56 protein-coding genes (2 of these 56 only partly in view) are annotated in these 57671 nt (G+C 43.9%); 19 read left to right on the top strand and 37 right to left on the bottom strand.

Annotated features, from left to right (window positions below):
* On the top strand, window positions 1-84 hold the 3' portion of the coding sequence (gene cmpA / locus MKX41_RS30350) for a cortex morphogenetic protein CmpA (RefSeq protein ID WP_094874036.1). 54 nt of this gene lie to the left of the window's left edge; 84 of the gene's 138 nt are visible here — the last part of the coding sequence; its start codon lies beyond the left edge, outside the window; it ends in the stop codon at window positions 82-84.
* 75 nt (window positions 85-159) lie between these two features.
* Here cmpA and MKX41_RS30345 read toward each other — a convergent pair whose 3' ends face one another.
* Window positions 160-330, bottom strand: a complete 171-nt coding sequence (locus MKX41_RS30345) for a hypothetical protein (RefSeq protein ID WP_156113060.1) — start codon at window positions 328-330, stop codon at window positions 160-162.
* A 122-nt stretch (window positions 331-452) separates the two neighbouring features.
* Window positions 453-3815, bottom strand: coding sequence for a tetratricopeptide repeat protein (locus tag MKX41_RS30340; RefSeq protein WP_340974461.1), 3363 nt, complete (start codon window positions 3813-3815; stop codon window positions 453-455).
* A 174-nt stretch (window positions 3816-3989) separates the two neighbouring features.
* Between MKX41_RS30340 and MKX41_RS30335 the strand changes: the two genes are divergently transcribed.
* Window positions 3990-4883 (top strand): AraC family transcriptional regulator, encoded by an 894-nt coding sequence (locus MKX41_RS30335; protein ID WP_340974460.1) that lies wholly within the window; start codon window positions 3990-3992, stop codon window positions 4881-4883.
* Between the two features lie 79 nt (window positions 4884-4962).
* Here MKX41_RS30335 and MKX41_RS30330 read toward each other — a convergent pair whose 3' ends face one another.
* Complete coding sequence (locus tag MKX41_RS30330; protein ID WP_188114522.1) at window positions 4963-5457, bottom strand: DinB family protein; 495 nt, start codon at window positions 5455-5457, stop codon at window positions 4963-4965.
* Between the two features lie 168 nt (window positions 5458-5625).
* On the opposite strand from MKX41_RS30330, the gene MKX41_RS30325 reads away from it, so the two are divergent.
* The 5 genes from MKX41_RS30325 to MKX41_RS30305 all read left to right on the top strand — a co-directional run bounded on the left by MKX41_RS30325 (window position 5626) and on the right by MKX41_RS30305 (window position 10920).
* On the top strand, window positions 5626-6189 hold the full coding sequence (locus tag MKX41_RS30325) for a CGNR zinc finger domain-containing protein (protein ID WP_076298372.1): 564 nt from the start codon (window positions 5626-5628) through the stop codon (window positions 6187-6189).
* A 137-nt stretch (window positions 6190-6326) separates the two neighbouring features.
* Complete coding sequence (locus tag MKX41_RS30320) at window positions 6327-7412, top strand: stalk domain-containing protein (RefSeq protein ID WP_340974459.1); 1086 nt, start codon at window positions 6327-6329, stop codon at window positions 7410-7412.
* Window positions 7413-7600: 188 nt separating this feature from the next.
* On the top strand, window positions 7601-9475 hold the full coding sequence (locus MKX41_RS30315; protein ID WP_340974458.1) for an acyltransferase family protein: 1875 nt from the start codon (window positions 7601-7603) through the stop codon (window positions 9473-9475).
* A 58-nt stretch (window positions 9476-9533) separates the two neighbouring features.
* Window positions 9534-10040 carry an RNA polymerase sigma factor gene (locus MKX41_RS30310; protein WP_339245587.1) on the top strand — a complete coding sequence of 169 codons (507 nt, stop codon included), beginning with the start codon at window positions 9534-9536 and terminating at the stop codon, window positions 10038-10040.
* 1 nt (window position 10041) lies between these two features.
* Complete coding sequence (locus MKX41_RS30305) at window positions 10042-10920, top strand: DUF3298 and DUF4163 domain-containing protein (protein ID WP_340974457.1); 879 nt, start codon at window positions 10042-10044, stop codon at window positions 10918-10920.
* Window positions 10921-10989: 69 nt separating this feature from the next.
* Here MKX41_RS30305 and MKX41_RS30300 read toward each other — a convergent pair whose 3' ends face one another.
* Window positions 10990-11511, bottom strand: coding sequence for a GNAT family N-acetyltransferase (locus MKX41_RS30300; RefSeq protein WP_076298377.1), 522 nt, complete (start codon window positions 11509-11511; stop codon window positions 10990-10992).
* 6 nt (window positions 11512-11517) lie between these two features.
* Window positions 11518-13497: a translation factor GTPase family protein gene (locus MKX41_RS30295; RefSeq protein WP_340974456.1), complete on the bottom strand. Its 1980-nt coding sequence runs from the start codon at window positions 13495-13497 to the stop codon at window positions 11518-11520.
* A gap of 176 nt (window positions 13498-13673) precedes the next feature.
* Here MKX41_RS30295 and MKX41_RS30290 point away from each other — a divergent pair, with 176 nt between their 5' ends.
* Together MKX41_RS30290 and MKX41_RS30285 are read left to right on the top strand one after the other, a co-directional pair.
* Window positions 13674-14465 carry an SDR family oxidoreductase gene (locus tag MKX41_RS30290; RefSeq protein ID WP_340974455.1) on the top strand — a complete coding sequence of 264 codons (792 nt, stop codon included), beginning with the start codon at window positions 13674-13676 and terminating at the stop codon, window positions 14463-14465.
* Window positions 14466-14551: 86 nt separating this feature from the next.
* Window positions 14552-15514 carry an S-layer homology domain-containing protein gene (locus MKX41_RS30285; protein ID WP_339245581.1) on the top strand — a complete coding sequence of 321 codons (963 nt, stop codon included), beginning with the start codon at window positions 14552-14554 and terminating at the stop codon, window positions 15512-15514.
* A 140-nt stretch (window positions 15515-15654) separates the two neighbouring features.
* On the opposite strand, the gene MKX41_RS30280 is transcribed toward MKX41_RS30285, so the two are convergent.
* Entirely contained in the window at window positions 15655-16401 is a 747-nt protein-coding gene (locus MKX41_RS30280) for a hypothetical protein (RefSeq protein ID WP_339269237.1), read from the bottom strand.
* Between the two features lie 169 nt (window positions 16402-16570).
* Between MKX41_RS30280 and MKX41_RS30275 the strand changes: the two genes are divergently transcribed.
* Window positions 16571-17626: a UvrB/UvrC motif-containing protein gene (locus MKX41_RS30275; RefSeq protein WP_256721601.1), complete on the top strand. Its 1056-nt coding sequence runs from the start codon at window positions 16571-16573 to the stop codon at window positions 17624-17626.
* 177 nt (window positions 17627-17803) lie between these two features.
* Here the strand turns inward: MKX41_RS30275 and pbfA are convergent, their stop codons facing one another.
* From pbfA to MKX41_RS30245, 6 genes are read right to left on the bottom strand one after another with little or no spacing between them, the layout of a single operon-like run.
* The gene (gene pbfA / locus MKX41_RS30270) at window positions 17804-19159 is read right to left on the bottom strand and encodes a (R)-1-hydroxy-2-aminoethylphosphonate ammonia-lyase (protein WP_340974454.1); all 1356 of its coding nucleotides are present in this window, start codon (window positions 19157-19159) and stop codon (window positions 17804-17806) included.
* Entirely contained in the window at window positions 19149-19964 is an 816-nt protein-coding gene (gene phnX / locus MKX41_RS30265) for a phosphonoacetaldehyde hydrolase (protein ID WP_340974453.1), read from the bottom strand. The genes pbfA and phnX overlap by 11 nt, the downstream gene beginning before the upstream one ends.
* Window positions 19961-21055, bottom strand: coding sequence for a 2-aminoethylphosphonate--pyruvate transaminase (gene phnW, locus MKX41_RS30260; protein WP_076298382.1), 1095 nt, complete (start codon window positions 21053-21055; stop codon window positions 19961-19963). Before phnW ends, phnX begins: the two co-directional genes overlap by 4 nt.
* A gap of 22 nt (window positions 21056-21077) precedes the next feature.
* Window positions 21078-22079 carry an extracellular solute-binding protein gene (locus MKX41_RS30255; RefSeq protein WP_076284032.1) on the bottom strand — a complete coding sequence of 334 codons (1002 nt, stop codon included), beginning with the start codon at window positions 22077-22079 and terminating at the stop codon, window positions 21078-21080.
* 47 nt (window positions 22080-22126) lie between these two features.
* Complete coding sequence (locus tag MKX41_RS30250; RefSeq protein ID WP_076284031.1) at window positions 22127-23746, bottom strand: ABC transporter permease subunit; 1620 nt, start codon at window positions 23744-23746, stop codon at window positions 22127-22129.
* Entirely contained in the window at window positions 23739-24491 is a 753-nt protein-coding gene (locus MKX41_RS30245; protein ID WP_042124736.1) for an ABC transporter ATP-binding protein, read from the bottom strand. Before MKX41_RS30245 ends, MKX41_RS30250 begins: the two co-directional genes overlap by 8 nt.
* A gap of 209 nt (window positions 24492-24700) precedes the next feature.
* On the opposite strand from MKX41_RS30245, the gene MKX41_RS30240 reads away from it, so the two are divergent.
* Complete coding sequence (locus MKX41_RS30240) at window positions 24701-25462, top strand: DeoR/GlpR family DNA-binding transcription regulator (protein WP_076284150.1); 762 nt, start codon at window positions 24701-24703, stop codon at window positions 25460-25462.
* Window positions 25463-25642: 180 nt separating this feature from the next.
* The gene (locus MKX41_RS30235) at window positions 25643-27100 is read left to right on the top strand and encodes a methyl-accepting chemotaxis protein (protein WP_081393051.1); all 1458 of its coding nucleotides are present in this window, start codon (window positions 25643-25645) and stop codon (window positions 27098-27100) included.
* Window positions 27101-27192: 92 nt separating this feature from the next.
* Here MKX41_RS30235 and MKX41_RS30230 read toward each other — a convergent pair whose 3' ends face one another.
* The 11 genes from MKX41_RS30230 to MKX41_RS30180 form a co-directional block, all read right to left on the bottom strand.
* Window positions 27193-29421: a Tex family protein gene (locus MKX41_RS30230; protein ID WP_340974451.1), complete on the bottom strand. Its 2229-nt coding sequence runs from the start codon at window positions 29419-29421 to the stop codon at window positions 27193-27195.
* Between the two features lie 118 nt (window positions 29422-29539).
* Window positions 29540-30739 (bottom strand): MFS transporter, encoded by a 1200-nt coding sequence (locus tag MKX41_RS30225; RefSeq protein WP_076284029.1) that lies wholly within the window; start codon window positions 30737-30739, stop codon window positions 29540-29542.
* A gap of 171 nt (window positions 30740-30910) precedes the next feature.
* On the bottom strand, window positions 30911-31519 hold the full coding sequence (locus MKX41_RS30220) for a TetR/AcrR family transcriptional regulator (protein ID WP_052404177.1): 609 nt from the start codon (window positions 31517-31519) through the stop codon (window positions 30911-30913).
* Between the two features lie 156 nt (window positions 31520-31675).
* On the bottom strand, window positions 31676-32026 hold the full coding sequence (locus MKX41_RS30215; RefSeq protein ID WP_042124727.1) for a type II toxin-antitoxin system PemK/MazF family toxin: 351 nt from the start codon (window positions 32024-32026) through the stop codon (window positions 31676-31678).
* Between the two features lie 3 nt (window positions 32027-32029).
* Window positions 32030-32311 carry a CopG family ribbon-helix-helix protein gene (locus MKX41_RS30210; protein ID WP_025698676.1) on the bottom strand — a complete coding sequence of 94 codons (282 nt, stop codon included), beginning with the start codon at window positions 32309-32311 and terminating at the stop codon, window positions 32030-32032.
* Window positions 32312-32525: 214 nt separating this feature from the next.
* Entirely contained in the window at window positions 32526-33707 is a 1182-nt protein-coding gene (alr, locus tag MKX41_RS30205; protein WP_339269216.1) for an alanine racemase, read from the bottom strand.
* Between the two features lie 216 nt (window positions 33708-33923).
* Entirely contained in the window at window positions 33924-35009 is a 1086-nt protein-coding gene (locus tag MKX41_RS30200) for a LolA family protein (protein WP_094872533.1), read from the bottom strand.
* A gap of 234 nt (window positions 35010-35243) precedes the next feature.
* Entirely contained in the window at window positions 35244-35417 is a 174-nt protein-coding gene (locus MKX41_RS30195; protein WP_076284026.1) for an aspartyl-phosphate phosphatase Spo0E family protein, read from the bottom strand.
* A 122-nt stretch (window positions 35418-35539) separates the two neighbouring features.
* A complete protein-coding gene (locus MKX41_RS30190; RefSeq protein ID WP_340974447.1) occupies window positions 35540-36940 on the bottom strand; it encodes a helix-turn-helix transcriptional regulator in 1401 nt (466 codons plus the stop codon).
* A gap of 256 nt (window positions 36941-37196) precedes the next feature.
* On the bottom strand, window positions 37197-37955 hold the full coding sequence (locus MKX41_RS30185) for a DUF3600 domain-containing protein (protein WP_340974445.1): 759 nt from the start codon (window positions 37953-37955) through the stop codon (window positions 37197-37199).
* Window positions 37942-38529 carry a sigma-70 family RNA polymerase sigma factor gene (locus MKX41_RS30180; RefSeq protein ID WP_340974444.1) on the bottom strand — a complete coding sequence of 196 codons (588 nt, stop codon included), beginning with the start codon at window positions 38527-38529 and terminating at the stop codon, window positions 37942-37944. Before MKX41_RS30180 ends, MKX41_RS30185 begins: the two co-directional genes overlap by 14 nt.
* 329 nt (window positions 38530-38858) lie before the next feature.
* On the opposite strand from MKX41_RS30180, the gene MKX41_RS30175 reads away from it, so the two are divergent.
* From MKX41_RS30175 to MKX41_RS30160, 4 genes are all read left to right on the top strand, one after another.
* Complete coding sequence (locus tag MKX41_RS30175) at window positions 38859-39278, top strand: MarR family winged helix-turn-helix transcriptional regulator (protein ID WP_076284020.1); 420 nt, start codon at window positions 38859-38861, stop codon at window positions 39276-39278.
* Window positions 39279-39414: 136 nt separating this feature from the next.
* Window positions 39415-40062, top strand: a complete 648-nt coding sequence (locus MKX41_RS30170; RefSeq protein ID WP_076284019.1) for a hypothetical protein — start codon at window positions 39415-39417, stop codon at window positions 40060-40062.
* A gap of 103 nt (window positions 40063-40165) precedes the next feature.
* Complete coding sequence (locus MKX41_RS30165) at window positions 40166-41299, top strand: copper amine oxidase N-terminal domain-containing protein (RefSeq protein WP_340974442.1); 1134 nt, start codon at window positions 40166-40168, stop codon at window positions 41297-41299.
* Window positions 41296-42078 (top strand): TatD family hydrolase, encoded by a 783-nt coding sequence (locus tag MKX41_RS30160; RefSeq protein WP_340974440.1) that lies wholly within the window; start codon window positions 41296-41298, stop codon window positions 42076-42078. The genes MKX41_RS30165 and MKX41_RS30160 overlap by 4 nt, the downstream gene beginning before the upstream one ends.
* A 77-nt stretch (window positions 42079-42155) precedes the next feature.
* Here MKX41_RS30160 and MKX41_RS30155 read toward each other — a convergent pair whose 3' ends face one another.
* The 4 genes from MKX41_RS30155 to MKX41_RS30140 form a co-directional block, all read right to left on the bottom strand.
* On the bottom strand, window positions 42156-42722 hold the full coding sequence (locus MKX41_RS30155) for a histidine phosphatase family protein (protein ID WP_340974438.1): 567 nt from the start codon (window positions 42720-42722) through the stop codon (window positions 42156-42158).
* 402 nt (window positions 42723-43124) lie between these two features.
* Window positions 43125-44423: an MFS transporter gene (locus MKX41_RS30150; protein ID WP_340974436.1), complete on the bottom strand. Its 1299-nt coding sequence runs from the start codon at window positions 44421-44423 to the stop codon at window positions 43125-43127.
* Window positions 44424-44504: 81 nt separating this feature from the next.
* Window positions 44505-45656, bottom strand: coding sequence for a winged helix-turn-helix domain-containing protein (locus MKX41_RS30145; protein WP_340974434.1), 1152 nt, complete (start codon window positions 45654-45656; stop codon window positions 44505-44507).
* Window positions 45657-45801: 145 nt separating this feature from the next.
* Entirely contained in the window at window positions 45802-46479 is a 678-nt protein-coding gene (locus MKX41_RS30140) for a YjgB family protein (RefSeq protein WP_340974431.1), read from the bottom strand.
* A gap of 313 nt (window positions 46480-46792) precedes the next feature.
* Here MKX41_RS30140 and MKX41_RS30135 point away from each other — a divergent pair, with 313 nt between their 5' ends.
* Genes MKX41_RS30135 through MKX41_RS30125 form a run of 3 tightly spaced genes read left to right on the top strand, consistent with a single transcriptional unit; the run spans window position 46793 to window position 49945 of the window.
* Window positions 46793-47290, top strand: coding sequence for an RNA polymerase sigma factor (locus MKX41_RS30135; protein WP_340974430.1), 498 nt, complete (start codon window positions 46793-46795; stop codon window positions 47288-47290).
* Window positions 47287-47643: a hypothetical protein gene (locus tag MKX41_RS30130; RefSeq protein ID WP_340974428.1), complete on the top strand. Its 357-nt coding sequence runs from the start codon at window positions 47287-47289 to the stop codon at window positions 47641-47643. Before MKX41_RS30135 ends, MKX41_RS30130 begins: the two co-directional genes overlap by 4 nt.
* Window positions 47633-49945, top strand: a complete 2313-nt coding sequence (locus MKX41_RS30125) for a hypothetical protein (protein WP_340974427.1) — start codon at window positions 47633-47635, stop codon at window positions 49943-49945. The genes MKX41_RS30130 and MKX41_RS30125 overlap by 11 nt, the downstream gene beginning before the upstream one ends.
* 86 nt (window positions 49946-50031) lie before the next feature.
* Here the strand turns inward: MKX41_RS30125 and MKX41_RS30120 are convergent, their stop codons facing one another.
* From MKX41_RS30120 to MKX41_RS30075, 10 genes are all read right to left on the bottom strand, one after another.
* The gene (locus MKX41_RS30120; protein WP_042185448.1) at window positions 50032-50841 is read right to left on the bottom strand and encodes an SDR family NAD(P)-dependent oxidoreductase; all 810 of its coding nucleotides are present in this window, start codon (window positions 50839-50841) and stop codon (window positions 50032-50034) included.
* A gap of 46 nt (window positions 50842-50887) precedes the next feature.
* Complete coding sequence (locus tag MKX41_RS30115; RefSeq protein ID WP_042185446.1) at window positions 50888-51322, bottom strand: MarR family winged helix-turn-helix transcriptional regulator; 435 nt, start codon at window positions 51320-51322, stop codon at window positions 50888-50890.
* Window positions 51323-51451: 129 nt separating this feature from the next.
* Window positions 51452-51991 carry an RDD family protein gene (locus MKX41_RS30110; RefSeq protein WP_076301072.1) on the bottom strand — a complete coding sequence of 180 codons (540 nt, stop codon included), beginning with the start codon at window positions 51989-51991 and terminating at the stop codon, window positions 51452-51454.
* 27 nt (window positions 51992-52018) lie between these two features.
* Window positions 52019-52537, bottom strand: coding sequence for a hypothetical protein (locus MKX41_RS30105; protein WP_340974420.1), 519 nt, complete (start codon window positions 52535-52537; stop codon window positions 52019-52021).
* Window positions 52534-52839: a hypothetical protein gene (locus tag MKX41_RS30100; RefSeq protein WP_340974418.1), complete on the bottom strand. Its 306-nt coding sequence runs from the start codon at window positions 52837-52839 to the stop codon at window positions 52534-52536. The genes MKX41_RS30105 and MKX41_RS30100 overlap by 4 nt, the downstream gene beginning before the upstream one ends.
* Before the next feature lie 153 nt (window positions 52840-52992).
* Window positions 52993-54843: a ribosomal protection-like ABC-F family protein gene (gene abc-f, locus MKX41_RS30095; RefSeq protein WP_340974417.1), complete on the bottom strand. Its 1851-nt coding sequence runs from the start codon at window positions 54841-54843 to the stop codon at window positions 52993-52995.
* A gap of 380 nt (window positions 54844-55223) precedes the next feature.
* On the bottom strand, window positions 55224-56138 hold the full coding sequence (locus MKX41_RS30090; protein WP_256716435.1) for a L,D-transpeptidase family protein: 915 nt from the start codon (window positions 56136-56138) through the stop codon (window positions 55224-55226).
* Between the two features lie 204 nt (window positions 56139-56342).
* Window positions 56343-56528, bottom strand: coding sequence for a VOC family protein (locus tag MKX41_RS30085; RefSeq protein ID WP_340974416.1), 186 nt, complete (start codon window positions 56526-56528; stop codon window positions 56343-56345).
* A gap of 139 nt (window positions 56529-56667) precedes the next feature.
* A complete protein-coding gene (locus tag MKX41_RS30080; protein ID WP_340974413.1) occupies window positions 56668-57366 on the bottom strand; it encodes a copper homeostasis protein CutC in 699 nt (232 codons plus the stop codon).
* 153 nt (window positions 57367-57519) lie between these two features.
* A protein-coding gene (locus tag MKX41_RS30075) for a sugar phosphate isomerase/epimerase family protein (protein WP_340974412.1) crosses the window boundary here: on the bottom strand, window positions 57520-57671 show its final stretch. It continues 817 nt past the right edge of the window; the window shows 152 of its 969 coding nt (coding positions 818-969); its start codon lies beyond the right edge, outside the window; it ends in the stop codon at window positions 57520-57522.

Below are 57671 nucleotides of genomic sequence, written 5' to 3'. Positions count from 1 at the left end.
CGTCAGATCAAGCTGCTGAACGAGTGCTGGTTCTTTTATCGTAATTCTGCGGAATCACCGGATTCCATCCAGAGAAATTTATAGGATTCGTTAAATTCAAAAATCCATCCCGCTACTTACAGGGGATGGATTTTTGTATAGGATTCGTTGGAATCCGAATTAGAACATAGGGAATACATATCTGACCAAGAAGAAAAGTGCTCCGAAAAAAATAATAATATAAGCAGCATATTTAATAAAGGTAGATGCGACAACACTGGAATCCGATTTCCGTTGCACCTCTGTATGCTCCACTTCAACGCTTCTATCTTTATAGCCCGGTTCCATCATCAATCTCTCCTTTCGAATATAGGCTGGTAGATAGTCTCCATTAACCCGGGGCTTTCAGAGTTGAAACAAAATTCCAAATCGAACCAGTTATTTTCCGGCATCATGAAACTGCTTTATTTCTTTTATGATTCCAAGCACATCGCCTTGTGAATTCGAGCTCCCTGATGGTTCGGCTCCAAGTGCAACGCTTCTTCAAATCGTTCTTTCGCTTCTGCCATTTTCCCTAAGCCTAATAAACCTAAACCCATCATGAACAAGCAATGAATTTGATTGCGTCTATTCAGATCATCCTCAAATACGAGGAAATCAGGTAAGGATACGGCAAAATAATCAATCTTCACCTCATCAAAGAGATGTCTTTCTGCGAAATCGATCAGCTTATTAAAACGCCGGTTCGCTTCCTTCGGATGATTCAGCTGTACCCATGCTAAGCCCTGATAGAAGATCATTTCTGGCGGCTGATCGTTGTAGTACATCGCGCTGGCTGGTTCTTTCAAGCCTTGAGACGCAATCGCCCAGTGTCGTGCAGCTTCTTGCATATTGCCTAATCCGTTATAAGCCACACCAAGCTCGTAATACACATTATTCTCTTGCGCACCATCGAGCTTACCCTCACCTAAATTCTCTGGATAATGAAGCGCACGTGTTAATAATGAGATAGCCTCTTCATATTGGCCTACCTGATTCGCCTGCTTACTCAGTTCAACAAGCCCCAAAACATATTGCCCCGTAGCTTTCCCTTCGCCACCTTCCCATGGATGGAATTGGCGTCGTAATAGAACTGACAAAGCATCTTCATACTTGCTAAGCAAATTCAGTAGGGTCACATATTCAAGGTATAGATCATCCCGCTTCTCCACCAGCTCCATATGCTGCTGCAGTCTTGCCATCCGCTCCTGAGCAGAAACACCCATCTTCTTATACAATTGGTCCAGCTCGTAGAATACTCTCGCATCATTCGTATTGCACTGGAAAGCTTGTTCAAGTGACTGCAAGGAAGCCTCAGCATCATTACGCTTATTGTAATAAGCAAGCGCAAGGTTACGATGAACCGTCGGGAAACGATCATCAAGCGCGACGGATTGCTCCCAATGGCGAATGGCATCGTCGGTACGTTTTTTATCATAGAATAGATTTCCTAGATAATAATGAGCCTTACTATCTAGCGGATTGCAGGCAATCGCGCTTTCTAATACCTGCAGCTCAAACAAGCTGTTCGGGAAGCAATAATCAGAAGATGCTGCTTGAGCAAGCTGAAGCTGCGCTGTCGCATCTTCCTCACGGCCCATTTTCTCGTGTACATAAGCCAATGTGTAATGCACCATCGGATAATTGGGTTCATTCGATTTCCTACGAATTTGCTCTAACACCTGTGCAGCTTCCGCGAACAATCCACTACCTGCATAATCGGAAGCTAGATTTAAATAGTTATGCACATCGTTTCGCATGAACCGTGCAAGCTTCATCTGAGCCTCAGCTGCTTCCTCTTGTCGCCCGAGCAATGTAAGCGTAAGCACTCTCTCATACGCTGCCCCGAAATCCGCGATATCTAGTTTCAATGTCTCCTCTGCGAATGTAATCGCCTCAGAGTAACGTCCAAGCTTGCGTAAAAGTGCTGTTTTTACATGTCTTGATTTATAGTTTCTTGTGTTACGTGCCAAAGCTCTAGTTGCGAGTTCCAACGCTTCTTCATACGCCCCACGTTCACAAGCAATTTGACTCAATGCATAGTATCCACTGTCTTGAAATGCTGCAGACCATACCGCCTTGTAGAAGGCAGCAAATGCTTCTTCCTTGCGATCCTGCAGTCTGAGAACTACACCAAGCTGATAGTATGCTTCACTATCATATGGATTCGGATTGCGCCAAGTCAGCGATCGTATAGCCGTACGGAAATGATTTTCCGCTTGCTTGAACAATCCTCGACGAAGCAGCAGCGTCCCATAAGCCACATTAAGCCGAATATCGGATGCATCTCTTCTTAAGCCTTCTTCATAATAATGCTCTGGCTCGAACGTAGCATGACGGTATTGCTCCAAGTGAACTCCAGCCAAATACAACTGCTCTGTGCTTTTTAATTCTTCCGGTAGTGGAAGTGGCTTGGCTGCATCTGGAACCTGTTCAATGCTAGGCTTCGCTGGACGATAAGATATGAGGCTGTTTCCGTTCACATCAAACACCGTTAGGATTAAGTGATGCGGCTGATCCACTTTATCTAACGTAATGACAGATTTATAGGTTAATTCTGGAGAGAGCGTAACGGTATCCTTCACGTACGTTCTATGCTGTCCTCTAAGTTCAATAACCGCTCCCTCGAATACCGAAGTTCCATAGGCCATCACAGTGGCAGTCCGTAAAGTCTCATCCACCTCAAGATTAACGGCGGCATCAATAGAAGCATTTTTCACAACACCGATGTTCTTATATGGCATGAAATATTGTGTGAATGACTTCTCTTCATACGGCTGGAGCCAAGTGAAATCCGGTTGATTATCCGTAAATACCCCTGTCATTAATTCAATATAGGGTCCGTCCTCATCGGTTAAATTACGGTCCCACGCTTGACCAAATTCGCCGTTCCCCCAAGTCCACTGTTTTTTACCCGGAGATACATGGTGATTCGCTACGTGAAGCAGACCCGCTTCAACCCCATGATCATAACCACCCACGAAATTATAATCGGATTTGTACGCCATGTATGACGTAGGAACAGGAATATTTTTATAGCGTGAAATATCTACGCCTTCGGAATAGTCCATCTTGTAATACGTTCCTGTTGCAATAGGGAATCTGGACACATCACGCTTACCATGGTCGAATACGGCTGTGACATCCGGTGGAAACACCGATTGCGTATGGTCATTGACTGCAACCGCAGGGTTTGCCCACCATAAGAAGGTTTGTGGCTCCGAAGTTCGGTTATATAGCTGTGCTGTAACTTCGAGATAGGCTTTTCCAGGATGCAGCGTGAAGCCCGTTGTGACCTTCGTTCCATACATCCGGTCAATTTCACTCACCCATACGGTTGCACTGCCATCTTCATTCTCCGTAATTACATGCTCCACAGGGCCAAACGTGTTCGGACGATGATGCTGCGGCCAGTTAAATTCAATTCCACCTGAAATCCATGGTCCTGTCAGACCAACAAGCGCAGGTTTAATCACGCGATTATAGTAAACAAAATCATAATTGTTCGTCTTATCCAGAGCACGATAGATACGGCCGCCAATTTCAGGCATGATCTCGATGCGTACATATTCATTTTCGAGCATTACCATCTGATACGATTTCATTTCTTTCTCATCCATAATTTTATCAACCACAGGATGTGGATATACTCGCCCCGAGCTGCCTTGATAGACTCGCTTCTCGAGGAACATTGGATTTTTATCGGGTTCACCTGTTTCATAGGTAGGAATTTCAACCATTTCCTCCCATATGCGGACGCTGTTCGTTAAGATTGCAGAAGGCTCTTTCATACTCATTTCGTTCTCTCCTCCTTCGTGATATAGCTCTAATTTATCGTTGTATGCGCTTTTAAACAATTGACGATAATCTGTAACTGATGGACAATATTCTTATCCTAAAAATAATATTCTCCTTATGAATAGGTTGTTATTTCAAATAAATAAATTATGTTCTTAAAAAGGAGGGTTATCATGACAGATATCTCATTAAAGCCGGATGGCTTCGATGAGCAGAAGCTTTTTGTGCTGCCCGATTTCATGATGAATGAATTACATGAGAATCCGTTAACAAATTCCTTCTATGTAAGTGACATTGGCTGCTTCCCAAGAGCGAAGTTTCATTATCGAGAGCGTCCACAAGGATGTGACTCGCATATTCTTATGTATTGCGTAGAGGGTGAAGGGTGGATGGAGAGTCATCACAATAAGCTGATTCAAATAAAAGAACGGCAATTAGCTGTCATTCCTGCCGGAACACCCCATCGATATGGTGCTTCAGATGTGAATCCCTGGACGATCTACTGGATGCATCTAAAAGGAACGCATGCCGCTGCGTTGATTCAAACTTATGCCATGGACGTAGAGCCGCTAACCTTTACACTGAACCTTCATACCCAATGGATCGAAGATTTCGAGCAATGTTATGCCCTGTTATCGGATAAGCCTTATGCCATGCGTAATCATATCTATGTGTCTCAGTGCATTCGTCATCTGATCAGCCACGTGGGATTGAGTACCATGAACTCTGAGCAAGATAAAAAGAACGAACGTTATCTTGAGCAAGCCATTCGCTACATGACAGATCGAATCAACAGCTCCATTTCACTCCCGGATGTAGCGAAGCATATGGGGTTATCGAAGCAGCATCTAATTTATCTATTTAATCAAGAAACCGGGGTTCCCCCGATTGAATTCTATCTGCGCCTCAAAATGCAGCGTGCCAGTCAACTGCTGGCATTAACCGATCTACATATTAAAGAAATCTCTAGTGCTATCGGGATGCAGGACCCCTACTACTTTTCTAGATTGTTCAAAAAAATAATGGGATGCTCGCCGACTCAATATCGAAGCACCCCAAAAGGTTAAAATAAAGAAAAGCCACACGACCGCTGCACCAGGTAAACCAGTATAGTGGAGTGTGGCTTATATTTTTATTGTAGAGGTTCTAATTAAAACTACGGTTGGAAACCCAGGAGCCTTGCAGTTTACGAAGCATAATAATTTGTCCGGTGTGGTATGAATCATGCAGGATAAGACTCATTACCTCTTCCCCTGGGGCATGACCCGAACCACCCCAATCATATGCGCCTTCTTCCAACGCCTCAATGATTTCTCTAAGAGCAGCGTGCACGTCCTTCAGGTCTGCAACGGCCTTCGCCCATGCTTCTTCCCCTTCCGTTGTTACAGTAAAGGTATCATCGTTGCTTTCAGCATCAGGTTGTTTGGGCAACCCTTTTAACTTTCGCAGCAAACGCACCTTATAATATGTTAGATGGTTAACCGTCTCCCAGATGGAATTGACTGTACTCCCCTCTGGCTTCCAAAGTGCCTGTTTACTGTCCACACCTTCCAGTGCATCACTTAATGGCGGGGCCCAATCCTCGATATCCATGCAATAATCCCAATTTTGCAGCAGAACCTCACTGATTTTATTTTGCATGTTCAACCTCCTAATACTTACTGAATTATGTAACTACTTAAACCATTATATAGTGGTTACACAAGAAATGTAGCATATTTCCATCGCTCAATCAAGTAACTAGCTAATCTTATTTTTAACTGTTACAATCGTTGTAATCGAGAGTTGTGCGGAAAGGATGAACAGGACGTGTTGTGGGAGGATTTCATTAATAGTTACTGGCGGGATTGGCGAACAGGAGATAAGAACAAGGATCGGGATGAACTCGAAGATCCGGAGTGGATTGCGAAATGGCTGAAGAAGCATGCTCTGCTAGAAACACAGCTGCCGAATACGATAGAACTGGAACAGCTAAAGAAGCTTCGATCCCTATTAGGGGACTGGGTACAGGCTATTGTACAAGGAAAATCGATGGATGGAGAAATGCTGAAGCAGCTTAATATCTATATGGACAAGGGTCCTGTTACGCGGCGAATGATATGGAAAAGTGCCGAGCAAGCGGAGATTTCATTATTGCCACTACATAGCGGTTGGGAGCAGGTGATGGCGGAGATAGCGGCGTCTTTTGCGGAGGCTATGCTTGAAAAAGAACCCTCAAGATTCCGTATCTGCGAGAATCCTGATTGTCTCTGGGTGTACTATGATGATACACGTAACCGTTCTAAGCGTTACTGCGATGACAAGGCTTGTGGCAACCTCATGAAGGTGCGGCGGTTCCGGGCGCGGAAGAAGGCTGAAAAGGGTTCGGAGTGACTATTAAAGGAACTCTTGCGGGATGACAAATTTCGATCAACATTTATCCCCCCAAACTTTTCAACACTCCTAATACGTCTTGCTAGTAAGTGCGCTAATAACACACTTATTACAACGAAATGGAGCGTGAACAAACAATGAAAAAGAGCCCTTTTAACGTATTGAAGCTTGGTGTAGTCGGATTAACGGTTGTGGGAATAAGCGCTGGCATGTTACCAATGAATGGCACTGCTTTTGCTGATGCAGTGAACACGACTAAGCCTGCCATCAATGCCCCGATTTCAGCTGTACCGATTTCCACCATCAATAACCATGGGATCCAAATCAAAGAAGTAATTCTCACATCTTCAACGGAGCTTCTGAATACAAATATTAAAGTGCCACAGATCGTAGGTATGTTGGACACTAAGGCTCAGGAAGAAATCAACAGTATCATTCTCTCTAAAGCGCAGAAAGACCTTGCTCTTTGGGAAAAGGATGCAACTGAAGCAGCAGCAGACGCTAAAAAGGCTGGTTTCGAGTATCGTCCATATGAGCTATACATTATTTATGAATTAAAAGAAAATGGATCGGATAACCCTTCTGGAGTGATCTCACTTGTTGTTACTTCTCAAGGAGACACTGGTGGAACGGGCATGCCTCGTGTAGATACATACAATGTATTTAATACGAAACAAGCGAAGCGGATTGCCTTGTCAGATTTCTTTGGAAACGACTTTAAGGAAAAGTTGAATACCGGTATCCTTGCGAAGATCAATGAGGAACCTGAGAACTATTTTATTGAGGATTTCAAAGGGATCGACGAAGAACAAGGTTTTTATATTGAAAATGGTGAGGTTGTCATCCTCTTCCCTAAATATAGTATTGCTCCAGGCGCCATGGGAACTCCTGAATTTCGTTTCAGTACCCATATTACGAACAACCCGAAGCTCGATTTAAGTACAATAGCTACATTTAAGAATGCTAATGGGGTTTCAATGGTGTCATTACGAGATGTGGCGAATCGTTTAGGATATGAAATCAAGTGGAATCAAACGTCGCGCTCAGCTGAGCTGAAGAAAGGTGCACAGTGGACCAATGTTACCTTAGGTAAAGATTCTTACTTTTTTGCCAAAATGGCACCTGTCACTTTAGGTACTGCTCCTATCCTAAAGAACGATACGATATACGTTCCGGTTAAAATGGTTACCGATATTTTACGTGTGGAAATTAAGAACGGCTAATTGGGCTAATGGCATTCCAGAATGATTTTTTGTTCTAGAATGCCTTTTTAAATTCATAGGCACTTGTGTAGCGATTTCTGATCCATTCATGATCACTCCTTTATTTACCAAGAGAAGTTAAGAACTTTTTTAAGTTAGTCATACGTCTTGCTGACATAAGACAACTGATGACGAAGGAATGAACTACCATGAAAGAAATCAAGGTTACACCACCGACTAACTTTTTAGAACCTGACAATTCCACGACTAGAAGGCGTTATATGCCAGGAATAGATGGACTTCGCGCACTCTCTGTGATCGCAGTTATTGCGTATCATCTCGACCTCAATTGGGCTCCAGGAGGACTTATAGGGGTCGGAATATTCTTCGTTCTGTCTGGATATCTGATCACGGATCAAATCATCCAAAGGTGGAAGCAAGACCGACGGTTCGACCTTAAAGATTTCTGGATCAGACGAGCGCGACGGCTATTGCCTGCTATGTTTGTCATGCTTTTTGTCACTGCTATGTGGCTTCTGTTGTTCGATCGTTCACGATTAGCAGCATTACAAGGGGACTTTATATCTTCAACGTTATACTTCAATAACTGGTGGCTTATTTTTCACGATGTATCTTATTTCGAGAGCTTTGGACCTCCTTCTCCTATCGGTCATTTGTGGTCGCTCGCTATTGAGGAACAGTTCTACTTCATTTGGCCATTGGTTATTATTGTAGGGTTACGCCTTGCACCTCAGCGAGGTAAACTCATTGTGATGTGTCTAACAGGGGCATTCCTCTCGGCACTTGCTATGGCGCTAATCTATCAACCTGGATTTGACCCAAGCCGAGTCTATTATGGTACTGATACCCGAGCTTTTGCTCTACTGATTGGAGCCGCTCTCGCTCTAGCATGGCCGAGTCAAAATTTGACCGATAAGATTTCACGCAGATCTCGCTATATCCTTGACTTCAGTGGTGCAATCGGATTAATCACCCTCATTCTTATGATTTGGCGGACGAATGAATACGGACAATTTCTTTATTATGGCGGCTTGGTTATAGTGTCGATTCTTTCCGCAATTGTAATAGCTGTACTCGCACATCCTGCGAGCCGACTAGCTAAAATCATGGGTTGCAAGCCCTTGCGTTGGATTGGCGTACGTTCCTATAGTATTTACATATGGCATTATCCAGTCATCATTCTAACTAATCCTACAATAGATACAGGTGGGTTCGATGGTTTCCGTGTTCTTTTTCAGCTGGGAGTTAGCCTCCTATTAGCCTCACTATCGTGGAAATATATCGAAGAACCTATTCGTCAAGGTTTATTAGGAAGATGGTGTACGAAATTAAGCATTCGTCTGCAATTCAAGATTCGACCCTTATTCATCTTTATTGCAGTCCCGTTAATCATATTGTCCATATCCTGCAGTAGCAACTTGGATACTAAGATATCCGCAGATCCGAATACAGGCACTATTACTAATCCCGATAAGAATGAACATAATGTCACACTAGTGCCCCCTCAAAATGTACCAACACCTGTGCCTGTACCAGTACCAGTAGATCCACCGAAGATGCCAGAACCTCAGCCTCAGGTAGAAGAAGCAGGTAAAGGTGTTACTGCGATAGGTGATTCCGTAATCCTCGATGCTGCTCCTTATCTACAAGAACTTCTGCCAGGCATTGTTATCGATGGTAAGGTAGGCAGGCAGATGTCACAGGCACAAGAAGTGGTCGATAAACTTAGGACGAAGGGGAAACTTGGCACTCGAGTGATCATTAATCTAGGTACAAACGGAGCTTTTAACTCCAATCAATTGCGGAAATTACTTATTTCACTTGAAGATGTTCAGCAAGTCGTACTAGTAAACACACGTGTACCGAAAAAATGGCAAAATACTGTGAATACCTTGCTTAAGAAAGTGGCTTTAGAATTCCCCAATGCTATGGTTGTAGACTGGCATTCCTCAAGCGAAGGAAAGGATTCTTACTTCTATGAGGATGGCGTTCATCTAAAACGAGAAGGTGCCAAATCCTATGCCGCACTTGTAGCTAAAGCCATACAAAAGGAGAATCAATGAGAATAGTAATCTAACAAACTAAAGCTACGCAATATAAAAAGAGAAGGGTTTTACGAATATGCTTAAGAGGAATAAAGAGAAATTACTCACTCTTTGTATTACAGATAACAAGGAGAACATATACCGTCTAGCTTACAGCTATGTGAAGAACAAAGAGGATGCATTAGATGTTGTTCAGGATTCAATTTATAAAGCTCTCTCCTCTATAGGGTTGCTAAAGAACCCAGAATCCGTAAAGAGTTGGTTGTTTAGAATCGTAGTAACTACCTCTCTAGATTTTCTGAGGAAACATAAAAGAGTTCAACCGGTAGATGATGAAGCACTCGACTTTTTTATCCCTGGTGCGGTAGACGTGTATCCAGATATTGATTTAGAAAGATCGCTGGATGATCTCCCCCTTAAGTATCGAAATGTCATCGTCCTTAGATATATCGAAGATTTAAAGATCGAGGAAGTTGCGGAAGTATTAAATGAAAACGTCAATACAGTAAAGACTAGACTATATCAAGCACTCCAGTTATTAAGAATCAACATGCAGGAAGAATCCTCAAAGGAGATCAATTAGAATGGATAACCAAATCAAAAAAATTATAGAAGATTATAACAAACTCCCTATTCCTGAGGAATTAGATTTCGTTGTAAGTAAAGCATTAAAGAAAAGGAAGATAAGAAGAATACGTTACCAGTGGATATCTGGAGTTTGTGCGGCAGCCCTATTTTTCGTAATTGGAATTAATGTCAATGTTAACATTGCCAATGCCTTCTCTGCTATACCTGGTGTAGACAGTATTGTTAAAGTGCTAACTTTTAGAGAATACAAAGTGGATGAACAGACCTATAATGCAGACATAAAGGTCCCCATCATTACTAACCTAGAGAATAAAGAGCTGGAATCGACTCTGAATGAAAAATATCTCGAAGAAAACAAAAAACTATATGATGAGTTTCAAGCAGAGATGGAGTCTTTAAAGCAATCCGGAGAGGGGCATTTAGGGGTCGACACAGGCTTTGAGGTTAAAACGGACAATGCTGAGCTATTTTCTATTAGCAGATACGTGGTAAATACCGTAGGTTCATCGTCAACAACAATGCAGCACGATACGATAGACAAGAAGAATCAAATCCTGCTAAGTCTGCCTATGTTATTTAAGGATGATCGATATATCAGTATCATAAGTGAAAATATTAAAGAACAGATGCGCTCCCAAATGAAAGCAGATAAAGATATGTTCTACTGGATTTCAACAGATGAACCCAATGAAGACCTTTTTTATCAATTTGAAAATATAGCTAAAGATCAAGATTTCTATATCAACGATAAGTACCAGCTGGTTATTTCCTTTAACAAATATGATGTGGCTCCTGGCTACATGGGCGTTAGAGAATTCATCATTCCAACAGATGTAATTGCAGATGTTCTGGTCAGCCGTACGTACATTAAATAAATCATTATGAGACTCATAAGGGGTATGCGTTTTGTATCCCTTATGAGTCTTTTTTTGCGTGAAAAGTAATTAATCAATCCCTATGCCTCTAATGTCTTGCCATCCTATTTTTATTTCTTCTAATAATTCATTCCCTATCTTAACTTCTATACTTGAGATAGACTCTCCCCCAACGCTGTGGTAGAAATGAATCGCCGGATTGCCCACCAGCACCCAAGTCATGAACGAGCTATAATTTTTCTTCAATAAATTCTGTGCTACACTTCTTATGAGCTGCTTCCCTAGACCTTTTCCTTGGTGTTCCTTAAGCAAATAAAGTGCGTAAAGCTCCGCATCGTAGAGATCCGGCTCTCTTCGCGCCCCTCCATTTGCAAAGCCAATGATCATCCCAGACTCATCTTCAGCAACATACATTACCTCGTCTTTATTGGGATTTTCAAAATTCTGAATCCAACGCTTCCTTCTAGCTTCTACTGTGAAATTATCAAGAAACTCGTCTGATATTAGTCCTTTATACGTGGTTTTCCAACTCGTAGCGTGGACGAAAGCGATCCCGTCTATATCACTAGCTGTTGCTTCTCTGATCTTCATTTTATCTCACCCCTGCAGCGCCTTCCGCACGCTTAATATATATTTCGCTTGATCCAGCGGGTTCACTCCCCGGCGGGTACGCTCAGCGGATACGTCTGGCGGAGATTCTTCATAGCCGGCAAAAAAAGAAGTAAATGTGCTACGCCCCTTCGTGTAGGAGCTTAAAGTAACCGGATAATCGAGCGACGTTGCCAGTGGCAGACGGCCTTCGATGATCATCCGCTCGCCTTGTAGCACAGGTGGCTCGAAGGTGCCGCGCATCTGAACCAGGTCGTTCATCACTCGGCCGCCATTCTCCTCAGGGACAACGATGCGAACCTGAAGAATCGGCTCCAGTAGTTTAGTGCCTACCCGCGCGAGTCCATCCATAATCCCCATAGGAGTCGCTACGGCAAAATCCAGCGGATGGGTATGCCATACATGATGCTGTCCCTCGATTAAGGTCACTTTAAGATCGGTAACCTCCCAGCCGTACAAGCCCTGTTGCAAGGCTTCTGGTACACGGCGTGCGGTCTCGCTCTGATATTGCGGCAGCAGATCGGAACTCCGCACTACCGAATCATAAACTAAACCACTGCCAGGAGGTCCGGGCTCTATCTGAAACCGCAGAATCGCCCAGCACGGCTTCGGCATCGTATAAGCGATAAAGCCTTCCCCAGCAGAGGCTGGCGTTTCTTTATAGATAACAGAAGGCTGACCGAAGGTAACCTTCAGCGCATACCGCTCCTCCAGAACACTATTCAGAATCTCCAGCTGAATAGGTCCCATTACTTTGATATGCAGCTCTCGCTCATCCTGCAGCCACTGCGCATCCAAGAGCGGATCTTCATCCGCCAGCTCCTGCAATGCTCCGATAACCTTATGGTCATCCATATCGGTTCCCCAGAATACGCGCACCGTTAGCAGCGGTACAGCCAGCTTCGCTTCCTCCGGAATCGCCTCCGGATGGCCGAGTACATCTCCGATCCGTACCCCTGAAAGACCATAGATTACAGCGATATCCCCCGCTTCAAGCGATCCGACATCCTCAGTACGACCACCCTCGACCTTGCGGATCTGGGTCACTTTTCCCTGAATATTCTGCGTGTAGTTCATTACCGTATCGCGGTTACGGATCGTTCCTTCATAAAGGCGGACAAACGCCATTCGCCCCATGCTTTTATCACGCTGAATATTGTAGACAATGCCGGACACCGGCCCCTCAACATTGCCACCAGCTCGCGGAAAATACTCAACCATCGCGTCCAGCAATGCAGTAATGCCAAGCCCCTTGGCGGCAACACCATAAACCATTGGGAAGAAGCGTCCTGAAGCGGAAGCTGTCTTCATATATTTTTTCCAAGCTGCAAGATCAATCGAACTACCTGACATATACGTTTCTAGCAGGTCTTCATCCCGCTCAGCCAATGCCTCTAATAATTCTGTCTGTGCAGCAGGATCGGCATCGCTCCCCCACAAATCTATTGCGCCTATGTACTCCTGCTCTTTCCCGGTGGGTTGCTGTACAGGAATGATATCACTAGACAAATAATTTCGCGCTTGCGCCAGCACAGCCTCAGGGTCTGCACCTACACGATCCATTTTGTTCATAAAAATAAGCGTCGGTATTCCCAGCTTCCTCAGCGCGTTCCAGATCATCTCACTTTGAGCCTGCACACCCTCTACCGCCGACAAAATTAGCACCGCACAATCCATCACTCGCAAAGACCGTTCAACCTCTGACAGAAAATCGACGTGTCCCGGTGTATCAACGAGGTTGATCTGCACACCTTTCCATTCAAAAGAAGCTAATGCCGCCCGAACGGATATTCCTCGTTGCCGCTCCACATCCATAGAATCCGTCAATGCTGTCCCACTGTCTACACTGCCGAGCGCTCGAATGCGACCGCTTTCATACAAAATATGCTCTGTTGTTGTTGTCTTGCCGGCATCCACATGGGCAAATATCCCCACATTAATCCGTTCTGCTCCCTGCTGCTGAATCATCTATAGTACCCCTATCATGAGCTAGATTGATCTAAATATATATTGTACACATCCTTATGTCTCATAGTAATACATCCCTCCTTGTTGTTCCACCCTCCTACTAAATTGGTTAAATTCAGCTATGCCGGGTATGTAATTACTAAGTAAGAAGTCTAACGCCAAGGAGGAAATTCATCATGTTAGATCAACGTTTGCAAAATAAAGTTGCAGTAGTCACAGGCGCAGGATCCGGTATTGGGAAAGCTACAGCCATAAGGTTTGCCCAGCACGCAGCTAAGGTATATATGCTTGATCGCACCCCTGAGGAATCCTATGAAACTAAACGTGAAATTGAATCCATTGGAGGAACAGCTACAGTTATCGAATGCGATGTTTCCAATCCAGGTCTTGTCGAAGAAAGTATTCGTAAGGTTGCGGATGAGGTTCGGAAGATTGATATCATTTTTGCGAATGCTGGCATTAATGGTACATGGGCTCCAATAGAAACACTAGAAATCGAAGATTGGGACCAGACGCTAGATACCAACCTACGCAGTACCTTTGCCACAGTAAAATATGCTATCCCCCATATGAAAGAAAATGGCGGAAGCATCATTATCACTAGCTCTATTAACGGAAATCGAGTGTTCTCGAACATCGGCGCTGCTGCGTACTCCTCTTCGAAGGCTGGACAAATCGCTTTTATGAAAATGGCTGCGTTAGAGCTGGCGCAATACGGTATCCGCGTAAATGCGGTCTGTCCTGGATCAATCGACACTCAAATTGGAGATAATACGGATAAGAGTGATGATCTTCAAGAAGTGAAGATTCCTGTAGAATTTCCGAAAGGCAATCATCCTCTGGAAGATGCGCCCGGTAAACCTGAACAAGTAGCCAATCTAGTATTATTTCTCGCCTCGGATGAGTCTTTCCATGTCACAGGAACTGAGATCTATGTAGATGGTGCCGAGTCACTCCTTCGCGGATAACGTTTTACTTGAATCTTTATAATATTTTAAATTGCCTGCAACATTTTGGTCTAATCTACCATCTAAGAGTATGGAGGTGACGCATAATGAAGAAATCATTATTCATAAGTAATGTCAAAACAATGACGATAGCCTGCGGTATTCTAGCAGCAAGCCTGTCATTTGGAGCATCTGCTTTTGCTTTTTCGGATTTGAAAGGTGATCCTGCGGAAGCAAAAATTAACTCCCTGCATAAAGAGGGGATTATAAATGGAGTAGACAAAGATAAGTTCGCGCCTAAATCTAAAGTAAGCTTTGCCCAAGGGATTCAGTTCATCGTTGGGGGTCTGAATCTGTCTCCGAAGCCAGAGGCGGGTAACAGCTCATCCAAAGCTAGTGATTATTTTGATAAGGTGAACGACAAATCCTGGTATGCTTCAGCCTTCCTGACTGCCAAGCAAAATGGTCTTTCACTTGATCGAACAGTAGATCCTAACGGAACCATCACCCGTGCTCAGTTCGCTCACTTATTAACGCAAGCACTGCAAAGTAAAGGTAACTTCCCGGTTACACTGATGTATGTAGACATTAAGGATGGCGATAAACTTTCTACAGAGGTTATAAATAGTCTCCAGATCCTGCTGAATACACATATCGCCACACTCGATAAGAACGGTAATTTCCGGCCAAATGATGCCATTACCCGTTCGGAAGCAGCCGCGATGACCTACGATGCAGCTGCTTTTGCCAAACGCGTAATTGTATCTAATGGTAGCCCTACTACTCCAACCTATGAGACTGAGGTTACACTAACCAAAGCGGGTGAAGGAGTAAACAAGGCTACATTGACCGTTAACAACTTACCGCATTCTGGATATGGACTAGTGATTGAGCGAATCGAATTTGGCAAAGACAAGACCGCTGTGATTTACTTTAATGTGACTGCTCCTGATCCAGGAAAAATGTACGCACAGGTGATCTCAAAAGCATCTGTTGTCACTTATCTGCCAGAGGGATATAAAGCGATCGCTAAATCGGTATCTGGATCTACATCTAGCGCTACGCAATAAAAGCTCCGGACTCGATTCTTATGGAACGAATCAAACGAAGGTGCCCCAAAAGCCGTAAAATGGCTACTGAGGCACCTTCGTTTTTTGGGTTCTCCCCCATGTTCTAAACTACCCAAGGACTAATAAGAATTTCTTACTTCTCAGGGTGTCCATTGATCGTGAATAATGCCTACTAGTGCATGATCCTCTCCAATCTTCTCGAAAACTAGACGCAGGCTGCGCCAGTCCATCCCTTCGACAGAAGGATCGATGCCAGTAATATGATATTCAACGAAATCATATTGCTCCTTGGGATACACTTCGTTCAAGTTATTGATCGTTGTACCTTGCCCAAGCCCCTTGTTCACAGCAATTTCGGCCGTCTGAATGAAGTCTGCATCGTAGACAAACCGCTTGTAGTAATCTGCGAATGTCAGCTCAATTAAATCACCCGATCCAGCAAATGTTCGCCAGACTCTTTTGGTAGAGTCATTCATTAATCCTTCCACTTCATCCTTGCTGAATACAAGATCATTCTTCGTATCTACGTATGCGTATGGAGAAAAACGTAACCCTTTATCTGAATGTACCCATGCGGCCAATTGCTTCATATCCTTATTTTTAATAGACCTTATGACTGTCGTCGCAGCTTCCTCTACAGTTGGCGGAAGTCCCTCCTGATCCAGTGGCTGATCCGTGCTTGATGGCTCCGTCTCCTGTAGTGGCTCCGTAGTAGCCGCTGGTTGTGCAGTTTGTGTCTGCTCTGGCGTTTGCTCAGGCATCTGCATTTGCGTCTGTTCTGGGGTCACCTTCGGTTCCGTTCCCGCTTCTGGCGTTCCTCTGCATGCTGTAAGCCATAACATAGCTGCTATCAGCGCCAAACCACCGATATTTCTTGCGAAGTACATAAGATCCCTCCTCGTTTTTGATCCCTCGCTCTTTAGACTGATTTGAACAAATGAAGGTTGCAGGCTTATACTAAAACTATCAGTCAAACAACTCTTATGAGAGGGCGGGGTTACTATTCATTTAACAGAAAAACTTAAAAGCCTTCCTCTGACTCCCGGCGTGTATCTCATGAAGGATGGCCTCGGCCATATTATATATGTAGGAAAGGCGAAACAGCTGAAACGGAGAGTAAAATCGTATTTTCAAAACTCGAAGTCTCATTCCCCAAAGGTAAAACAGCTCGTTCGCCATATTAAAGATTTGGATATTATCCTTACAGATACCGAATTCGAAGCTTTTATGCTGGAGTGCAAATTAATTAAAGAAATAAAGCCCATGTACAATAGAAAAATGAAAAATCCGCAGGCCTATACGTATATCGTAATAGGAGCAGACAACAAGATGCGTTCGTTAGACATAACCTATGATCCTCAAGTCCAGAAAGGGAACATGATTTGGGGCCCCTACACGAGCAGAAGTACCGTGGAAAGAGCCGTGCAAGGCATCAAGGAAAGCTCAAAAATCCTTTGCAGCAATCCAAGCTTCAAAAATTCTTTATGCCTAAACCATTCGCTTGGCTTATGCATAGGGATGTGTGCTGGCGGCGATGCTGCCGTTCAATATAATACAATCATTGATAAAGTCATAGCCCTACTAAACGGAACGGATTCCAGCCTCCTTGTGGAGATGGAGCAACAGATGACTGAAGCTGCACAGCAATTTGACTTCGAAACCGCCGCCAAATATAGGGATTACATGGGAGCCATCAGCTTCCTGAATCACAAAGAGAAGGTTATCGAATTCGCTGCAGAGAATCAGAATATTGCGATCCTTGAAGCCATGGATGAACAGACGCTTAAACTCATATTACTCAAAGGAAATCGCATCCTGGCGCATACTAAGCTCGAATACGCTCAACCCGATATTACCTACCTGCAAGCCGTTATAACATCAGCGATTATGGACACTTTCTGCGGTGAACTTAACCAGGCCCCGGCAGCAATTACTCGCCATGAAATTGACGAAGCACAAATTATATACAGCTATTTAAAAAGCAGCTCCTGCAGCTACATCATCGTGCAAGAGGATTGGCTTGCAGCTAACAATCATTCCCGTCTAGACACTGCGGTGGACGAGCTGTTGCGTATCTTTTTAAATGCTGCTCCAGCCCATTCGTATAATTAATCTACCTTGTAACTGCGGTGAATGTTTGGACTTCCGTCCCCTTCATCTCATCTATTGGCTCAACTGTTACTCTAAACTTACCCAAAAAGAGCAGGTCCTTCACTCCTTAAACGACAAAACAGGTTTCTCCCCCCATGAACGGAGCCGAAGAAACCTGTTTTGAAGCTTGCCTATCTCTCAACTATATTTACACAATCCTTCATCCAGAAGATTAACAGCAAAAGTTAATTGCTCTTCAGATACAATAAGCGGAGGATGCCAAGTGATGCAGTTTCCTCCTGCCAATTTAAAAGAAAGACCCTTCTCCAAGCAATAATACATTACTCGCTCAGCTAATTCCTCATTCTTCTCTCTAGTCTCTCTGGACTTCACAAGTTCAATAGAAATCAGTAGTCCAGTAATACGGACATCTCCTATGCAAAGATGTTTAGCCGACAGTGCCTCAAGCTTTTCTCTTACAAATTCAGACCGGCTGATACATTGTTCCTGCAGATTTAAGTCATCGATATAATCGATGGTGGCACAGATCGCTGCACTTCCTAACGCCGGTTTCTCATGGGTATAGTGCCCTAAAGAAATATCCCCCGCACAATCATATTGCGTTCTGGTAAGCACCGCTGCTTGCGGGATCACCCCTCCACCTAACCCTTTTCCGAGCACGAGGATATCCGGTTCGATATCGAAATTCTGATGGACGTAGAACTTTCCGCTTCGCATCAGCGCTGTTGGAATCTCATCAAAAATCAGCAGAATCCCATATTCATCACATATTTTTCTTAATCTTGTGAAATAAGAGATAGGCGGGATATGCGTATCCGTCGCCCGAATAGGCTCAAGTAATATCGCCCCGATCTCTCCCTCATGCTGAATCATATATTCCAGATAGTCGAGGCAGAAGGTAGCCACTGCTTCATGGGAATGACTTCCCAGCAGGTTACGGTATGCGTTAAAAGGAATGGCTTTCAGCATTCCTGGCATTTGCGGGCCCATGTCCTTTTTAAACACGTATTCTCCTCCGACAGCGATTGTGTCCAGCCCCGCGCCATGGAAGGACTCCCACATGGAGATGACCTTATGCTTCCCCGTCCATTTGCGAGCAACCTTAAGGGCCAGACCTACAGCTGCACTTCCGGAAGGCGTAAATAATACTTTATAGTCCTTTGAGGTCGTTTTGTTGATTAAAGCTTCTGCAGCTTTCACCGCAATATCTGCCGTAAATCTTCTTGGAATGAACGGTAGCTCGTCGAGCTGTTTTTTCACAGCTTCAGTTACGTAAGGATTCTTATAGCCAATCTGATGAATGCTATTTCCATGAAAATCAAGATATTTGTGTCCATTCACATCTGTGATATAACATCCCTCAGCATCTACGATACTGTTCAAGCACGGCGTTGACATGGATTGTCGCATATATGCACGCTCGTCCGCTTCGATCCTATCTATACTCACAGCGCTTAACTGGGTCATCCACTCTGTCCGCAAGGGGCTAAAGTTGATGTCACCTTCTCTTTTCAGCTCATGATTATCTCGCATAAGGTCTGATTCCTTGAGAAATCAGTACATTGATTCGCCCAATCAGCTGTGGCAGCTCACTCATCGATTGAATCGTAAAGTCTGCCCCGTTTTGAATAAAAGAGGTCTGTGTCGCTGAGATCACCGTTTCCTTCTCCACGTCTGAAAGTGCATTAAATTCCTCCTGGCTTAAGCCCATTTCAGAGCTTCCAATGATTATACCTACGGACCAGACGCCTGCATTAACACCTTCTTGAATGTCTGAAATCGTATCGCCTACCTTAACAACCTTCCATGCTGCCGATAGCTTTAAAGCTTCCATATTATGATAAATCATATACGGGTAAGGTCTTCCCAGTGAATGCGTTCCATCTGGCGTGATTACATAATCCGGTTGATAGCCCTTCCCAGCGGCATTCGGAATTACAACATCCATCATGGATTGGGTATATCCAGTCGTTGAACCAATCTTTAGCCCCTGGCTTCTGAGCACTTGGACGGTCTCAATAACCTGCGGAATCGGATCAGTATATTCGGATAAGGATGCCATCAGAGCCGGTTCGAATTCAGCATACAGGTTCTCTACATCCTGTTCAGTAAAAGCTCTGCCATACTTTTCTTCCCACAAGGCACCTACTCTTGGCATGGATAACATCGCGCGGATATGATCTATTTTCAGCATCCCCATAGGGGCTCTAGCTTCCTGCATCGTAACTTCAATCCCAGCCTCCCGAAAAATATCAAGGAAAACATTCACCGGTGCAAAGCAGCCAAAATCTACCGCTGTTCCTGCCCAGTCCAGAATTACGCCTTCGACTTGATTCATTGTGTCATTCCTCCCATGTATGCTTCGATAATATTACATAAGTTCTGAATATCTTCTTCGTAAATCTCACCAATATTCCCAATCCGGAAGGTGTCGTGCTCCGTTAATTTGCCTGGGTAGAGGACGTAGCCTTTTTCTTTCACATATTCATAGAAATCTTCAAAGCTGAATGTCTCGTTCGGAAAAAGAAAGGTGGTTATAATAGGAGACTGCTTATCGTCTGTGATATACGCCTCTATTCCTATTCTCGCAAGTCTTTCTCTCAGTATGCGGTTATTATTCTGGTATCTTGCTGCCCTTGCAGGAATGCCGCCTTCTTCGATCAGTTCTTCAATCGCTTTCGAAAATGCAGCGACTACATGGGTCGGAGACGTATAGCGCCATTTCCCATCTGCGTCCATCGCCATCCATTGATCGTATAGATCAAGTGATAGACTACGTGCATTCCCTTTACATGTGAGCAGCTTATCCAGCTTTGCAATGACAAACCCAAATCCCGGAACACCCTGAATACATTTATTGGCGCTGCTGATTAAATAGTCAATTTCAAGCCCAGGTACATCAATCTCTATTCCACCGAAGCTGCTCATCGCGTCGATAATTAATGTTTTATCGTAGGCTTTTGCCAGTTGTGAGATCATCTCAAGCGGGTTAAGAATCCCTGTCGTCGTCTCGCAATGCACCATCGCAATGTGCGTAATGGCTGGATCCTCTTTAAGAATCCCTCTAAGCTCTGCCTCTTGGGGGAATTCATTATATAGGGCACTATACACACGATAATGGAGTCCGATATATTGCGCCATTTGCACAATACGTTCTCCGTAGGCACCGTTTGTAATAATCAAAAGCTTATCATCCGCTGAAATCGCCGTAGTCAGCACAGATTCCACTGCAAACGTACCACTACCCTGCATGAGAACTGCCGTATATTCATCGTTCGTTGCCCTTGCCAAATCCAGAAGTCTGGATCTGATTTGTTGTGTAATGTTCTTATAGTCCTGGTCCCAAGTACAACGGTCAAAGAGCATTTGCTCTTTGACCGTGTTAGTAGTTGTCAAGGGACCGGGTGTCAGCAGTTTATAGTTGTTCATGGCCCTAACACTCCTTCTAATCTTATTTATTTTCTTTAAAGAATTGTTGATGTTGCTCCAGCAGTTCCACAGTCAACGGCTTAACAAATTTCATACTGTGTGCAGGCTTATGGATATCACTAACCGTTTCATCTTTATATAGAGCCACTGGGTAATTTGTAATTAAGTCTTTTCTAGCATCTTTAATAATCGTTTCTGCCATTTTCATAGCCAGCTCTGTTGTTGCATCATCTTTTTTCACCACGGCTACGGATTCTGTAAGCGAGAAGTTACCTTCCGTTGGATCTACATAGTCAATCGGTGCGCCTTCTTCTTTAGCTAATACTGCCTGATGACGAAGTCCAAAGCCTGCAGCCACTTCTCCTGCTTTTACCTTTTTAATCGGACCGGAACCGGAGCTTTCCAGATGTGGGCCTACATTAGCAACTAAATCATGCAGAACCGTTTTACCTTCTTCTTCCCCGTATTGCGAAATAATCGCCTGAACCAACAACCAGCCTGTCGAAGAGTCCATAATGTTCGGAACAGATACCAAGCCTTTAAATTCTGGTTTTGTTAAATCCTTAATGGACGTTGGCATCGCCAAGCCCTTATCTTTAAGCACCGCTGTGTTTACAAAAATAGCACCGGTATTCGCCAAAATCGGCGTATAGTACGCTGGATAGGAATCTAACGCGTTAGTCGTAAACGATAGATCTTTAAACATGCCATGTTTCTCTTGCGCACTTTCTACAAAATAAGAGCTCATCGTGATCAGATTAGCCTCAATTTTGTCTCCCTCTGCCATCAGCTTTCCACCCAGCTCAGAAGTGCCCAAGGATTGAAAGAGATATTGCCCTTCGTACCCCGCACCTTTTAGCGCAGTCTCCATAGAGGCTACAGCTTCTTCATCCGCATTGGTCAAAATCACTACTTTACTCGCATCACCCGCTGCTTTATTTCCACAACCTGCTAATGTGAACACCAAACTCAAAGCCACGATAGACAACATAATTCCTTTGAATCCCTTAATTCTCTTAGACATAATTTCTCCCTCACTTTAACTGGTTTTTTTATATTTAAAATCGTTAACTAACGAGAGTTTGATTGCCGTTTCTGGAGATAGTCACCTAGGAGCTTAATGATAAGGTTGGTGCAAAAGATCAGGATGGATAGGACAAACACCTCATTAAATTTGGCGAAATGCTGCAGCTCTTTTATTTTGCTGGCAACTACCGAGGTTTGGGCAGTCACTAGAAAGATAATTCCGCTAATGGTCACCATCGCATTGATAAAATAGTAGCTGACCATCTCTATCACCGTGGATGCAGAGTTCGGTAGAATGACCCGGCGGATCGTCTGCAGCCAGCTGTCACCTAATAATTCAGCAGTGGTTTCCCACGATGGATTCATTTTCGCCAGAGAGTTCTTTGCCATCAAATAAGGAGTCGTAAAGTAATGAACAAGGGTGCAGAGCACAAGAATCGTAAAGGTTCCTTTGAGACTGCTGTTATTGAACAGAAGTAGATACGACAGACCAAGGACCATACCCGGTACCGTGTTCGTCACCATCGATAGGATGTCAAAAGTCGCTTTCCCTTTTATAGGCGTTCGCACATTGATGATAGCCGCAGCATAAGCCACGATCGTACCTACGATTGCCGTCAGTCCTGCTACGAGCAAGGAATTTTTATATACATTGATTAAATCGCTTGATTGAAAAACATCCACAAAATGCTTGAATGTAAACGTAAGATCATAAGGATAGCCATTCATCAGTGGTGCAACGAACATGACTGCAAATACAGCTAGTAGACCGATTAGAATCACTGATGAGATTAGTCCAAGAACCGAATCTCTGCCTTTATTCGGGATCATCTCGATTTCAGTCACCTTGTCATAATGGAAATTGAATTTTTCAAGATACGTTAACAGCACAACCCCGAACGCCGCCGGTATTAACATCAGTACAGCAATAACTGCCCCATTGTTGAAATCCGGTATAGCCCCAAGCATGACCTGATACAGCTGAGTAGCAACCACGTTATACGTCCCCCCCACCGATGCAGGGATCCCAAAATCCGTGAAGCTTAGGATAAAAGAAAGAACAAACGCCCCTCCCAAAGTGCCCCACAAAGGCCGAACGATCGTGTTCATGAAGCTTCGCAGCGTCCCATCCCCCATAAGCTTGGATACGACGATGAACTTTTTATCAATGTACTTGAACGAATTATGAATCAGCAGGAAAGCAGAAGGTAAGGTATAAATTACGTAGCCTATCAACAGACCATTAAATCCATAAATCTCGAATAAATTCCGTCCGAAGATTTTAGTAATCAGTCCCTGGTTGCCGAAAGAGTACATTATTGCAAACCCGTAAGTAATCGTAGGTAGCAGCATAGGAATCAGAATTCCAGTTCTGATTATGCTTTTTAACGGGCGATAGATTCTTGTACAGTGGATTGAATAGGCTAGGATAAAAGCTAGAACCGTCGTGATGAGTGCCGTAACACCGGAGACCTTCATACTATTTCCGATGGACTCTCGAATCTCTTGATCTGCCAGAATGGTGAGATAATTGGATACCGAATAACCTTGGCCTGTTTCAAACGAGCGGATAAATAAAACTGCCAGTGGCAAGATCAGGAAAACGATAAATAACAATACGATTGGGATAAAAATGATCCGCATTTCCGGTTTAGCTTTAGGCATAATGTTCACCGAACAGGTTATAGATATTTTCCCGTTTCACTTGCAGTTGCCCCAGAATAAATTCTTTTACAAAATCATTGCTAGGTTGTTGAATGATCTCTTGAGGTGTTCCGAATTGGGCAATATGACCTTGATTAATGATGAGAATTTTATCCGACAGGGTTAACGCTTCTTCAGGGTCATGGGTGACGATAATCGTCGTAAGCTTATATTCTCTGGCGATGGATTTAATCCGAGCTTTAATAGATTCCTTGATGATTCCATCCAGTGCGCTTAGAGGTTCATCGAGCAGTAATAATTTGGGCTTCATTACGAGTGTTCTTGCCAAAGCCACCCTTTGCTTCTGCCCACCCGATAGAGCGCCGATCTTCTTCGTTAAATGCGGCTTTAATTCCAGAAACTCGATATACTCCTGAACCTCATGCTCCGACGTTAAACCCTTTTTATTTTTCAGACCATAAACGATATTTTCGTAAGCATTAAGGTTGGGGAAGAGCGCATAATCCTGGAACACTATATTAAATCCGCGTTTCTTCATGGGTACATTGCTTAAATCTTGATCATTAAAAATGATTTGCCCCTGCTCCATCTTAGCCAATCCCAAGATGATGTTTAGCAAAGTGGTTTTGCCACTCCCGCTGGGGCCGAGTAAGGAGACAATTTCCCCTGCTTGGATGTCTAGACTAATATCCTCTAGAACAACCTTGTTATCGTAATGCTTGCTTATGTTTTGTAATTTAAGCAAAGGTTCCACCTCCTCAAGTACAACCTCAGTATAAAAAGGTTTTGTTTTTGAGGATAAACAGTTACGTAAAATGTATGTAAATTATAAATAAGTTGTGAGTATATTATAAGTATATCATGACTAACTTAGAAAGGAGTAGTTGCTACCCTATATTAATCCCTTTATACTTCAACTATCGAAAGCGATATAAACTTTGAATGGGTGATTACATGTTTCCACTGGAAAGACAAAAGAAAATCATAGAAATCTTAATGTTCAAAAAGGTTCAGAAGCTGCCGGAGCTAGCAGAAGAGCTTAATATTTCTATCGATACCCTTCGCAGAGATATCAACCTGCTGGACAAGCAAGGGAAGATCAAGAAGATTTATGGTGGAATTAAACTGGTGGAATCGGAGTTTGCTGAATCTCCAATGGATGCGCGGATGGTCGGTCACTTAGAGGAAAAGAAAATGATCGCCCAAAAGTGCAGCGAATATATCAACGATGGGGATTGCATCTATCTGGACAGCGGCTCTACCACCTATCAGATCGCCAAATATATCAAGAATAAAAAGAATCTCACGGTCATTACGAACTCCATTCCTGTGGTAAACGAGCTGATGAACAGTGCGGTTGAGCTTATTATCATTGGCGGAAAGGTCCGACTAAATGAGCAGTCTGTCATTGCATATGATTATCTATTTAATTTCAGTGAATTAAATATCCTTAAGGCTTTTATTTGCGCAAGCGGCATTACCCTTGAAAAAGGCATCTCCGACTATAATCTGGAGGAAGCTCAAACGCGCAAAAAAATTATCGATCTCTCCAAAGAAGTTTATGTTGCCGCTGACCATACTAAATTCGGGAAAGATGTGACCATCGGCATCGCCTCACTCGATAAAATTGGATACATTATTACCGACCGTAATATAGATCGAAGCTTCCTCCAGAAGTTTAAAACCAAACGCACGAGCTTGATTGTTGCGGAATAATATTACAAAAGAAACCTCTCTCGGATCTGAATGGTTGTGTGGAACTTCCATTTTACCTAAGGGAGGTTTTTTTCGTGTTTTTTTAAGGATCGCAGACACTTACCTTAACATCATAGACATCATTTCGTGAATCTCTTAAACTTAAAAATCAGAAGTACTATTACATTATGGAGTGTGAATATGCCCTTGAATCATATGTCTGAATTACACCAGAGAAACAAATTAATTATTTACTTGTTTTGGGGCTGTTTGTTGTTCGGTTCAATTTCGCTTTACAGATTTCCACAAACAATCATGGCGATTATATCAGCAGCGGTCCCCCTTGGATTATTGTGTACGGTACTAATTTGGAAACGTGTGGCTACACCCTATATTATGTACATAACAGCTATTGGCTTTAATATCATTACATACTTCTACATCGATGCAGGGGCAAACATCATTAGTACGTTAATTCTATACTGGGGTCTAGGCATCGTATCCCTCTATCACAACTATCGCCCATTGCTCCTTAATGGTGTGATAGCTTGCATCTTACTCAACTATTTTCTGATGACCAAACCCGCTTTCGAATCCGTTGATGCCTTAAGTGTTAACGTTTTTCTCATCATGATGATACTGGTTCTGATCTATCAGAGTCAGATTGGTGCGAAAATGTTCAAAAATATGTCTAAGAGCAGCAACGAAGCTGAACGTGCCAGAGCGGAAATGGAGACCATCCTTACAGGTGTTACTGAATCCGTAGGAGTTCTGAGTCAATCTAGTAACCTAATGCATAACAACGTACTGACAACAGATCGAATTTCCAAAGAAGTCGTAACCGCCTTCCAAGAGATAGCTAGTGGAGTAGAATCACAAGCACAGAGTGTTAGCGATATCTCAAATGCTATGCAGCAGTTAAACGAATCAGCTATGCAGGCAAATGCTGCCTCCGTCTCCATGAGCAATAGAAGCCGTGAAACGGATCAAATTACGCAAGAGGGGCAAGATGAAATCATTCGCTTAACTGGAACTATGTCTGAAGTTACGGATATCGTAACGAGTACTGCTGGCTTGATGACACAAATGAATGAAGAAAATCAGAAGATTGAATCGATTGTTTCCAGCATCGTAGGAATTGCTGAGCAGACGAATCTTTTGTCGCTAAATGCTTCCATTGAAGCCGCTCATGCGGGGGAACACGGCAAAGGTTTCGCAGTCGTATCCAATGAAATCCGAAAATTGGCACAGAGCTCCCACAATGCATCCGCGGACATTGCCCGGATTCTCAGAAGCATTCAAAATAATATTGCGCAGGTTGGCGATATGGTTTCTAACGGGTTGCTAGTTGTAGAATCAGGGAAAAATTCCACTGATGATATCGCTCGATTATTCGAGGGCATTCGAAATAATACACACCAGGTGCTTGAACAAGCCGAAGACCTGAAGGATAGGAGCGATCATATCCGGCATGCATCCACCCTTGTACTCGGCGAAGTTAATTCAGTGGCTGCAATTACCGAAGAGAATACCGCAGCTATTGAACAAGTCCTCGCTAGCGCTGAGGTCCAGCAACAACATGTTTCTGAAACGGTGATTAGCATTAGCAATCTGAATGAGTTAGCTATTAAGTTAGACAATTTAACGAGATCTTCATAGATACAGCTGTTTGTTTCAATACCATTCAGTCAAAAGAAAAAGCCATCTACTCCTCACGAAGTAGATGGCTTTATTGGTTCATTTAGTTCACTTTAGCTAAGACTTCCTGCCTCAACACGCGGCGGACGCATGGTCAGGCTGACCCGGCCCTTCTTCAGGTCAACACCCATCACCCAGACGGTGACATTATCTCCTACGGAGACAACATCCATCGGGTGCTTCACAAAGCTGCCGCTGAGCTGGGATATATGCACCAGCCCATCGTTCTTGATCCCGATATCGACGAATGCGCCGAAATCGATCACGTTGCGGACGGTTCCCTGCATTTCCATGCCGGGAACCAGATCCTCGATCTTCAGCACGTCGGTACGGAAGATCGGCAACGGCAGCTCCTCGCGCGGATCACGGCCCGGACGCTGCAAGCTCTCTAGGATATCGCGAAGCGTTGGCACGCCGACATCCAGCTTCACAGCCAGCTCCTCGGCATTTTGTGCCTCCAGCTGTGAAGCCACTTCTTTGCTGCCCAGCTTGTTTACATCTAGGCTCAGCTCACGGAACAACCGATCCACCACCGGATATGACTCCGGGTGAATAGGCGTGCGGTCCAAGGTGTTATCCCCTCCAGGAATCCGCAGGAAGCCGATACATTGCTCATAGGACTTCGCACCCAGACGAGGCACCTTTTGCAGCTGCTTCCGAGTCGTGAACTTACCGTTCTCTTCACGGAATTTAACGATATTCTTAGCAATCGTTCCATTAACGCCAGCTACGTAAGAGAGCAAGGCTGGAGATGCCGTATTCACATCAACACCCACATGGTTAACCGCCGATTCCACGACGGCCTTAAGACTCTCCTCCAGATGCTTCTGGGAGACGTCATGCTGATACTGTCCCACACCGATAGCTTTCGGATCGATCTTCACCAGCTCCGCCAGCGGGTCCTGCACACGGCGGGCGATAGAAGCCGCGCTGCGCTCTGCGACATCCAGATCCGGGAACTCCTCCTGCGCCAGCTTAGAAGCAGAATAGACACTCGCCCCTGCTTCATTAACGATCAGGTAGGCCAGCTCTGGATTACCAATTTCAGCAATCACTTCTGCAGTAAATTGCTCGGTCTCACGAGAGCCTGTACCATTTCCGATAACAATAAGCTGTATGCCATATTTAGCGATTAGTTCTTTAAACTTAGCAGCAGCTTCAACCTTCTTGTTGTTCGGTGGTGTTGGATAGGTCACGGCTACTTCAAGCAGCTTACCAGTATCGTCTACCACGGCTAGCTTACAGCCGGTACGATAGGCAGGGTCAACACCCAGCACACAGCGTCCCTTAACGGGCGGCTGCAGCAGTAGGCTACGTAGATTACCAGAGAAGATCGAAATCGCTTGGTTCTCACCCCGTTCGGTCATCTCCCCACGAACCTCACGCTCCACAGAAGGAGCAATCAGACGCTTATAGGCATCCTCAGTTACTGCTTCTAGCAGTTCCTTCACTGGGGATGGCCCTTTAATAATCTTCCGCGCAATGTAGGCATGAATTTTATCAGTGACAACCTCAATGCCTACCTTTAATATATTCTCACGTTCACCGCGGTTAATAGCGAGTATACGGTGAGGTGGCATTTTGTGTACAGGCTCACGATAGCTATAGTAGTTCTCGTATACGGATTCCTGCTCTGCATCCTTAGCTTCAGACACAAGGATGCCCTGACTTGCCGTATATTGCCGAACCCAAGAGCGGATCGCAGGATCATCTGCAATGTTCTCGGCGATGATATCCAGTGCACCTTGAAGCGCTTGATCTGCGGTCTCCACTCCTTTTTCAGCATCTATATATTTTGTAGCCTCAGTTTGTGGGTCACCTTGTCTTTGCTGCTCCATCATCCAGTTTGCAAGCGGCTCTAAGCCTTTTTCCTTCGCAACACTAGCACGAGTCTTACGCTTCTGACGGAAAGGACGATACAAGTCCTCCACTTCCTGCAGCTTGACCGCATTGGTGATTTGTTCATGAAGCTCCTTGGTCAGCTTGCCCTGCTCTTCAATATTGCGGATAACGTCTTTCTTACGTTCGCCCAAATTGCGAAGATAAGCCAGGCGCTCTTCAATATCACGCAGCGCATTCTCGTCCAGCTCACCCGTCATTTCTTTCCGGTATCTGGCGATGAACGGAATCGTATTCCCCTCATCCAGCAGTCCAACCGTTGTACGCACCTGCTTCAGGCTAATGTTCAATTCCTTGGCAATCGCTACAGTAATCAATTCCTGCTCCCGCTGTGCGGCCGCCTCATCCGTAATGACTCCCGTATTGCTGTTATCTACCGTCATTAGTATCCCTCTTCCCGTACACAATCTGCTTATACAATTCTTGTTCTCATAACTAAAATAGTATCACAGATCGGCTCTGTTCCAAAGTCCAGTCTAGAGAGGAGGTAGATTGGGTGGTTTACGCGCGTTGTCCCATTCCCCTTTTTCCAGAACTAAGTGACAACATAAAACATAATGCTAGAACAAACGCCGCTGCCACATATGGAAAGTTAATACTTAGATCAAAAAGATACCCTGCAACGATAGGCCCTGCGATATTTCCAAGACTCGTATAAGCAGAGTTCATTCCTGCTACGAAGCCTTGCTGCGTTTCCCCCGCCATTTTGGATAACTGGGTGCCTACCGCTGGTCGAAGAATATCCATAGCCAAGAATACGACAAAGGTAATCGCACAAATCGCCCAGAAGCCACTTACAAACAGCGTCAACAGAATAAACATTGCAGCAGTTATAAGGCAAGTGGAGATTACCTTATTCTCGCCGAATTTATTCAGAATCCAGCCAAACGCGGATACCTGCACCACAGCACCGGCGATTGAGCCAAAGGTAATCACAAAAGCAATATCTTTAGGGGTAAAGCCAAATTTATGGTCCACGAACAATCCGAATACCGTTTCATAGTTAGCCAATCCAAAAGCCATAACAAATACAATAATTAACCCAAAAAAGTAAGGTTCACGATAAGAACGCATCAATTGCGTGAAGAAGCTCTCCTGATTATTTTTAGATAGCTTCGCTTCCATCCGTTTCTCTACAGACAGAGACTCAGGCAAGATCAAAACTGTGATTAGAGCTGCGATCCCAGCCGCACCAGCCGCACAGAAAAAGGGTACCCGCATGCCAAGCTCAGCAAGATAACCGCCAATCCCTGGACCGATAATAAATCCGGTAGTAATGGCTGCGTTAATAAGCCCCATGCCTTTCGCTCTCTCTTCAAAAGAGGTCGTGTCCGCTACATAAGCCATAACTGCTGGCATAATTAACGCAGCGCCTACACCACCGAGCAGTCTTGAAACGAACAGGAGCCAGGACACATTCGCCAGACCAAAGAGCAGCTCTGAAAAAGCAAACACGATCAGACCCGCAACGATCACTTTTTTTCGGCCAATTCTGTCGGATAACCTGCCCGCGAATGGCGATACTAATAATTGGGCAAGGGAGAATGAAGCCACTAACAGCCCAACGGTACTTCCTGTGATACCAAGTTCATTCATGTAAGTAGGCATGATAGGGACTACAAGTCCGATCCCTGTAAAAGCAAGAAAAATATTAAGCATAACAAGTAGCATAGCGCCCCTGTTTCTAAGTAGTAATGACATTGTGTTAACCTCCGTAGTTTCTAAAGCCAAGTCTTCAAATAGTTCCCCTGTAGAGACCGACCATCCGGTCTAAATTATAGCAAAAAAATAATCCTTCTAATCCGGTGCCTTTAAGAAGCTTCAGCCTTCTTGATTCCTGAATGTAAAGCTCCTTTCAAGCCCCATTATATCTTACCCCGTATATATCCCTTGTAATAACAATCGTACTGATTCCCGGTAATATTTTTTTATATCATCCGGAGTCTTTTCAGGAATAGAACATTCAGCAGCTCTTCCGATCCCTTCGAGCATACCATTTACAATAATCACATAATCCTCTAAATCACCCTTAATAAAATACCCCGTGTCCATGCCTTCCTTCAGAAGATCACGACACGCATGCGAGGCAGCCTCATATAAATGAGCAAGCCGCTTAGTGATATCCTCCGGATGAACTCTGCTTCTTGAGAATTCCTCAAGCGCCCGAATCAACGGATTCTGAAAATCATTTGCATAGTGCTCGGCTAAAGCATATAAACGCTCCTGAACACCAACAATTTCATTCTTCTTATCTTCCCACGCCTGTAACCACTGCGCGGTATCCTCTTCTACCACATATAGAAAAAGTTCATCCTTGCTCGGAAAATGATGATATAAGCTGCCCTTACTAACATTCGAGGCTACGCAAACTTCATTCATGGTTACAGCTGCATACCCCTTCTGAACAAACAGCTGTGTGGCTTTAAGTACAATTCGTTTCTTTGTTTCTTCTCCGTCTGAACGTCCTCTGATTCTAAGCACCTCCTAAACCGACCGTACGGTCTAATACTATCAGATCATTTTGTAAAAGTGAACCCCTAATCCTTTTTAACCATGAGTTCGTAAAAATGCACATCAAAAGACGCCCGGATTCGTGCCCGAGCGCCTATCTCATGGATTATCTATAACCCTGGGTGATTAAAAATCAATCAGTCCGAGGCTGATTTGCAGCGAATCATCCACCTTCTTCATAGTCTCATCATCAAGGTGGGTGATCTTGTCAGTTAAGCGTTGTTTGTCAATCGTCCTAACCTGCTCCAGCAGTATAACAGAGTCTCTGTCAAAGCCATGAGCTGCTGCGTCAATTTCCACATGCGTAGGTAATTTAGCCTTCTGGATTTGGGCCGTGATTGCGGCCACAATTACCGTCGGGCTAAAGCGATTGCCAATATCATTCTGGATTACCAGTACTGGCCTTACTCCGCCTTGCTCAGAACCTACAACCGGCGAAAGATCAGCAAAAAAAACATCGCCACGTTTAACGATCAATGTCTACACCCCGCTTACTAAGCGGCCAAGAGTGCTGTCTGCATCTTCCTCCGCGAGGAACGCCTCGCATGCCATGGTCAAGTTGATCTTAGCCATTTCCATGTAGCCGCGCTGCATGGACTCCCGGATAGAACGTTTCCTCCGTTCGCTCAAATACAGCTTCATGGCCTGCCTAATCAATTCACTCCGGTTGGAATTCTCCAATTGAACAATTCCGTCCACTTCCTGCAAGAGATGATCGGGCAAGCTGATCATGATTCTTTTGGTGTTCTGCAAATTGGCCACCTTCTCTTCCACCCCCACAAACCTTCTGCCCTTGTGTTCCAGTGTTGCAATATACAAGGAATTTTATACAAGGAATATATGCCGCCAGTATATCAAGTATGCTGCATCCCATTATAAACTAGAAATGGCGGTTCGTATAGGCTTTTAGTCATATCTCCTAAAACGATACAATTCCTTCTATTTTCTCCCTTGAATAACATCACTGTCAAGAACTTTAAGATTGTAACAGAGCATTTACTAATTTAGGAAGTGTGCCTTCACGGATATAAACGCGCGGCACCCGATGAGCCAGCATGCAAATTACCTCGTAGTGAATCGTTCCAAGATGGAGAGCCAACTCGTCTGCCGTGACCATCACGTCAGCTTGACGGCCGATGAGTACAACTTCTTCGCCTGCTTTAATTTGTTCCGCTTCTTCAGCGAAAGATTTGAGTGATACCATACACTGATCCATGCAGATTGTTCCGACGACAGGAACGCGGCGTCCACGTATTAACACCTCCGCTTTGCCAGTTAGCATGCGGGAATATCCATCTGCGTACCCCACAGGTAACGTTGCGATAATCTCCTCGCTGTCTGTGAAGTACCGAGTGCCGTAGCTGACGCCCCAATGAGAAGGCAGGCTCTTCACATATACAACCTGCGTCTTCAGCGTCATTACCGGATGTAGTTCTACCAGCTGACGGTTTACCTCAGTTGAGGGATAAAATCCGTACAAGCTGATGCCTACCCGCACCATGTTGCTGGATAAATAAGGTGAATCAATGGCCGTAGCGCTATTGCCCGTATGTATGATCGGGATCTGAATGTTCTGCTCCCGCAGCGTTTCCGCCACGCTCATGAACCGTCGATGCTGTTCCAGTGTATAGCTTTTGTCTAGTTCGTCTGCCTTGGCAAAATGGGTAAACATACCCTCCAGCTCCGCCTGCGCAACAGACTGCACTTCAGAGATAAATGCGGGTGCGTCATCTGGTAAAAGACCCAGTCGCCCCATCCCGCTATCAATCTTGATATGCACCTTCAGCCGATGTTCCGGATCTATAGGAAGCTGTCTAACAGCCTCTAATACTTCCGGTGTGAACAGTGTTACAGTTACATGGTTCTCCCAGGCAACGGCTATTCCTTCTGGAGAAGTGTAGCCAAGCACCAGTATAGGAATCAGTATTCCCGCCTGACGCAGCTCCAATGCTTCATCCAAAAAAGCCACACTAACATAATCTGCTCCGAGTCTTTCCAGTTCCCGTGTCACTTCCACTGCTCCATGGCCGTACGCATTTCCTTTGACGCATCCCATAAACTTTGTCTCTGCCGGCAAGTAGCGGCGAAAGGCTTCGTAATTGGCACGCAATTCATCCAGATTAATTTCGGCTACTGTCGGTCGATAGCTTGCTTGCACTTCAAAGTCACCTTCTTACGTTGTAGTAAAACGTCATAGCTGTAATGATCATTGTCTTAGTACTCATGGTAATGCTACGGAAGGTGGCTGTCAATGTGAGCTCAGTTATCTTTTCGCTTCAGTTCAAAGCGGCTGGAGCGCTGGCAAATATAGAAAGGCGGATACTACGTTGTAGAGGAAAGAATCCCACAAAACGCAGTATCCGCCTACTTTATATTATTTACCCGATTGTGCCTCCATAGAAGCGGCAATTTGCATCATTTCGTTAACAGGAAGATTAGCACTTGTAATTCGATATTCTATACCCTCAGACATCCAAGTCAAAGTCTGCTGCTCATCACCACTCAGAAGTCCTGCGGTAAAACCAAGATCTATCAGCGTTCCAGGAGCCAATGCTACTGCACGGTCCAATGGACGGGCTTCCATAATGGTGTATTGATAAACCCCATCATACCGGATGAGAACAGCATGATCCTTGTTCCCCTCCATTTTATGGGAGTCCTTCAACTCGACACCTGCCGGAACGTACCCCGGTTCGATAATACCAAAGTCACCCAGCTCAGCAGCGACAGGTTGCCCCTCTTGCTCCTGACCCTCAGGAACTACAACCGGATTTCCATTTTCGTCAACCTGAGCTACTGTACTTTCTGAAGCAGCACCTGTAGTCATATTCTTTTGCATATCAAAGGAATCCTTAGTGAAATCTGTATCGAATTTAAAGGTGTCAAACTTCACGTCTACAACTACCTTGGCTTCAGAATCAGAGACTTGAACCTGTTTAGGCTCATAAGTCTTTTTATCCAGCCAAATCTTCTGCCGCACAAGGGCATTGCTTTGATAATTCGCAGCTACCTCAAACACATAGTTATCTCCATCTTCCACAAATTGACGATTGTTATCTGAGACGATGCCCCGAACTAGTGTCTGATACAAATAAACCTGACCTTGATTGTCCGGCCAATCACTCTGGAAGCGGAAGCTCTTATTCATACTTGGTGTAAGTACGAACACTCCCTCATCATTACGAAGCACGATCTGCGTAATATCCTTCTGTACATTCGCCAAGCTGATCCGGTAATAAGAAGGGTTCTTGTACCATACCTCTACCTTATACTCCTGCGGCTGCTCGCCGGTGAATAGGGTCATAATGCCTGAAGCTTGGTACGTTCCCTGCTTACTCTCCAACTTGTCGGCCACATTGTTCAAATCCTTGACCACGGAAGCGGCATCCTTCTTCCCGCACCCCGTCATCACCAGGGCCACGCTCATAATGATCGCGAGTACCCATATTGTCCGGCGCATGACATCATCCCCTTAACCTGTTTTGAATGCATTGATTAGTACATGTCTATGAGGGACTTGGCCGCAATATGCAGACGGGCATGACAAGCTGGGAGTTAGATTTATTTTTTAGGAACATACAAACAAAAAAAGCCCACGCATAGCGCTGGCTTTATGTTTTATACAGAAATGTAATAACATTATGTAGGTCTTATCTTTTGAATAGAGAGAAAATTATACGATCAGTTTCTTGTTTCAACTCTCATTATCACTATGTATTGCTTTATTGTACTGATTGATTAATTCATCCAACCTCATCGACTGTCTGATCACATTTGGATGTAACAATCCACCGTATTCCCTTTCCATTAAATAAAGTTTGGCTCTAGCACCCTCTATTCTCTTTTGGATAATTTCTGGATTATTCATTACACTACCTCCTCAAATTAATATACTAGAGGTATATGTCAAATTCTATATTTTACAAATAAGTGCAGTACTATAAAGAAATGATTCTAATAAATACTAGAAGGAAGGTAATAATTACGTTACTATGCACTGCTAACAACAAAGCCATTTTTCTTTTCGTTGATTCGCTGCACCTTACTAATTAGGTTTCGGTATTCTTTTTGCGTTTCTAAAGATACCGTATGACGAAGCTCTTCGAACATTCCAACACATTTTATAATACATGATTCGCTATTGATTTTTACTGAATATTCTAAACTTTCCATTATATACTTTATACTAATCTCATATTTATTTCTTCTTATATAATAAAACGCTATCTCAGCCATCAAGTTGGTATATCTATCTTCGAAGATTTGTTGATTATAGGATCTAATCTCTAGCTGATGACGGTCTTTACAATCTGATATTTTTCCCTCAAACTGCAGAAGAATATCATCCACGTTAAATTGGTAATAATTAGCTGCTTGAAGGATTTTGAACAGACCTGAGAGGATCTCTTCCTCTCTTTGTTCAAGATATGCCACATATTCCGGCAGCACCGTTATATCCCCTTTTAAAATTCGCAGCAAGTTAATATTAGCCCGTGCCCACTCCATACATTGATTCATAAGCTGCAAAGCTTCTTCCGTGTCTTCCCGAATCCAGTTCATATCCATATACATGTTAACATAATGTAAAGCCCTATCATAATCTCCTAGCTCTCTATAAACTACTGAACGTAACATATAAGAGTATTGAATATATGAGAATAGTGGTATTTCAGGTTCCTTTTGAAGCCTGCTTTTTCTGGCACGGTCGTATTTAGCATGATATTGAATTGTTGCTTTATTCCCCATTTCCTTAGCCATTGCCATTACCTTGTCCCAATGTCGTAAAGCACTATATGTATTCGCCAAATCTTTCAGCGCATCAAGCTGGTCCACCTCATCAAGCCGGTTAACAAATCCTTCAAATTGCACAGCTGCTCGCAAATTAGCATCCCGATCTTCACCCAAAGCAATCGTGAATAGCCTGTATTGGCAAAGGGCCAGCCGCTCTGAATGTTGATACTTCTCACTCTCAGCCACACTCTCATATAACATCGCTGCTGCTTTGTGCTTCCCTAGCGTAAAAAAATCTTCTGCAGTATCAAATAACGAAGGCGTATAAGATAAGCTATCCATCATGATCCCAACTACCCGTGCAATACATTCCAGCTTATCCAGCTCTGCACAGCGATATAGAAATGGCCGAAGACGTCTCCAATTTGGATTGGAGTGAACAAAACACTCATCCACATACAAATCATAGTAGCAGCCTTCTTCTAATCCCATACCTTCAGTAATCCGATCTAATTGTTGCATGGCTATTGGGCGATTCCCATTGATGATATTACTTATCGTGCCTGAATTTACCTTAGACACCTCTGCGAACTGATTGATCGTTATCCCCTGCTTCTTGAGATAGTCTGCCAGTTCTGCACGAATGGTCATCTGCTTCATGATCAAAGCCACCTTCCGCCAACATAATTCATAGATAAGCAAATAGCATTTTAATAAATATATGTCTAATTATTCCAGTGGTCAAATACTTTTTTTCTATTCCTTTTCATTATGCAATTATTCGGTGATCAATGTATAGACTTTAGATTAGTAAAAGATAAAAACCACCAGAATACAAGGTGTAATAGACCTTTTCTGATGGTTTTTCTTATGATATTGCTATCAATAGTTATTCAATACATGCATTTAAATTCAACTAAGAGCTAGGTTTAATCATCATATCCAGCTTTTTAATATAAGGGTCTATCGTTTCAATTAACTTCTCTTGGTTTTGAATCTCTTCTTTCGAAAGCCGATCCATATGAACACTACCATCTTCATCAAATACCTTAGCATCATAGCTTTGTAAATCTATGATTAATCGTTCGATCTCCTCAAACTCTTTTTTAGTAAGCCTCTGTTCAGCTTTTTCAAGCAAGCCATTCCAGAAAGCATCACGATCTACGGATTGCACTGATTTCTTTGATGTTTTCGCTTCATTTATTTGTTCGAAATATGGTTCAAGCTTAGCCTGTAACTCTTTATATGCCTTCTGGTCCTTCGCACCTAACTGTTCTAGGTGAAAGACGCCTTCAGCATCGGCCATTTGCAGATTATATGATCCCAATTCCTCTAGTAAGGACATCAGCTTTGTGAATTCCTCTTCGTCAAAGCTTTGCTTCGCGTTTTGCAGTTTGGCCTCAAGCCTGTCATATTGTTGCTGGGTTACTCCTATCGTAGCAGCAGTTGCTGGGGATCCATACATGTTGTCTGCCAAATAATGATACCCGGCATAAGCTCCAGTAGGAATTAATAGTGCAGCCGACATAATACTTGCCACGAGCCATTTTTTCATACGTCTTCCCCCTTGTTTGGCTACGGCCCTATTTAATATTTGCTCCTTCAGTTCCGGTGGGGCACTTATATTTCTCGCCTCTTCCTGCAGAACTGTCCGTAACTCTTCATTGAAATTCATGCAGGTCCTCCACCTTTCCCTTAAAAAGAGTATGTTTGTCTGGCTTCTGACGAAGCTTCTGCAGTGCAGCGTGAATACGGGATTTCACGGTTCCGACCGGAATACCCAGTATCGCAGCACTTTCTTCCTGTGAATATTCGTTTAAATAATGCAGAATAATCACCTGCTTCAGCTTAAATGGAAGACAATCTACACTTGCTAGCAGGCGGCGGTTAGATAACCTGTCCACAACATCACTCGTGAAATCATGCTCCAGCATTAGATCTGTTTGTTCTACTTTTTTCACCATTCGGAGATGCGTCCATCTCTTTCTTCGATAGGCATGAATTTGCCGCATGACCACTCCCATCAGCCAAGGCTTAAAGGGGCGGTTTACGTCAAATTGTTCAAGAGAACGGTGCACCTGAATGTAAATCTCCTGAACGATATCATCCACATCGGAGGTTTCGCGAACGAGGAAATGAACGGTCTGATACACATCCCGGATCGTTGCTTCATATAGCTCACCATACGCTTCACGACTGCCGGCTAGCGTAAGCGCAATAAGCTGAGAATATTCATTTGGATGTTTCATCCCTCTCAATCCCTCCTTCGGTCTTACACTATATATTGGTAAATCAAAGAGATATCGTTCGATTTATTTTAACGAATTTAACCCAGCCTTTTGAGCTGCATCAGGTTCAAGTGGTTTGACCGCCGTTATGGACCAAGCACCACGCGCTCTGGCATCACTCAAACTCTCCTTTCCCGCAAAATTTACTTAGCTAAATAAATTCGCCTGTTAATACGCAATAATTCCAATTCTATTACAAGATACTAAAAAGAAAGAGAGAACCCCCTAACTTGACAAGCTTATTATAGCTTCTATATATTTTAGGAACTAAAGTAAATTGGAGCGTGGCTATGAGCACAGAGCAAGATAAACAATATGCTATCCATAAGGTTATGGAATCTATGGCAAATGTGCAGCAGAAATCCCAGTTCTTCATTGATATGATCACCAAGCAGGAGACCCTGACTCACAATCAGATCCTACTGCTGTTCCAGCTCAGGCTTATAGGTAGCTTGAACATTACTGACATCTCCGAACGATTCATTATTACACCAGGAGCCGCTTCCTCGATGTGCGATAAGTTGGAAGATGCCGGTCTTATCGAACGTGTGCGGACGAAGGAGGATCGCAGAGTCGTCAACATTGTCCTTACAGAACAAGGGCATCAGCGGATTCTCCATATCTTTGAAGCCTTTCCTACCTCGGATTTGGATAAAATTTCAGGAACCTTAGAACAAATAAATGTGCTAATGGATAAAATGATGAACTAAAAGCTTTTGGGTTATATTGCTGCCTGTCAGGAAACTGACGGCAGTTTTTTTATGTCCAAAATACTATATTGACTATATATTATAATAATTATATATTTTAATCATTAAAATATATTTCGAAAGGCGGCCCCTGTAAATGTCCAATGCTAATGATCTTTTTGAACGCCAGGAAATGATCGGTCCACCTCTGAAAGTAAGAGGTTCACTGACCCTCAAAGAAGATGTTCGTGCGGATACCATCGATGTTGTCGGCCATTTAAGTGCACAGAAGAATGTCACTACCGCTAAGTTAAAAGTATCTGGTGATTGTTCGATTGGAGGTCATTGTAGAGCCGAGCAGGTTATCAATCTGGGAGGTCTCCGTGTTCAACACATCCAGGCAGACAGACTGCAATCGTCTGGATACTTTTCTGCAGCACAAGATGCTGCACTCGAAACCTTCTATGCCGAAGGTGCTGTGAAGATCCATAGGTTAACTGCTGAATCATCCATTGAGCTACGTTTAGGAAACAGAAGCACAATCGATGTCATAAAATCTAGCGGTACCATTACTGTTAAGCCATCTTTGAAGCTAATGAATGCGCTAATCCCCTACTTCCGGAAGCTCACCTGCAAAACGATTGAAGGGACTAGCATCATGTTATATCGAACGACAGCAGATCTCGTCTGCGGTGAAGATATTGTCATCGGACCGGGTTGTTCTATTGGGGAGATCCGCTATAGCAAAAGTCTAACGGTAGACCCTAAATCACAAGTTACTCGGACCGTATTTTTAAATAAATAGCAAACGTAACAACCTTGTCTCTGCTTTGTTTACAGAAAGTGACCTACTACGCGCTGATTTAATCTATACTTAAGAGGATTGGACTTAATCCTCGGAGGTAATTATGAATAAAATCATCGTAATCGGAGCTATCACGCTCTTTTTAGCCGGATGCGGAGCATCGGCATCTATAGATATGGATACAACAATGGCAATTAACCAAACACAAACTACTGAAGCACCACTGAAGCTAATCGTTGATGGAGAAACCGTTCTTCCTTCTCTCCCACCTTTTTTCTCAGGTGATAAGGTCTATGTACCTGCAAAAGTACTCATGGAGTACTACTCATCTGAACAACAATGGGATAATGCTACGAAAACCTTAACCATCTCTAATGGAAGCAGTAAATATGTTTTGAAGCCAGGTAATGAGTATATGCAAGGTGACGGTTATCAAAATGAGCTGGGGGGACCTGCAATTCTACGAAATGGTATTATATATATTCCGGCAGACTCTCTAAACTCTCTCTCTGGTGCCACTGCGCAGCTGAATGCCTCGCAAAATGAAGTTTCCATTACATCAGGGGATGTTAGTACTACCGTAAGAACACCCAGTGAACCTCTCGCGATTGCTACAGAAAATAACCAAGTTAAGCTGTATACTGCCCTCAAAAATGGCGGTACCTACGAAGGATTTGTTGTAGAGGTGAACGGTAACAAGCATACGTTTAATTGGGAAGCACCAAGATTGTTAGGTTACACTCCTGAGATTCATTATGCCGATATAGATCAGGATGGGCAGGAAGAAGTTGTTGTCATACTGTGGCTAGGAACAGGTACGGGCTTGTCTATGCAGGAGCTTCACGTCATAAAGCCTGACCAGTGGAAAGAAATGAATATACCATCCGCGGATAAAGCTGTCTCAGCATTTGTTACCTCAAAAATCTCCAATGAAAAAGGCGATGCCCTAATTCAAATTCAGGTAAAAGGTTCAACTCCATCTATGGTTACTATGCGATATCCGGATCGTGGCGAGGATGGCAATCTTGGCGAAAAAGCCGGGATTGGTGCTGTGACTTACTACATGGTGGAAGAAGGCAAGCTGAAAGCTGAGACCAATGTTTATATCGGATTTCTGGAGAGTATTGGCACATTAACCTTTTCCTACAGATCAGGAAATGATGGAATGGAACCTGAGTCCATTCGTTTTGAGCCTCATGAGGAGTATGCCTCTTATGTGGTGGGTAAGCAGCTATGATTGATGCCCATGTACATTTAGAGCAATATGAGCCTGAGATTTCGGAACAAATGTTGAGTGAGATTGCTAACTTGGGGATCGAAGCCCTGATTGCTGTCTCCATGAATTTAGACTCTTGCGTTCGCACTCAAAAGCTTGCCGCTACCTATCCCGGAGTGGTACGTCCAGCTTATGGTTTTCATCCAGAGCAACCCATACCGCAGAAAGCTGAGTTATCCTCTTTGCTGGAATGGATTGAGCGTCAAGCCCGGGAGGATTTCATCGCTGTAGGTGAAATTGGACTGCCTTATTATTCGCGTGCTGAAGCGCTGGAGCGCGGCGAAGCTTTTGATATGGAGCCTTACATTCAGCTTCTTGACCAGTTGCTTGAGCTTGCCGCCCGTATAGATAAACCAGTGGTCCTGCACGCTGTCTATGAGGATTCGCTGATTGCCTGTGATCTACTAGAAAAGCATGATATAAAGCATGCCCACTTCCACTGGTTCAAGGGACCCGATGAAGCCATTGCCCGTATGATTAAGAATGGATACTATATCTCTTTCACCCCTGACATCCTTTATGAGACGGAGATCCAAGAGCTTGCCCGCCGCTATCCCCCAGAGCTTGTCATGGCGGAGACCGATGGTCCTTGGCCATTTGAAGGACCTTTTGCGGGTAGAGTCACGCATCCATCTATGATTCGAGATGTTGCTGCCGCTTGGGGAGCGCTACATGGCTACACTTCCAGCCAAGCAGAAGAGATACTGACTGCGAATACTAAGCGATTTTATAGCTTGTAAATAAACAAAAAGGATGGTTCCTAGCGAATGCCAGGCCATCCTTTTGAATAATCACAGCTTTATCCCAATTTGGGAGTTCACAACCTCTCCACACCCATTAACGTTCCTCCTGCAAACTCCATTTTATAAATATCCGGCTTTGTAGTTTGTAGTAGAAAATCCAGGTCATATTTGGAGTCAAAATAATTCATCATAAGCGTCATGACTGCACCGTGAGTGCCAATCGCAACCTTTTGCCCACTGTGTTGTTTCAGTATATCTTGCAGCACGCTAACTGATCGCTTCTGACACGCATAAATGGACTCTCCACCAACCGGAACAAAATTTGGATCAGCAAACATTGTTTCCAGTAATGGATATAGCTCCTGGTCAGGCATGATCATATCTCCATCCGAAAAATGGATTTCCCGAAGATCTTCAACACTTTGAATCTCTGCCCCTAACTCCTGCGCCAAGCCAGAAACCGTATGTATAGCCCGAAGATATGGACTTGAATAAAAGACTTCAATTCCTTCGAGACGTAATTTCTCCGTTATCTTACGGGCATCCGCCTCCCCCTTCGCTGTTAATCCACGTGTTCTCTCAGTTCCTCCGGGCAGCTTGGGTGACTCTCCATGCCTTACCATATAAATAAAAGTTGTCATTCTTTCCCCTCCTCTACCTTTACATTTCTCGTGTTCTATCCGAACTCCTTCATAAAAAAAGCCCTTACGGGCAAGAATCGATCCTAGCGAGCTAGGAAATCTCTTAATTGCACTCTATACAACTATTAAGCGTAAAAAGAGGTCTGCTGAGCAAATAAGTGTAGTTTCTGCAACTAAAAACCATCATTTCTACCCCAAAAGAGAAAAAATCAAATTATAGCTGCACTAAATACAACTAAAGTTCGCCTTGAACGGTGGAACAGCATTTAATTGCAGATCCTGCAACTAAATGCTAGGTAAGCCCGCTAGGTAGTCTGTGCTACTCAAGCTTTCTAGTCTGGCTAGTTTGCCTGACCTTCACTCCACACCTTCGCAAGCTTATTTCTGAATAAATCTGCAGCCTCAAGTTTCCATCACTTTAACCTTACCCGGTTGCTCCGTTGAGCTATCACTTTTCTCTTTCTGCACAGGCCACAGCACGCGGCCAAATACTATCCCAAGCACACCTATCAAAGCGATTACGATACCAAAGTTTAAAAAGATTCGACTAGGCCCAGCAGCCTGAACCAGTATTCCACCGAGGAGTGGAGCGCCAATCATAACTCCGCTAAGAATGGTACTTTGAATACCGAACACACGCCCTGTCATGTGCGGGGGGGTTTCTTTTTGTAAACAATAATTGAAGGTAATCATAAACATTCCGTTTCCGAGACCCAGTACGAATCCTAGCAGCAGTACAGGAAGGCTAGTGACGCCTGGCTGAAGCAGGCCAAGCCCTCCGACCGATACACCAATAAGTGCATAACCCGTACCTAGCTTCCAGCCGTAGCCTGTTCCCCGGTTCATTTTGTTCATGACCATGATCATCAATATTGCACCCACACCAGTTGCCGCGACAAGCCAGCCCAGCATAGATTCCTCAGCAGGTGCGATAATTCTGAATAGACTTGTAAACTGAAAATCGATCATCTGAATAGCTAACGCACCAACTAAACCGAATAGCATGCTGTTTAGCAGCAGTCTGCTGCGCAGCATAAAGCTCCAGCCTTCCTTCCACATCGTGCGGAGAGAAACATGCTCCTCTGGACCCCCCTTGCTCTCTGAGCTGACTTGTCCTGCTTCACTATTTTTAACAGTAAGTAGGAGCAAGTAAGAACAGCCTCTGAGACAAGCATTGATCAAAATACACCACTGTGGCGTCAGCACAGACAATGCAAAACCACCCAGCAAAGGCCCAGCGATCTTGGAACCCTGATTTACGATTCCATTAAGTGAAGTGGCTTGAAGCAGCTGATCCTCTCTAACCATACTGCGGGTCATCGACTGCTGGGCAGGCACATTTAACGTCGAGATAGCAGCACGCAACATCAGTAACGGGAGTAGCCACACCATACTGGGAGCGAAAAGAACTAGTACTGTTAACAATGCCGTTAGTAGATCACACATCCGCATTAGCTTTAGCTTATTTAGTCGGTCAGCCGCTACCCCCGCCACGGAGCCGAGCAGAATCCCAGGTAAAGCTATGGAGACTGGAATCAAAGCCAGCATTAACGGACTAGCCTGCCAGCGGTACCCTACGAGTACTTGAATCGCCAGTGCATCGAACCAATCCCCAAAAGTGGCTGTCGCATATGCGCTGTACACACGCATATACACTTTGTTTTTTAGCAGACTCGTTCCTGCTTGTGATGAAGCATTCATCGGACATTCCTCCAAGTTACGATTAAGAACAAGAACATATGAAGCATGATCTTAATGTAACGGAGAATTGTCAGAGAATTATCAGAGAGCTGTCATGATATTCATAAGCACGTTTTCCAAGGATTGCTCCAAACGATGGAATCCCCGCTCTTCCTTCTCACGTTCAAATAAATCTGTATATTTCTGATGCAAAGCTGACTTGGGGGAAAACTCGTTACAATAGTGAACAATTCGGTATAACGCATATATCCGCATCGGCACGAATCCTGACATCTCTAGCACCTGAAGCGCCTCATCCAATAACTGCTCTGCTTCACGCCAAGACTTGCGCCGTAGACACCACAAGCCTCTTGCAACTTTATAACTGCCAATCTCACGCAAAAAAGGTTTCTCCTGCAAAAGCACTTCAATGTCTTTTGCCATCCGCTCCAATTCCTGATCTTTTGTCCCCATCCACAAGTGTACGAGCATTTCGGAAATGGCCGTTACAGGAATGAAGTTCTCATACCCAGGCTCTTTAATCACTTCATGCGTTAGCTTTAATCGTTCTATTGCTTTTTCCGGTTGTCCGGCCAATGTGTACAAATCCAGAATATTAAGGATCTCCATTTCACGATGCTGGGGCGGCAAAAGAATCTTTTTCTCAAGGACTAGCTCACAGAACTCTAATTTCTTCTTCGGATCACCCAAAAATATATAACAGATCATCAAAGAATAGAAACGCTCTTCAATCTCAACTTCCTCTGTGTTCAGAAGCCATTCCAAATCTCCCTGCACAAAATGAATATAGATCGAATAGAACGGATCCATTTCATAACCCAAAACATCCTGTTGTCGCGCTAAGGTTAACATGGATCGTCCTTGGCCGTATTGATGATATTTTACGAATACCTCCCGCATCGTCTCTTGCATCTTTGCGTCATATGTAGTCGGATTGGTCATAGTTACTGAGGGTTCCCTCATCGTCAGACTATAGCCAAATCCACGAACAGTCTTAATATCCAAGCCTTGTAGCTTGTTAAGCTTTTTACGAAGGCGATAAATATGATCATCTACCGTTCGCTCTACCGGGTATTCTAGGGGCCATACCTTATCCAACAGTTGTTCTCGACTGAACGTACGCCCTCTATTTTTGTACAAGAACTGAAAAAGCGTAAACTCTTTAGGGAATAATTCAATCGTTATCCCATCTCCGGTCACTTTATATTCACTTTCGATTAATTCCAGCTGCATGATAGAACCTCTCTTTCCCCCGAATCCGCTCATTGGTTACATTATATCAGCCCATCCAAGGCGTACTCCAGATTAAAAATAAACATACAAAAAGAGCAACCCGCAGATTTCTCTGCATGATTGCTCCTTGCACCCATTGCTGGTCTTATCCAGCCATATTATTAATGGAATCCTGTTCACTAAAAACAGAGATGTGACCTACCTTACCCGTCGAGTTTGGAATAATGAATTTCAACTGGAATTGATCATTGGCTTGATAAGTGTAGATCTTATCCTCGCCATTTACTTTGGTATCATCCGGCTTGCCCAGTGTAGACTCGATCTGTTTCAGTGTTAGCTCTTGCAGTGCAGCATCACTGGAACGAACATCGAAGATTAGGCTCCCTTTATTGAATCCGAATACGACATGTTCATCAGTATAGGTAGCATAAATACCTTTTCCCGCTGACTCTTGTTGATCAGGTTTACCCCAATCGGCTTCTACCTCATCAATTAGTCCGGTATGAGCAGCATATTCAACACCGGGCACCTTCCCCTTTTTAGCAAGCTCAAGTAATTCTTGAAGTTGTTTGTCGCTATTCTGCGGATTCGCATTGGCTGTATCTTTATTAGTTTCCATAGGGGAAGCGGTCGCTGCTGGTGCGGCTTCCGAAGGAGTGGCTGATGGGCTAACTTCTGGTTCTGCGGTTGCTGTTACCGTTTCAGTTGGCACCGTAGTTGGGGAAGCAGAATTAGCTTGCTCATTGTTCGAGCTGCATCCAGCTAATCCAATCATTCCTGTGAGCAAAATAGAAGCTGCTAAAAATTTAATCTGTACCGACATGATGCCATCTCCTTAGTAGGTTAGCTCAAAACCAGCTTGCAAAAAAATGAAACTGAAAATATAGACGATACTGAAATGAAAAAGTTTCATCAGCCAAGGAGGGCTTGGCTTGGTCTAAATATCATTTACCCAAATCTGCTGAACATCAATAAATTACGGGACATCATCTCGGGAGATACTCCCCCTTAGTAAAAATATTCCACACAAACGCAACCTTAATCCTCCAAGCCGCATCTTATTAGTAAAGGGAGGGGAGCTTCATCTGAATATTATAGAGAGAATCAAAGCAAAGGATGAGTCAGCTCTCCGCCTATTGATGGACGATTACGGCGATATGCTGCTCCGAACCGCTTGCTTACTGCTCAAAGATCGACAGAGTGCCGAAGAGGCGGTACAAGATACTTTTATTCAAGCCTATGCCAAAATGAATCAGTTGCAGGATCCGGAACGGTTAAAGGCTTGGCTCATTCGCATCGTAGTCAACCGCTGCCGCATGAAGCAACGGACTTGGAGCTGGCGTAATATTTTCCCCTCGGGTGGGTCAGAGCTACAAGCCAGCGATGATGCGGGCTTCACTGCCGGGGCAGAAGATCTTTTCATGGTGGAATGGCATAATGTTAGACTCGCCGAGTTCATCAGGAATCTCGATTATGTATACCGCGAATGTCTGACGTTATATTACTTTCATGAGATGAGCATCCGTGAAATTTCCGAGCAATTGAATATACCGGAGAATACGATTAAATCCCGGTTAGTTAGAGGACGGACACTCTTAAAAAAGATGTTGGAGAAGGAGGGACATTTCTTATGAATACGGGGAACACGGAGAATACGAAACGCGAAGCTATCAAGCAACAGCTAGATGAAGAACTACAACCCATACACTTCGAAGGACATGAACTCGTCCTCAAGATGACCCACCCTCCAACCTTTGGAGCCCGTCTCTTGGCTTTCTGGAATAAAGAAATCGAGATCCCTGTGAAACCTATAGACGCGATTGGTGCCATTATTCTAGTCATATCATTGACACTGCATCAACCAGAGGTTAAACATCAACCACAACAAAACGTCCAGCAGCACCCGAACCGTGAACTTATTGAGGCTGGAGGCAATACGTACTGGAAGGATATCTATGATCAGGCGGTGAAGAGACATGCGAATTAAGATCAAAGTCAAACATCTAGTGTCATTCGTGCTACTCCCTGCCTCCCTGCTCATTCTTCTATTTAACTTTCTGCCCTCCTCAAAGGCACAAATGGAGGAAAGCCCAGCTGTTCAATCTAACCTTGCCCGTACAGAACTTCTGAAAAAGCTAGAGTCTACAACTGGCAGTAAACGTATGGAGCTTATTCAAACAAATATCATCGATAAGGAGCATGGCTACGATCCCTACAGATATGACGTAAATATTGGCCCCTCTATGAGTCAGTGGAATCATGATGAACCAAGTATTTCCGACTTGCTGTCAGAGGATAAAATCGCGTTGCTAGAGGAATACATCCTTGATGGGCCAGCGAATAATACACGTATATTTGCGGTTAAGCTGCTTGCCTACGAATATGATGCTCTTGGTCGTAGGGACGACGGAGATCAAGCGCTAAACACCGCCGCAAAACTGTTAGACAGAGATTCTAGCGTGGCAAAAGAACTGGCGCTGCTTCAAGCAGAACGTGCCCTGAATCGTGGGGATACAACAGCCGCTGAATCTATTCTTGAACAAACCACATTTCCATACGAGAATCAGAAAGATTTAGAAGCGCAAAAAGCATGGCTTACCGGGCGCCTGCTCTTCACGAAAGGCAAAGCGCAGGAAGCCCTTGCCGTAGTAACCAATGGCTTGGAGAGCTACAAAAAATACTGGCAGGATATTCATAAACAAATGAGTCTTGTCATTAGTAACTCTGATAAAGACACCGCAGACAGCGAAGCAGCGGGCTCATCATCAAGTTCAGCACCAACGATTGGCACTTCAGAAGCCGAAATGCAGCTTGAAGCGCTAATATCTGCCATTCAGTCAGCTGTAGATATGGGAAGTACCTCAACAGCTGTCGTATCTGGAACCCTAACCCGAAGCGATGGGACACCAATCTCGCGCGCAGGTATTTTTCTCCGTGCTGAAAGCGAGGTTAATCACAGCATCACAGCTGCTGAACCGTACCGAATCGTTACCGACGATGAAGGGCGTTTCGAATTCCACGGTGTGATTCCGGGCTTCTATCAATTGCAGCTTGGACTTAGCTATGATCAGATCGACGGATGGACTTGGCCTGTACAGTATGACGATTGGATTGAAGTTAAACCGGATGATAGGTTGAATGAGAGCATTGTTCTACAACCTCTGCTTGAGCTTCAGTCTCCTATTAATCAGGAGACGATAACGGGTCAGTCTGTAGATTTCCACTGGAAGGCTGTTGAAGGTGCGGCTTACTATCGTTTAAGCGGTGGGGTCTCGATGGTGGGGAGCTCCTTCAGTTCGCAGATTCGGGACCATATCACGGACAATCAAGTCTCTATTCCAGTAGATGAACTCTATTACAACAGTGGTTTCTCTTACGGCAGTGGCGGAGAGGGCTTTGAATCGATTGATCCTCTATCTTTTCTCGTGTTCATGAATCCTGAAGCACGATTTTCATGGAATATCGAAGCATTTGATGCGGATGGACATCTGCTTACCCGCAGTAATGGCTACAGATTGAACGAAGACACCGTTGGTAATCTGCCCTTCTTCTATCTCAAGGAACGAGAATTAACCACAGCCGATAGACTATTGCTAAATAAGAAACCTGATCAAGCCATAGAAATGTACCAACAGAATGTTGCCGATGATCCAGAGGATGCTCATGCCCTGCACATGCTTGTGAAGCTGATGTACGCTAAATCCTCCCTGACGAAGGATGACTCATTAGAAGATCAGGCAATTCCGCTACTCCAAAAGCTCATACAGTTGCATCCTTATTCTAATTATGCCTTCACGTTGTCACAGTACTATTTTAGCCATGCGGACTGGAAATCATATAACGAGTATTATTCCCGCTACATTGAGCTGAGTCAAACTAAGGGGGATGACTATGACCGCTCGATTAATGCTACAGCTCTCATGCATCAAGGCAAGCTAAAAGAAGCACGCGAACAATTTGCTATGGCTTTAGAGCATGATGACAGCCATCGTTTTATTGGCAGCTATTTGGCGGCAGAATTATACGCTGGTGAGTCGCTCTCTTCTGTAATGACACTGGCTGAACATTACCCCGAACACAGCTTCGGTCATAATGGGTATCGTTGGCCGCAAATGCTTAAACAGCTCATAGCTGAACGAACGAAACAGCCTAACAACTTTGACCAAGAGCTGAAGGAAAAACTCGGATGGTATATGAATGGTCAGACAGATGTTTTGAAGCAATGGATTGATAGCACAAAATCCTCAGCACTGAAAACCTTTATACAGGCTGTTTTAGCGGTAAGCTAACTTAGCCTAACTCACTTATACAAACAAAAATCCGGTCCTGCTCGTTGAACACGAGCTTAGGACCGGATTTTTAATTACGCATGAATTTATTTACCTTTAGCTTCCATCATGTAATTCTGGAAGTCCGTAATGCTCGGGTTGGACATATAGTGACCACCCTCTACTTCAATCGTTTGACCAGTAATGAATTTAGATTCATCCGATGCCAGGAACAACACTGTGTTTCCGATATCATCCGCTTCTCCATGGTAAGGCAGAGCGTTGAACTTCTGGAAAATATCCAGCACAGCTGGCGGCATATTTCTTGCAGCCGCAGGTGTTAAGATCAGGCCCGGAGCCACTCCGTTGCAACGAATCTTATCTTTACCATATTGTGTGGCGATGTAACGAGTTAGGTTCACAACAGCTGCCTTAGAGGAGCCATAAGCCGTGCGCAATGAGTCTCCAGCAAATGCTGACATGGAAGCTGTGTTAATGATCGAACCCCCGCCCGCTTTAATCATATGTGGAATGGCAAACCGGCTGCCTAACAGAACACTTTTGGTGTTCACATTCATCAAGCGATCCCATTCTTCCAAATCTATGTTGACGACATCTAGGTCTTTTTGCAGATTAGTTAGACCTACATTGTTAAATAAGACTGTAATCGTGCCATACTGAGCGACTGTGAAATCAACAGCTTCCTTGATCGAATCCGCTTGGGATGCATCCAGGAAAAGACCTTCCGCCTCTCCACCCTCACTTTTAATCTTAGCCGCTGCTTCTTTGGCAGCCTCTACATTAAAATCGGCGATGACAACTTTGGCTCCTTCTCTAGCCATTAAAGTAGCGGCTGATAAGCCAATACCTGAAGCGCCTCCAGTTACTAATGCAACCTTACCTTGAACTCTTCCCATATTCATACCCCTTTATAATGTGATTAAGATTCTTAGATGACTTCATTTATGTTTCAGAGCTATCAAAGCTCGTTAACAACTTTTCATAGATTTTCAAGAATTGCTGCAGTTCTTCTTCATCGAGCTTCTGAAACATTTCAGCTCGGAGCTCCTGCCCTTTTAGCTGTGCTTCCTTCAGTACATCTCTGCCTTTATCCGTGATAGACAGCAGTACATTTCGGCGATCATCCTCGTTATATTTGCGCTCGGCCATTTCCTGCTTAATTAAGCGATTGGCAATATTCGTCATCGCCCCCGGCGTATAACCTAGCTTCTTAGCCAAAGTAGTTTGCTTCTGAGGACCCTTTTTATTCAATTCTCCCAAGACGAGAACAGGAGATATCCCAATATTGTGGTCAAAAGCATTCATCCATCGAACAATAATTTCATTCGTGAATAATTCAACTGCATGTATGAGTCTAAAAATATCTGGGTTTTCCAACACATCCTCCTTAGATATTCATAATTATTGGCTGCTTCGAAATATATTTTAACACTAAAATATTTAATAGTAAATTGTTTAATAGTAAAATACTTAATATTAAAAAAAGAATGCTTATAAAAGCATCCTTTAGATTGCGGATTTATCAACAACATAAGTACCAGCCATCATATCGTGAAGCGCCCGTTTACGGGGAGTAAATGCGACAAATAGATAATCCACAAGCATGATGAGGCCAAGTATTTTACTGAGGTCAGTAGCTAAAGGTGCCCATAAATTAAGAGTGGTGGAAATCACAGTGAGATCGTAGAGGCTTACGCCAACAATCATTGAAAAAATCGTACTCATGATTCGGAAAATATTTCGAATTAGTGCTTCCTTCAACGTTGGGATATTCCCTTGCTGATTGACAATTTTCATCTTTAAAACCAGCTTCCCAGGCGTTCCGCCAAATCTAACGATCATAAAAACATCAAACACGACGAAGAAAATATACTCAAGGATGATGGGAATCTCCGAATGCAAGGATATAGCTAATGAATTGAATATCCAGTATACAATAACCGCAGGTATCAGAATGATAAGGAGATCAAGAATAGTAGCGAGAACTCTTTTCCAAAAGCCTATGAAATCCTCCTGTTCCAAACGTTCAACTTTATAATTATCCATTTTAGGGCCTCACTCTCTATGCTTACTTTATTCATTCATCCTGATTATCCGCTCTTCAATAATGGTTTCCAGTTCCTTATTATGCTTTAGAATCACCCGTCTATCAGAAAAATTATTCGTTAATTCAATTATTCTATGTATCGTTTCCTGATCATATCCCCGATTCCATTCAAAAATCATCACATACAGATTCTTAAACGATTGCTTATAATTCGCTTGCTCGAATCCAAGTCTTGTCTTTATAAACCTTGTAATGACTCTCAAATCCCTGAATACTCGATTAGGTCTCAGAATAACGATTAAATCTGCTTTTCCAAAGCTCTCTTGCCCCCACTTATAATGTACGCCTTCCAGGATCCATGACGGTTTATCGAGGATCTCCTTCAATTGCGCATCCCTTTCTTCAACAGAATAACGGAGGTTTTCGCCATTTCTATCCCATACCAAATTATCTGTTTCGTAATAATTCACACCATACTTTTTGGACAGCTCTCTAGCGATATAGGATTTGCCACTTCCACAGGCCCCGATGATTCTAATCCTCATAGGCTTAGCCGCCCGATCGGCAGGATGATAAGTCCAAGCGATATAACAGTTATTATTCTCGTAGTGAGGATCGTTAGCTTTTGATTTTTGTGCGATTTGTACCAACCTTTAAACTGAAAATGATTCCGATACAGCATAAAAAATATCAATAAATTCCCGAGCGCCATACTCCAGTTATACACAGGCTGACCAAATATAGATTGATATATAAATCTCTCTACCCCGCCTAAAATAAACAAGGTCAACATAAGCAATACACACATTCGAAGTAATTCCAATATAAAAGAACCTAGTTTTGTCATTTCTAGAGCCTCCCCTTCAAAATTTTCTGTATGCAAAACATCCATATTCATCCAATTATACACTTTGACTGTGATGACTCCTAACGGAATATTCGAAAAAACAACCCAGCCCAAGATACCTTCTATCCTGAGCTAGGTTGTGTCGGTTCTTCCTTATGAGTGTATAGTTTTTTCCTTACCCTCTATTTCCTGAATCTGCGCCCTCAGATTAACGATTTCCGCCATTAACGCTTCATTCTCCTCCTCTGTATCCCTAGTTCCGCTCTGGATCAGTTGATTCAGACGCAGCTGCAGAAGAACGAGGTCGTCCTCAAGGGCCTGTTCTTTACGGGTAAGCACTCGACTCCTGTCTTTTGAGATGTATTCCTCATAGGAACCTTGAAAAAACTTCGGTGCCTGAGTCGGTGCTAGTATTACCAAACGATTAGCTACTTTAGTGTGAAGGTACCGGTCATGTGAGACCATCACAATTCCTCCCGGATATACCCTTAGCGCTTCTTCTACTCGTTCCCTAGTGTCAATGTCCAGATAATTGGTGGGTTCATCCAGTACTAATAGGTTAGCTTTTCCAAAGTACAGTTTAAGGAAAGCTACACGACATTTCTCCCCCAGACTTAAATCACCAATTCGTTTAAAGACATCATCCCGCGAAAATAAAAAGCAGCCCAGAATCGTTCGTGCCTCCGTTTGGGTCATACCTGGCAGTTCAAGCAAACTATCCAGAATGGTGGACGACACCGCTAGATTATCGAGCTCTTGCGCAAAATAACCAACCTTCGTACGCGGATGCAGCCGCACTTCACCTTTGCTAGGTTGATGAATACCAGCAATCAGCTTCAGCAAAGAAGACTTACCGACACCATTAGGACCCAGAATAGCGAGACGATCTCCTCGACTCAATGTCAAACTGAAATTTTTCAGTACAGGCGCACTACCCTTATATGCAAAATCAATCTCGCGGAGTGACAGCAAAGTGTCCGCCATAAACGCTTCACTTTCCAGCTTCATCTTCAGCTTACTTGTCTCGTGTGGTAATTCCACACGGTTCTTATTTAATCGTTCGAGTGCAGCTTCCTTCGCATGAAGACGAGATACGTTCTTCTTTGATTTCGCACGCAGGAAATCATGCTGTCCGGCAGCACGGTGTGCCTGTTGGAACCATTCGGAATACCTTCTGATGCTCTCCAGCAGCTTCTCCTTTTCCTGTTCCTGCTTCTTATATTGTCCCTCTAGCGTTCGCGCCTCTACCTCCTTCTGCTCCCGATACTGCGTATATCCACCCGAATACCGGCGGCACCCCTCTGGACTAAGCTCCAGCAACGCCGTCGCCGTTCGATCGATGAACGTACGATCATGCGAAACATAAAGCACAGTTCCGGGATAGGTGTGGACCCATTGTTCCAACCACTCCATCGTTTCTCCATCTAAGTGATTCGTCGGCTCATCTAGAATCAACAGCTTCGGCTGCTGGGCTAACAATGCTGCCAATTGAACGCGTGTCTTTTGCCCACCGCTTAGCAATGGGTACGGCACATTCCAAACCGAACGCTCAAGTTTGAGCTGCTTCAAGCATTTTTCGGCTTTAGCCTCCCAGTCATATCCACCAAGCTGCAAGTATTGATCGTACACTTCGGCGTATTCAGTAAGTCCCGCTTCACTCTCGTCGTTCTGCTCCTGCAACCTCTGACTGAGAATTTCAAGCCTGCGCTTCAATTGGGGGAGCTCTGGCGATCCGGCGATTACGTAATCCAAGGCGGTCACTTCTTCGGACACTTCTAGCTGCTGATCCAGCACACCCCATTCCTCACGTGGCAAACCATGATAGATACTTCCCTCCTCAAAGAGGAGGCGACCGATCAGCCCCTTAAGCAATGTGGTTTTGCCGATTCCATTACGACCGAACAAGAGCACACGCTCTCCTTCTGATATCTCAAAGGACACCTTCTCGAACAACAGGGTCCCGTTCCATTCTTTACGTATATTTTTTGCTTTTATTAGGGTCATATTCCATTCCTCCGATTATATTGCAAATAAAAAACCGCAGCCAGCGGTCTGCGGTCAAATAGCGTATGATGGGGGAATGCGCCATAACATGAATAGACTAAGGCCATGATCACCTGCTGCAGGCAGAGTAAATCAAACAATAGATAGATCTATTCATATAAAAGCAACGTAAGGTTCCCGACCGACACACGTATCCCTGACCGTTATCACCCTGAACGGGTGATCCGTGACTTGTGCATATGCACTTCACAAGCTCTATGGTCTTCTTCTAGGAAACGTGTTAGTTATTCATTAGTCGGTGGTCCTCCGTCATTGTCCGAATTGGTTTGAATGAATATAGTATATACCCATTTAAGCCAGAATTAAAAGTTCAAGAATAGTTATAAAATAATCTTTACCGACTGAGACTGTGAACTCCATTGCACCTGAATACCAAATAATTCGGGCAAGATGCTCAGCGGAATCATCAATCGACCATTTTCATTACGGGACGCTGGTATCGTAAGCGTCTTTCCATTTACAACAGCCTGATCGGATAAAGGCTGATGTGCCACCGTACGATTTCCTATCGTAATTAGCAGTGCACCTGTTCCAGCTTTGCTCTGTAAAGTTCCACCTAACAAGGCTACAGATTCTCTCAGCGGAACAAATACACGGGAGTTATCCATTAAAAAAGGATCTTTTAGCTTTGTCGTGACTCCATCCAGCTCAAAAGCTCCAGCAAACATCTTACTTCCTACGGAATACCCATTTTTAGTCGCAATACTCTCCATAGCCAGTGTGCTTGTTGTAATAATGACCCTTGTATTTTTAGCTATTTTTGGGTACAGCCAGTGGATGTCATCATTATGCATTCGAATACATCCGGCGCTGACATACTTTCCTATGGAGGACTCATTATTATTGCCGTGAATCGCATATGTGGTACCATAAGTTCCGTTCACTTCTAGCCCTAGCCAGCGGTCGCCAAGTGGATTGGCCGGATCACCCCCGGGTATTTTCTCTTTGTAATAGGGTCTGTTCTTTACTTTAACTACCATTTTGAAGCTGCCTTCAGGCGTCAGTTCCTTTGATTTTCCTGTTGCGACTGGAAAAGTCTTCACAAGCTTGCCATCACTGAAATACGCGAGTTTGTTTGTTTTTTTGTTCACGATAATCAGATCGGATCCAGCAGCAGCTTCCGCCTTTCCCACACCTGTAAAACATGCAGCGAACAGAAGTCCAAATACAAGCATCAGCTTCATGTTCCGCTGTAATAATGATTCAAACCGGCCACCCGAAACGAAAAATCCCAATTTTCTCCACCTCCATATATAAAGACGAAATCATTTCAATTTTGTTGCATATCAACCTGTACCTATTCTTTTCAACTCGTCCCCCACATTTGACGCAGAGATTGCAATACTGTAACCAAGTGAACGCACATTAAAAAAGCCGACCTTTGGATAACCAAAGATCAGCTCTATATTTTATATGCTCAGTATTTCATGATTAGACAACTAATGTTTCTTACCTGAACCAAATGCAATCACGTATCCATCCGGATCTTTAATCGCAAAATCCTTCCAGCTCCCCCAGTCTGCTTCCTGAAGATCAGGCTCTTGAACAAATTCTGCTCCTTTACCCTTTAGCTCTTCATATAGCTCGTCAAGCTCAGAATGAGTCTCCACATAAGCATAGGTCATCCTCCGATTGTCATATTTGGCTTGATCAACATTCGTAAATTTAATATTCCGATTTTATAATATCATCCAATATAAGGAAATTAAATCGAAATCAACGGACAAGCCTATCGAAGAATGAAATCAATAAGTACCGGTGAGGTTACTGCTCTTTTCTTTGATCCAAAAAGTTTCGAACAACCTGCAAGCGAAGAGGATCTATCGGCTTTAGCGCATCTCCATCTTCTCTAACGGCAGAACCGAAATGCACTCGGCGCACACCCGTTTGTTTTATAAAATCACTTAACCCATCTGCCGTTAACCCACTGCCAGCAAGAATAGATATAGATTGCTTCGAGGTAAGCTGCTCCAGCGCAGCAAGACGTTCCGCACCTTTAGGGGCTGTATTCTCGGCTCCTGATGTTAGAATATCAGTAATTTGAGGATAACGCATCAATATTTCTAACGCCTCAAATTGATCCCTCACTTCATCAAAAGCACGATGGAATGTCACCTCCAAACCTTTTGCAGTACGAAGCAACCTTTGAAGTGACTCTTCGTCAATTGTTCCATCAGGGCGTAACATGCCCATTACGACAGATAACCCGCCGATAGATACGATATGCTGAATATCCTGCTCCATGGTTTCTATATCATCCTTATCATAATAAAAGGATCTGGCATGGGGTCTAACCATTACCCTGACCGGGATAGAGACAGCATTGCGCACTTTTTCAATAAGTCCCAGACTGGGCGTCAATCCCCCTTCACTGATCCCAGTAATCAATTCAATTCGATCAGCTCCATAACGCTCGGCCAGTACTGCATCACTTAATGTTGTAGCAATAACTTCTAATAACATTGTTGTCTCTCCTTTATTCATCTTAGAACCTTGCTTTCTGCTATTTTCTTCATCCGCACATTATCCTAACCCACATCCACATAAACACGCAAAAAAAGATCTTGATCCTCTACAAACACTAGAGAATCAAGACCTTTCGTTCTTAAACTATTCTTACGCCCACCACATACCTTGTGGTTGATCGCGAATAAGAATGGATTGCAAATTGGTTACGGCACGTTGGAAGCCTTCGTCTACCGTCATAAGAGGGTCTTCATGCTCGATGCTGACCACATAATCATAACCGTAAGTACGCAGCGCACTCA

The sequence above is a fragment of the Paenibacillus sp. FSL R5-0475 genome, from assembly GCF_038004585.1.
Lineage (GTDB): Bacteria > Bacillota > Bacilli > Paenibacillales > Paenibacillaceae > Paenibacillus_AQ.
The sequence above is the reverse complement of the archived record's forward strand: the minus strand, read 5'-3'. Positions and strand labels throughout refer to the sequence as shown.

Excerpts from the sequence above, each read along its gene's own strand:
- abc-f (WP_340974417.1), bottom strand. The coding sequence starts at position 54,843 with ATGACCCTAATAAAAGCAAAAAATATACGTAAAGAATGGAACGGGACC.
- MKX41_RS30345 (WP_156113060.1), bottom strand. The coding sequence starts at position 330 with ATGATGGAACCGGGCTATAAAGATAGAAGCGTTGAAGTGGAGCATACA.
- MKX41_RS30110 (WP_076301072.1), bottom strand. The coding sequence starts at position 51,991 with ATGGATAATTATAAAGTTGAACGTTTGGAACAGGAGGATTTCATAGGC.
- MKX41_RS30255 (WP_076284032.1), bottom strand. The coding sequence starts at position 22,079 with ATGTCTAAGAGAATTAAGGGATTCAAAGGAATTATGTTGTCTATCGTG.
- MKX41_RS30285 (WP_339245581.1), top strand. The coding sequence starts at position 14,552 with ATGAAGAAATCATTATTCATAAGTAATGTCAAAACAATGACGATAGCC.
- MKX41_RS30100 (WP_340974418.1), bottom strand. The coding sequence starts at position 52,839 with ATGACAAAACTAGGTTCTTTTATATTGGAATTACTTCGAATGTGTGTA.
- MKX41_RS30290 (WP_340974455.1), top strand. The coding sequence starts at position 13,674 with ATGTTAGATCAACGTTTGCAAAATAAAGTTGCAGTAGTCACAGGCGCA.
- MKX41_RS30175 (WP_076284020.1), top strand. The coding sequence starts at position 38,859 with ATGAGCACAGAGCAAGATAAACAATATGCTATCCATAAGGTTATGGAA.
- MKX41_RS30300 (WP_076298377.1), bottom strand. The coding sequence starts at position 11,511 with ATGAAGATCAGAGAAGCAACAGCTAGTGATATAGACGGGATCGCTTTC.
- MKX41_RS30155 (WP_340974438.1), bottom strand. The coding sequence starts at position 42,722 with ATGACAACTTTTATTTATATGGTAAGGCATGGAGAGTCACCCAAGCTG.
- MKX41_RS30330 (WP_188114522.1), bottom strand. The coding sequence starts at position 5,457 with ATGCAAAATAAAATCAGTGAGGTTCTGCTGCAAAATTGGGATTATTGC.
- MKX41_RS30310 (WP_339245587.1), top strand. The coding sequence starts at position 9,534 with ATGCTTAAGAGGAATAAAGAGAAATTACTCACTCTTTGTATTACAGAT.
- MKX41_RS30315 (WP_340974458.1), top strand. The coding sequence starts at position 7,601 with ATGAAAGAAATCAAGGTTACACCACCGACTAACTTTTTAGAACCTGAC.
- MKX41_RS30150 (WP_340974436.1), bottom strand. The coding sequence starts at position 44,423 with ATGAATGCTTCATCACAAGCAGGAACGAGTCTGCTAAAAAACAAAGTG.
- MKX41_RS30225 (WP_076284029.1), bottom strand. The coding sequence starts at position 30,739 with ATGTCATTACTACTTAGAAACAGGGGCGCTATGCTACTTGTTATGCTT.
- MKX41_RS30125 (WP_340974427.1), top strand. The coding sequence starts at position 47,633 with ATGCGAATTAAGATCAAAGTCAAACATCTAGTGTCATTCGTGCTACTC.
- MKX41_RS30165 (WP_340974442.1), top strand. The coding sequence starts at position 40,166 with ATGAATAAAATCATCGTAATCGGAGCTATCACGCTCTTTTTAGCCGGA.
- pbfA (WP_340974454.1), bottom strand. The coding sequence starts at position 19,159 with ATGCGAGATAATCATGAGCTGAAAAGAGAAGGTGACATCAACTTTAGC.
- phnX (WP_340974453.1), bottom strand. The coding sequence starts at position 19,964 with ATGAATCAAGTCGAAGGCGTAATTCTGGACTGGGCAGGAACAGCGGTA.
- MKX41_RS30295 (WP_340974456.1), bottom strand. The coding sequence starts at position 13,497 with ATGATTCAGCAGCAGGGAGCAGAACGGATTAATGTGGGGATATTTGCC.
- MKX41_RS30130 (WP_340974428.1), top strand. The coding sequence starts at position 47,287 with ATGAATACGGGGAACACGGAGAATACGAAACGCGAAGCTATCAAGCAA.
- MKX41_RS30275 (WP_256721601.1), top strand. The coding sequence starts at position 16,571 with ATGAAGGATGGCCTCGGCCATATTATATATGTAGGAAAGGCGAAACAG.
- phnW (WP_076298382.1), bottom strand. The coding sequence starts at position 21,055 with ATGAACAACTATAAACTGCTGACACCCGGTCCCTTGACAACTACTAAC.
- MKX41_RS30240 (WP_076284150.1), top strand. The coding sequence starts at position 24,701 with ATGTTTCCACTGGAAAGACAAAAGAAAATCATAGAAATCTTAATGTTC.
- MKX41_RS30280 (WP_339269237.1), bottom strand. The coding sequence starts at position 16,401 with ATGTACTTCGCAAGAAATATCGGTGGTTTGGCGCTGATAGCAGCTATG.
- MKX41_RS30185 (WP_340974445.1), bottom strand. The coding sequence starts at position 37,955 with ATGAATTTCAATGAAGAGTTACGGACAGTTCTGCAGGAAGAGGCGAGA.
- MKX41_RS30195 (WP_076284026.1), bottom strand. The coding sequence starts at position 35,417 with ATGAATAATCCAGAAATTATCCAAAAGAGAATAGAGGGTGCTAGAGCC.
- MKX41_RS30080 (WP_340974413.1), bottom strand. The coding sequence starts at position 57,366 with ATGTTATTAGAAGTTATTGCTACAACATTAAGTGATGCAGTACTGGCC.
- MKX41_RS30335 (WP_340974460.1), top strand. The coding sequence starts at position 3,990 with ATGACAGATATCTCATTAAAGCCGGATGGCTTCGATGAGCAGAAGCTT.
- MKX41_RS30180 (WP_340974444.1), bottom strand. The coding sequence starts at position 38,529 with ATGAAACATCCAAATGAATATTCTCAGCTTATTGCGCTTACGCTAGCC.
- MKX41_RS30085 (WP_340974416.1), bottom strand. The coding sequence starts at position 56,528 with ATGACCTATGCTTATGTGGAGACTCATTCTGAGCTTGACGAGCTATAT.
- MKX41_RS30145 (WP_340974434.1), bottom strand. The coding sequence starts at position 45,656 with ATGCAGCTGGAATTAATCGAAAGTGAATATAAAGTGACCGGAGATGGG.
- MKX41_RS30160 (WP_340974440.1), top strand. The coding sequence starts at position 41,296 with ATGATTGATGCCCATGTACATTTAGAGCAATATGAGCCTGAGATTTCG.
- MKX41_RS30235 (WP_081393051.1), top strand. The coding sequence starts at position 25,643 with ATGCCCTTGAATCATATGTCTGAATTACACCAGAGAAACAAATTAATT.
- MKX41_RS30190 (WP_340974447.1), bottom strand. The coding sequence starts at position 36,940 with ATGAAGCAGATGACCATTCGTGCAGAACTGGCAGACTATCTCAAGAAG.
- MKX41_RS30200 (WP_094872533.1), bottom strand. The coding sequence starts at position 35,009 with ATGCGCCGGACAATATGGGTACTCGCGATCATTATGAGCGTGGCCCTG.
- MKX41_RS30120 (WP_042185448.1), bottom strand. The coding sequence starts at position 50,841 with ATGGGAAGAGTTCAAGGTAAGGTTGCATTAGTAACTGGAGGCGCTTCA.
- MKX41_RS30105 (WP_340974420.1), bottom strand. The coding sequence starts at position 52,537 with ATGAGGATTAGAATCATCGGGGCCTGTGGAAGTGGCAAATCCTATATC.
- MKX41_RS30140 (WP_340974431.1), bottom strand. The coding sequence starts at position 46,479 with ATGTCGGTACAGATTAAATTTTTAGCAGCTTCTATTTTGCTCACAGGA.
- MKX41_RS30170 (WP_076284019.1), top strand. The coding sequence starts at position 39,415 with ATGTCCAATGCTAATGATCTTTTTGAACGCCAGGAAATGATCGGTCCA.
- MKX41_RS30320 (WP_340974459.1), top strand. The coding sequence starts at position 6,327 with ATGAAAAAGAGCCCTTTTAACGTATTGAAGCTTGGTGTAGTCGGATTA.
- MKX41_RS30340 (WP_340974461.1), bottom strand. The coding sequence starts at position 3,815 with ATGAGTATGAAAGAGCCTTCTGCAATCTTAACGAACAGCGTCCGCATA.
- MKX41_RS30250 (WP_076284031.1), bottom strand. The coding sequence starts at position 23,746 with ATGCCTAAAGCTAAACCGGAAATGCGGATCATTTTTATCCCAATCGTA.
- MKX41_RS30305 (WP_340974457.1), top strand. The coding sequence starts at position 10,042 with ATGGATAACCAAATCAAAAAAATTATAGAAGATTATAACAAACTCCCT.
- MKX41_RS30230 (WP_340974451.1), bottom strand. The coding sequence starts at position 29,421 with ATGACGGTAGATAACAGCAATACGGGAGTCATTACGGATGAGGCGGCC.